This window comes from Cobetia sp. PDI-23MA, assembly GCF_059507735.1.
Window position 1 is genome coordinate 1144222 of sequence record NZ_CM183352.1, and the last position, 57671, is coordinate 1201892.

Sequence of the window (57671 nt, forward strand, 5' to 3'; positions counted from 1 at the left end):
CTGAAGGCCGCAAGGTCGCCAAGAGCCTCAAGCAGGCGATGGTCGTGCCGGGCTCTGGCCTGGTGAAGGCACAGGCGGAAGCCGAAGGGCTGCACGAGATCTTCCTCGCCGCGGGCTTTGAATGGCGCGAGCCGGGCTGCTCCATGTGTCTGGCGATGAACGCCGACAAGCTGGGCGCCGGTGAGCATTGCGCTTCCACCTCCAATCGCAACTTTGAAGGCCGCCAGGGCTTCGGTGGGCGTACGCACCTCGTCAGCCCGGCCATGGCCGCCGCTGCCGCGATTGCGGGTCACTTCGTTGATGTTCGTGACTTTGCCCCCATCCCTACCAACAACACTCAAGTCGCCTGAGGAGGCCCGACATGGAAAAGTTCATTCGCCAGCAGGGCCTCGTGGCACCGCTTGATCGCGCCAACGTCGATACAGATCTGATCATCCCGAAGCAGTTTCTGAAGTCGATCAAGCGTACCGGCTTCGGCCCGAACCTCTTCGATGAGCTGCGCTATCTCGATGAGGGCTATATCGGCCAGGACATCAGCAAGCGTCCGCTGAACCCGGACTTCGTGCTCAACCAGCCGCGTTTCGCGGGTGCCAGCGTATTGCTGGCGCGTCGCAACTTCGGTTGCGGCTCCTCGCGTGAACACGCGCCCTGGGCACTGACCGACTTCGGCTTCCGCGTGGTCATCGCGCCGAGCTTCGCCGATATCTTCTACAACAACTCGTTCAAGAACGGTCTGTTGCTGATTACCCTCGACGAGGACACGGTGGACCGTCTGTTCAAGGAAGCCGAGGCGGTGGAGGGGTATCGTCTGGATATCGACCTCGAAGCACAGACGGTCATCACGCCGTCCGGTGAGTCGATTCCCTTCGAGGTCGACAGCTTCCGCAAGCACTGCCTGATGGAAGGCCTGGACGATATCGGTCTGACCCTCAAGGACCAGGACGCCATCGACAGCTTCGAGAAACGCCACCGCACCGAGCGTCCTTGGTTGTTCCGCAATGGCAAGACGGCCTGATCTGTCCAGCATCGCGTCAGTCAGCGCCTGATATCGCAACATATTCGTCATGGCTCGCCGTCCAGAGTGGCAGCGAGCCCAGTCTCAGCACCGGCGGTGAACCGTCGGTCTCGCCGGAAGCTCTCCGGCCCAAGGAGTTCCAGATGAGCCGCAATATCCTGATTCTGCCCGGTGATGGCATTGGCCCGGAAATCACTGCCGAAGCCGTGAAGATCCTTGAAGCCGCCCGCAGCGAAGGTCTGGACATCACGCTGAGCGAAGGCAAGGTCGGTGGTGCAGGGTATGACGCGGCCGGCCACCCGCTGCCGGCGGAAACGCTGGAGGCGGCCAAGGCAGCGGACGCCATCCTGCTCGGCGCAGTCGGTGGCCCGCAGTGGGACAGGCTCGAGGACATCTCGCTGCGCCCGGAACGCGGCCTGCTGGGGCTGCGCAAGGAGCTCGAGCTGTTCGCCAATCTGCGTCCGGCGATTCTCTACCCGCAGCTGGCCGAGGCCTCCAGCCTCAAGCCGGAAGTGGTGTCCGGTCTGGACATCATGATCGTGCGTGAGCTGACCGGTGGCATCTACTTCGGTCAGCCGCGTGGCATCGAGGCGCGTGATGGTCAGCAGGTCGGTTACAACACCTACATCTACTCCGAGTCCGAGATCGAGCGTATCGGTCGCACCGCCTTCGAGATGGCGCAGAAGCGCAACAAGAAGCTGTGCAGCGTCGACAAGGCCAACGTGCTGGAAGTCACCATGCTGTGGCGTGACGTGATGGAGCGTATTTCCGCCGACTACCCGGATGTCGAGCTGTCGCACATGTACGTCGACAACGCCGCCATGCAGCTGGTGCGTGCCCCCAAGCAGTTCGACGTGGTGGTCACCGGCAACATGTTCGGCGATATCCTGTCGGATGAAGCCGCGATGTTGACCGGCTCCATCGGCATGCTGCCGTCCGCCTCGTTGAATGCGGGTGGTCAGGGCATGTACGAACCATGCCACGGCAGCGCGCCGGACATTGCGGGTCAGGGCGTCGCCAACCCGCTGGCGACCATCCTGTCGGTGGCGATGATGCTGCGCTACTCGCTCAACGAAGCGGCCTGGGCCGAGCGCATCGAGAAGGCGGTCGGCGTGGTGCTGGATGAAGGGTTGCGCACTGCCGATATCGCCTACGCCGGGACGCGCAAGGTCTCCACCTCCGAGATGGGCGATGCCGTGCTGGCTGCCTTCAAGGCCCAGGCGTAAGGCAATACCCGCGTGAACGCCGCAAGCCCGCGGCGTTCACGCGATGATCATGGGGGAGCTCGGCGTGCGTCGCCGAGTTCTCATGTCAAGACCTGCGGCTGGAGCGTTGGGCAAGGCTCGCCTCGTGTGAGTTGCCTGTGCTCGCTACGGGTCATTCCTGTGTCGGTAGCGGTGGTGTCTTCCCTGCTCCCGGCCGTGCATGAACAAGGAGAACAAGCATGTTGAAAGTCGGATTTGTCGGTTGGCGTGGTATGGTCGGTTCCGTGCTGATGCAGCGCATGCGTGATGACAACGATTTCGCCGGTATCGAGCCGGTATTCTTCTCCACCTCCCAGGTCGGTCAGGCCGGTCCTGATGTGGGCACGCCGGTACCGGCGCTCAAGGATGCCAATGACATCAATGAACTGAAGGCACTGGATGTCATCGTCACCTGTCAGGGCGGCGACTACACCAAGCAGGTGTTCGGCCCGTTGCGCGAAGCCGGCTGGAAGGGCGACTGGATCGATGCCGCCTCCACCCTGCGCATGGAAAAGGACGCCGTGCTGGTGCTGGACCCGGTCAACCGTCATGTGATCGATGAGAAGATCGGCGCCGGTGCCAACACCTTCGTCGGCGGCAACTGCACCGTCAGCCTGATGCTGATGGGCCTGGGCGGCCTGTTCGAGGCTGGCATGGTCGAGTGGATGACCTCCATGAGCTACCAGGCAGCGTCCGGCAGCGGTGCGCGCCACATGCGTGAACTGCTGACCCAGATGGGGCAGCTCAATGGCAGCGTGGCCTCCGAGCTGGCCGACCCGGCCAGCGCCATCCTCGACATCGACCGCAAGGTGACCGCCACCATGCGCGGCGATGACTTCGCGACCCAGCAGTTCGGTGCTCCGCTGGCCGGTTCGCTGCTGCCGTGGATCGATTCCGCGATGGAATCCGGCCAGACCCGCGAGGAGTGGAAGGCCGGTGTCGAGGCCAACAAGATTCTCGACAGCCAGGGCAACCCGATCATGATCGATGGTCTGTGCGTGCGTATCGGTGCGATGCGTTCCCACTCCCAGGCCTTCACCGTCAAGCTCAAGCAGGACGTACCGCTGGACGAGATCGAAGACCGCCTGGCCAAGCACAATGAATGGGTCAAGGTTGTCGCCAATACCAAGGAAGACAGCCTCAAGCACCTGACACCGGCCGCTGCCACCGGCACTCTGACCGTGCCGGTCGGCCGTCTGCGCAAGCTGGCGATGGGTGGCGAATACCTGTCCGCCTTCAGTGTCGGTGACCAGCTACTGTGGGGGGCCGCGGAGCCGCTCAAGCGCATGCTGACTATCCTGCGTGAACATCGCGCGGCCTGATCGTACTGCGTAGCGGCATGTCGTCGGGCTCGTTGCGAGCCTGACCTGAAAGCGCCCTCGACTCTCTGGAGTCCAGGGCGCTTCGCTTTTGCACGTTACGTCGTGGATGGTCGGTGATTTCAGGTGGGAGATAGGTCACTGATGTTACGGCTAGTACCAGATATCTCAGTCCTTGCTGCGCATTTTTTGCGATTTTGGCTGGCGCTTTTGATCCATGATGGCAGAGTGGTGTTTTTTACGGGTATCGTTATGGGGGTGTCGTCGAGCTGGTCACTCGCGATATGTCGCCTCTGCGGCCCTAATCGATCGTGGGCCGATACTCTATCGTTGAAACTCTTTCCACTTTGCCGATGGCTTCCCGCACTCCTGGGACGGACTCTCTGGTATCTTGTGTAAGTATACGTAACATAATGCGCGGGCCGGGCAATGATTCGGCCGCATACGAAGGGACACTCAATGGGACGCAAGCTTCCTCTCGCACTGGCGGTGTCGTTCGCCGTCTACAGTGCTCAGGCCTTGGCAGTCGGCATGGAATCGCCGCGGTTGCGCTCGAATCTGAATCAGCCACTGGACGCGCGCATTGGCCTCACGGATACCTCGGGCCTCGATGCCAGCCTCATCAAGGCCGGCGTTGCCGATTCTGCCGCCTTTACGCGAGCGGGCGTCGATCGCAGCTATGTCAGCGATGAGATCAAGGTTGCCGTCAAGCAGCAGGGTGGACGCTACTACCTCCAGCTGTCCACCAATGGCGCGGTACGTGAGCCCTATGTGGACCTACTGCTGGATGTCGAATGGCCCAATGGCAAGCTGCAGCGCCAGGTGACCCTGTTGTTCGATCCGGCGGGCTATTCGAGCCAGCCGTCATTGGTGACACCTGCAGGCGCGCGCTCGCGCCCGTTGGCCACCAACGATTCCTCGCCGACACGTTCCGTGGTGTTCCGCGACAATGCCCAGCCCAGCCAGGCCTCCTCGCGCAGCGCGTCATCCGGCACGCCGCCGTCCAGCATCAAGGTGCGCAACGGTGATTCGCTGTGGACGATCGCGCGTCGCGTGCGCCCGGATGCCAGTGTCAGCATCCGTCAGGCGATGCTGGCGATTCAGGAAGCCAACCCCAGGGCCTTCCCGGGTGGCAACATCAACAAGCTGCGTGCGGGAGTGGTGCTGAGTGTGCCGGACCGCAGCACCATGTTGGGACGTTCGCGTACCGAGGCCGACAGGGAAGTGCGTCAGCAGTATCAGCAGTGGGTCGCAGGCGCGCAGGGCAAGACCGTGCCGGCTCCGCCCAGCAAGAAAACCGCCGCGGCCAGCACGTCGAACGAGCCTTCTTCCAGTGCTGCGCCCGCGCCGAGCGGGCCCGCCAGCGCGGGCGCCGATGGCAAGCCGCGTCTGACGCTGCTGGATGATGACGGCAGCAAGCCCAAGGCGGCGGCAGCCAGTGGTCAGATCTCGGCGGGTAGCCAGCAGGCGATCGATGAACTGTCCGATCGCCTCGAGTCGCTGGAAGATCAGCTGCTGACCAATCAGCAGCGCCTCGATCAGCTGGAGCAGGAGCGTGATGACCTGCGCAGCGAAGTGGCCTCCCTGCGCAACGAAGTCGGAGAGCTGCGAGCGTCGCTGGCAGAACGTACCGAGCAGCTCGAGACGGCCAAGGTGCTGCTCGCCAAACAGAATCGCCTGCTCGTCAACAGCGGCATCTCGCCGTTGGCGTTGCCGGAAAGCCTGATCGCCGCCGGGGTGGATCTCGGTCAGCCGCGCGACGGGGAGGGCAACCTGGTGTTGCCCAAGCAGCCGTGGCCCCAAGCGACCTGGCAATGGGTGCAGGACAACCTGGCCATCGTCGGCGGGGCGGCTGGGGCATTGTTGCTGCTGTTGCTGCTGTTGCTGCGTCGCCGCTCCGGTTCCGGGGGCGATGAGAACATGAGCTTCGCCGATGCGGTCCGCGGCAATGAAGCGCCCGACCAGGACAAGCCCCGCGTCTTCCCGGATACCTTTGCAGCCTCGACTGCCGCAGCTGCCGCGGGTCACAAGTCATCCGCGTCTGAAGATGACAATGTGGCGGCGCGCCGGGGTTCCAGTAGCCTCGAGCCGCTCTCCCAGCCGGAAGCGGCTGCGATCAGCGAGGCGGACATCTTCATCGCCTACGGCCGCTTCGATCAAGCCCAGGCCCTGCTGGAAGCCGGTCTTGTGGAAGACCCCGCACGCCAAGATCTGCGCCTCAAGCTGATGGGAGTCCATGGCGAGCTTGGCAATGCTGAAGCCCTGCATCATGAAGGTGAGCAGGTGCTGGCGGCCGGCAATGAGGAAGAGCGTTTCGAGGCTCAGGCGCTGCTGGATCGCTACAGTGCCTCAAGTAGTGCGCTGCGTGCTGTCGCTGGCGGCGGCGTGAGTCCGGTGGGGCGCAAGGTCTCCTATCTGTCAGGAGTGGCAAGCCAGCAGGCGGCAGCGCCTCGCGCGCCGCTTGAAGGTCGCGACAAGACCGATGATGCGGCTCGCGGCCCGGCAGATGCATCCGCCACGGGTGCTGACACCTCCCTTGATGACCAGGAAGATGTCAGCGCGGTGCCTGACAGCGAACCGCATGCCGGTGACGGCGTGAGCGAGCCGCTGGTCGAGCGTGCTTCCGACCAAGGTGTCGCCTTCGAGCCGGGCCTCAAGGGCGGGGATCACGAGAAGGTGTCCGTGCGTGAGAGTCACTTCAACAGCGACAACGTGATCGATTACCAGGCGCCGGAATTGACGCTGGGAGATGCTGGTCAGGCTGATGACGAGAAGGGCACTGACACCGCGGCATCCAATGCGGCGGATAGTGCGCTCAAGGGCGAGTCCGTCGAGTTCACCTCACTGCGTGAAGAGCTGGATGACAACGCTGCGATCGTGAGCAATGCAGCGAGCCAAGCGCCGCATGAGGCGTCCAGCAAGTCGTCAACTTCAGTCGATGGCATGGAGGAGTTACCGTCACTGGATAGCATGACGCTGGAAGAAGTGGACGTGCCGCGGCGTGATATGTCGGAATTCGAGGTCGAGGAAGTGGCGTTCGAGTCTGGGGATCAGGATAATGCCTATCCCTCTGTCGAGTCGGCAGGGTTTGGGGCTGGCGCCCAGGATACCAAGGCATTCCAACAGCTCGAGGAAGCCCGTCAGTTGTTGGTGGATGGCGATGATGATCAGGCGGCTGCGCTGCTTGAGCCGCTCGCTACTGCCAGTGATGACATGGTCCGTGAAGAGGCGCTGGCGTTGATGGAGCGCTTTGGTCTGACCTGATGCCCTTTTTTACACCGCTGGATGATAACGAGAAACGCCCGGGGCGCATTGCTCTGGGCGTTGAATATGATGGCACCCGCTATTGTGGCTGGCAGCGTCTGAGCCACGCCCCCTCCGTGCAGGAAGCGCTCGAGAAGGCCTTGTCCAAGGTCGCCTCCACGCCGATTACCGTGCATTGCAGTGGCCGCACCGATTCCGGTGTGCATGCCGTGCGTCAGGTCGTGCATTTCGATACCCCCGTGGGCCGCAGCCGCAAGGCCTGGCGCATGGGCGGTAACGTCAACCTCCCCCCCGATATCGGGATTCATTGGGCCGTGCCGGTGCCCGATGATTTCCATGCGCGTTTCAGCGCCATCGCCCGTCGTTATCGCTACATGATCATCAACCAGCCGTTTCGGCCGGTGATGGAGCGCAACAATGTCACCTGGTGTCGCGAGCCGCTCAATGTCGCCGACATGCAGGCCGCAGCGGCGCACCTGGTGGGTGAGCTGGACTTCTCAGCGTTCCGTGCGGCAGGCTGTCAGTCGCGTTCGCCGCGCCGCCACGTGCACTTCATTGAAGTCAGTCGCCATGGTCATATCGTCATGATCGATATCCAGGCCAATGCCTTCCTGCATCACATGGTGCGCAATATCGCGGGCACCTTGATGGCCATCGGTCGTGGCGAGAAGCCTGTCGAGTGGATCGTCCAGCTGATGCGCGAGGGAGATCGCACGCGCTCGAGCGCGACGGCAGCGGCGACAGGGCTTCACTTCGTCGATGTCATCTATCCGCCGCGCTATGCGCTGCCCAAGGAACCCCTGGGGCCTGGTCTGGTCGCACATCTTGGCGAGTGGACGGGCGAGCGCCCGTTGCCGGACTGCCCGATGGTGCGCTCACGCATGGCACGCGCCGAGGCCGAGAGTGCCGAAGAGGCGCGCGCGGCAGGCAAGCTCAGTGAGCAGGAAGCCATCCGACTGGCCAATGTAGCCCGTGAGGCCGAGCGCCTCAGTCGTGAGCATGAACAAGCGATTCCTGCGGCAGGCGATCCTGCGGCAGGCGATCCTGCGGCAGGCGATCCTGCAGCAGGCGTCGAGGATGACACGCTGACGACTGCCACCCAGAATGAATCCTCACGTTGAACGGAGTGATCCCATGATCGAGATGAGCGCTCGAGCGAGCCAGCGTACCCGGATCAAGATCTGTGGCCTGACACGTGAGCAGGATATCCGCGACGCCGTGGCGGCAGGTGCCGATGCGCTGGGCTTCGTGCTGTGGCCGGGCAGCAAGCGTGCGGTTGATGTGGTGCGGCTGGCCGAGCTTGCCGCGTGCGTACCGGCCTTCGTGACGCGGGTCGGCCTGTTCGTGGATGCCAGCGGCGAAGAGATTGCCGCAGCGGCACCGCACCTCGATCTTCTCCAGTTGCATGGCAATGAGACGCCAGAGCAGTGCCGAGCGGCTGGGCGGCCCTATATCAAGGCGTTGCGCATGCGTGACGGGATCGATCTCGACGCGGAGGCGGCGCGCTACCATGACGCGCGTGGCTTGCTGCTGGATGCCTATCGTCCTGGCGTGCCCGGTGGCACCGGCGAGACCTTCGACTGGTCGCGCATCCCGGTCGATCTGCCGCTGCCGGTCATCCTGGCCGGTGGTCTCGAGTCAGGCAATGTCGCCTCGGCGGTGGCACAGGTCGCCCCTTACGCGGTCGATGTCTCCGGCGGTGTGGAAGCCGCGCCCGGCGAGAAGAGTGCCGAGCGCATGCAGGCATTCTGTCAGGCAGTCCGCCATCAGCGCTGATTTGCCGGCAAGCGTTGCGACCCTTGCGTTGCTTTCGTCCCGGGCGGCGAGGGCCGCAACGCTCAATTGGCATCTCGCACTACCCGCAAGGGGGGCGAAGCCGCTACAATGACCTCCAGAATTCGGAAAAGTGGCCGTACGACCAATGGGTTGCACGGTCTTTTCCATTGGCACTGCCCTGTGATGGTAGCTGCCTGCCATATTGTCGGGGCGTGAACGCTCTGGAATATGTGCCAACTCGCATGGCCGCCGACAGTCGTCGAGCGGTGCCCAGAACAGCAGCAAAACGGAAGCCTCCCCACCATGAGCTGGCTTGACAAGATTGTGCCGTCAATGAGCCGTATCCAACGCAAGGATCGGCGTACCTCCATTCCTGACGGCCTGTGGCGTAAATGCCCCAAGTGCGAAGCAGTCCTGTACCTTCCGGAGCTGACCAAGCACGACAACGTCTGCCCCAAGTGTGACCACCACCTGCGTCTCACTGCGCGTGCGCGTCTGTCCTGGTTCCTCGACAGCGAAGGCCGCGAGGAAATCGCGGCGGATCTCGAGCCGGTCGATCGCCTCAAGTTCCGCGACTCCAAGAAGTACAAGGATCGCCTGAGCGCTGCCCAGAAGCAGACCTCCGAGAAGGATGCACTGGTCGCCATGCGCGGTGCTCTCTCCGGTCAGCCGGTCGTGGCCGTGGCCTTCGAGTTCAGCTTCATGGGTGGCTCCATGGGTGCCATCGTCGGCGAGAAGTTCGTGCGTGCAGCAGAGCTTGCGCTGGCCGAGAACATTCCGCTGGTCTGCTTTGCCGCCTCAGGTGGTGCTCGCATGCAGGAAGCCTTGTTCTCCCTGATGCAGATGGCCAAGACCTCCGCGGCGCTTGAAAAGCTCAAGCAGGCTGGCGTGCCGTACATCAGCGTGCTGACCGATCCGGTCTTCGGTGGCGTCTCTGCGTCGCTGGCGATGCTGGGTGACCTGAATGTCGCCGAGCCGAATGCCCTGATCGGCTTTGCCGGTCCGCGTGTCATCGAGCAGACCGTGCGCGAGAAGTTGCCGGAAGGCTTCCAGCGCTCCGAGTTCCTGCTCGAGCATGGCGCCGTCGACATGATCATCCACCGTCGCGAGATGCGTGAGCGCCTGTCCAGCATCCTGCTCAAGCTGCAGGGCATGCCGGTCAACGCCGCCAACCTGCCGGTCGCGGATGCGGTCGTCGAAGAAGAATCCGTCGAGGCGGATGCGCCTGTCGAAGCACCGGCCGAGCCGCGCTCCGCCGTGGACAGCGTGCTCGACGAGACCTTCACCAGCGAGAAGCCGCAAGGCGAACGTCGCGATGGCTGAGCAGGGCTCCGCCCCGGCAAGCTGCAGCACCGACGAGGTGCTGCAGTCTTCCTCACTCCCTCCGCTGGATGCCGCTTCGTGGCAGCTTTCTCCTCTGCATGATGCTGTGCCGCGCGGCCTCTCGCTGGATGAGTGGCTGACGCGCCTCGAGCATCAGCACCCCGTCAGTATCGATATGGGCCTTGCCCGAGTGCTGTGCGTGGCCAGGCGTCTCGGTCTGGTCGGGGCGGGCGCGCGTCGACTCGGTGGCCGCATCATTACCGTGGCGGGCACCAACGGCAAGGGATCGACGGTTGCCATGCTCGAGGCGCTGGGGCGTGCCCATGGGCTGAGCACCGCCACCTATACCTCTCCCCACCTGCTGCATTACAACGAGCGTCTGAGCTTCAATGGTCACGACGTCGATGATGCCGCATTGGTCACGGCCTTCGAGCAGGTCGATTCCGCGCGCCACTCCGGGCTGTCAGCCAGTGGTGAGCCGGTGGATGACGAGGGCGTGATCAGCCTGACCTACTTCGAGGCCGGTACACTGGCAGGGCTGTGGTTGATCGCTCAGCAGCAGCCGCAGCTCGCGATTCTGGAGGTCGGCCTGGGCGGGCGTCTGGACGCCGTCAACATCATCGATTGTGATGTCGCGATGATCATCACGGTCGCACAGGACCATGCCGCGTTTCTTGGCACCGATCTCGAGAACATCGGCTTCGAGAAGGCCGGTATTCTGCGCGCCGGCAAGTCGGCCGTGTTCGGCTCGGATGTGCTGCCGTCCAGTTGCGCGGCGCACGCTCGCTCACTGGGCGTCACGCCGCAGGTGCTGTGGCAGGACTTTCGCTGGCAGGCCGCGGCTGACCTTGTGGGTAGCAGTTCAAACAGCAGCCTGGATGGCAGTACGAGCAATTCGGCTACCTCGCGATGGCAATGGCAGCGCCTGTCGGCGCCGGCGCTGACATTCGAAGCGCTGCCAGACCCGGGCTTGCCGCGCGACAATGCGGCCAGTGCGCTGAATGCGCTGGTCGAGGCCGGTATCGAGCTCAACGCCGAATGCGTGCGGCAGGCCATGGCGAGCGTCAAGCTCAAGGGGCGCATGCAGTGGCTGACCCGCCACGGGCGTGACTGGTGTCTGGATGTCGGTCATAACCCGCATGCCGCGAGTTATCTGGCCAGCCTTCTTGCCGCTCATGACCTGCGTTGCGCGCGGAATTCTGCCACCCAGCCGCGGCGGGCATTGCTCGCCATGCTGGGCGACAAGGATGCCGCTGGCGTGATTCAGGCGCTGGCGCCGGTGGTGGACGGCTTCGTCGTCGCCACCCTGGATGGCGAGCGTAGTCGCCAGGCCAATGAGCTTGCCGCCGTGGTCCGCCACTGTGGTGGTGAGGTGCTGGCGGAGTGCGAGACGGTCACCGCCGCAGCCGAATGGCTGGCACGCGAGACGAGCGCTGGAGAAGTATTGGTCTGTGGTTCCTTCTTCACGGTCGGTGAAGCATTGATGTGGCTCGACGCCCAGGCCTGATGCAGGCCGGCGGCGGGTCCGGGATTTCGGGTGCAAGGGAGATGTCACAATGAAATATGGCAAACGCGAGCGAATCAGCGGTGCGGTCATCCTGCTGGCGTTGGGGGTGATCTTCATCCCGATGCTCTTCGATGAGCCGCCGGCCCGTGATGAGCGCCCGAGTCCGGTGATGACGCTTGGCAAACCGGTGGATATCGATCGCTCCAACGTCGATGAGCCGCAGCCGCCCAGCGAGCTGAAGATCGGCACGGATGTGCCGATCACCTTCGTCGACAGCAACGGCAAGGTGCGGGACAGTGACCCGGGGGCTGGCAGTGACAGCGGTTCCGAGTCCCCAAGCCGTGTCGCCGAGGCCGAGCAGTTGTCGCCGACCCGCTCTGTGGCCAGCAGCGAGCCGCAGTCAAAGCCAAAGCCGGAACCGGCACCCGCTGCCAAGCCGGAGCCCAAGGCTGAACCCAAGCCCGCGCCCAAGCCCGCGCCCAAGCCTGAACCGAAGCCTGCGGTGGCCTCGAATGCGCCGTCGTCTTCCGCCGGTGGCTGGGCCGTGCAGGTCGGCAGCTTCGGTGACCCGGCCAACGCCGAGCGTCTCCAGAAGGAACTGCAGGGCAAGGGGTTCGCGGCATACCGGATTCCGCGTGGCAGCAAGTTGACCGTTGTCTTCGTCGGTCCGTATAAGTCCTCCGAGATCGGTGAGTCCGCACGCTCGCGCCTGCAGCAGCAGGTTAATATCAAGGGCCTGCTGGTACGACGCAAGGAGGGTGAGTGAACGAGCTGGTCTGGATCGATTGGCTATGTCTGGGCCTGATCGGGATCTCGGTACTGCTGGGGCTAATGCGGGGCCTGCTCAGCGAGGCCCTGGGCCTGGCGGGCTGGCTGGTGGCTCTGGTTGCGGCACGCCAGTTCGGCGCCGAGGTGGGTGGCCTGCTCGATGAGGTGATCGTCTCGCCGGGCATTCGCACCGCAGTCGGCTTCGTGCTGGTGGTGATCGCGAGTGTGTTGATCTGGGGGCTGATGCTGCGCCTGCTGGAACGCTTGATTCATGCAGTCGGCATGGGCGGCTTCAATCGTCTGCTCGGCGGTGTGTTCGGTGCCTTGCGTGCGGCGGTCATACTGGTGCTGATCACCGCCGTGGTGGGGCTGACCCCCCTGCGTGACAGCGCCGACTGGCAGGCCGCGCAGTTGCGGCCGACGCTTGAGCAGCTGCGCGACTGGTCTTTGGCTCGCTATCGTGAATGGGATACGGGCGGTGACTGGGGCCAGAGCGTGTCGCTGCCGGATTCCACCAGCGGCACCCGGCTCAAGCAGCAGGCCAGCGGTCTGATCGACAGCGCCCAGCGAGAAGGGCGTGCGTTGAGCGACAGCCTCAGCCAGCAAGCGCTGCAGTCGTTCACGCGCCAGGATGCCACGCAGGACCAGCCCTCGCTGGAGGCGTTGCTCAGGGGCAACACCGTTGACGAGGCCACAAGCCGCAATGCGGGTGATGAGTAGTGACAGGCAGGATTTTCAGCGCCGGGCATCGTGGCCCGGCGTTGTCGTTTTCAGCATTCGGCACGTGTTGCTGAAGCCTCATGCCGGCCAGTCGAAGGGGTTGACCCATCGGTCAGGTGTTGCCTGCATGGGGGGCAGGCCTGACAATTGCGCCGTGTGAGCACTCATATTGCCATATGGACGGGCGCCGGCAGCCGCCAGCGTGCGCTTCCCTATCCAAGTGTGTATTAGTGAGGTAATGACGGGATGTGCGGGATTGTAGGTTTGATGGCCAACGCCTCGGTCAACCAGGCGCTGTATGACGCGCTGACCGTATTGCAGCACCGCGGGCAGGATGCCGCGGGCATGATGACCTGGCACGAAGGTCGTTTCCTGCTGCGCAAGAGCAATGGTCTGGTGCGTGATGTCTTCCGCACTCGTCACATGCAGCGTCTCAAGGGCAACATGGGGATCGGCCATGTTCGCTACCCGACCGCCGGTTCCTCCAGCGAGGCGGAGTCACAGCCGTTCTATGTCAACTCGCCTTACGGCATCACGCTGGCGCACAACGGCAACCTGACCAACTCCGACCAGCTCAAGCAGGAGTTGTTCTCTTCTGATCTGCGTCACATCAACACCAGCTCCGATTCGGAAGTGCTGCTCAACGTCTTCGCGCACGAGCTGGGCAAGCAGGGCATGCGTCTGGGCGCCGGTGATGTGTTCGATGCCGTGCGTCGTGTGCATCGTCGCTGCAAGGGCGGCTACGCGGCTGTCTCGATCATCAACGGCACTGGCCTGGTCGCTTTCCGTGATCCGTACGGTATCCGTCCGGCGTGTTTCGGCAAGCGTGACTCCGCCGAAGGCGTCGAGTACATGATCGCCTCCGAGTCCGTGGCGCTCGACGTCGCCGGCTTCGAGCTGATCCGTGATCTTGCCCCGGGCGAAGCGGTATTCATCGATATGGAGCGTGAGCTGCACACCCTGCAGTGCGCGGATGATCCGGTTCTCAAGCCTTGCATCTTCGAACACGTCTACCTGGCGCGTCCTGACTCCCTGCTCGACGGCGCCTACGTCTATGGCACCCGCATGCGCATGGGCGAGAAGCTGGCCGACAAGATCGTGCGTGAATGGCCGGAACAGGACATCGATGTCGTGATTCCAATCCCCGATACCTCGCGCACCTCCGCCCTCGAGCTGGCCCAGCATCTGGGAGTGACTTACCGCGAAGGCTTCATGAAGAATCGCTATATCGGCCGTACCTTCATCATGCCGGGTCAGACACTGCGCAAGAAGTCGGTGCGTCAGAAGCTCAATGCCATCGATATCGAGTTTGCCGGCAAGAACGTGCTGCTGGTGGATGATTCCATCGTACGCGGCACCACCTGCAACGAGATCATCCAGATGGCGCGTGAAGCGGGCGCCAAGAATGTCTACTTCGCCTCGGCAGCACCGGCGGTTCGCTACCCCAATGTCTACGGCATCGACATGCCGGCGGCGGAAGAGCTGATCGCCCATGACCGTACCGAGAAGGAGATCGCGGACCTGATCGGCGCCGATCGTCTGTTCTATCAGGACCTCGATGACCTGAAGGACGCCTGTCGTGAAGTCAATCCGGCGCTGGATGAGTTCGATTGCTCCGTGTTCGACGGTATCTACGTGACCGGCGATATCGATGAGGCCTACCTCAACGATCTGCAGGCCTCACGCAACGATGGTGCCAAGAATGCCGGTGAGACCCATGCGGTGGTGGATCTGCACAACGATTCCGAAGATATCGACTGATCCGACTGCCTGGCATTCTCGGCAGGCAATCACGCGATGAGCGAACCGCAACGGGCTCCGGAGAAATCCGGGGCCCGTTGCGCGTTCAAAACCGGTAACATTGGCGCATCGCTTTTCGTTCTTCTTGCTGTCGACGCGACCCGAAATGCTGAAGACGCGACATGTCACAGCGGCGCGTGGCGCTGAATCGTGATTCACAGGGCAGTAGATTCCATCAGTAGAGGTACTGGACACCATGCACGACGACAATCTTTCCTGCACCGGTCTTTCCCGCGATGAGCTGGGCCTCGAGACGCTCGCCATCCGTGCCGGTCACCTGCGCGGTGCCGAGCAGGAACACGGCGAGCCCATCTACACCACCTCAAGCTTCGTCTATGGCAGCGCCGCTGAGGCAGCAGCCAAGTTCGGGGGGGATGAAGCCGGCAATATCTACTCGCGCTTCACCAACCCGACGGTGCGCTTCTTCGAGGAGCGCCTGGCGGCGATGGAAGGCGGTGAGCGTTGCGTGGCGACCAGTTCCGGTATGGCCGCAATCATGTCCACCGTGCTGGCGTTGCTGGAATCCGGTGATGAAATCGTCGCGTCACGTTCCATCTTCGGCTCGAGTGTCAGCCTGTTCACCAAATATTTCGGCAAGCTGGGCATCACCACGCGCTTCGTCGAACTGAAGGATCTGGATGCCTGGCGCGAAGCGATCACACCGGCCACAAAATTGCTGTTTGCCGAGACGCCATCCAACCCGCTGTCCGAGCTCGGCGATATCAAGGCATTGGCGGCGCTGGCCCATGAGAATGATGCTTGGCTCGCCATCGACAACTGCTTCTGTACGCCGGCCCTGCAGCGTCCCCTGACGCTGGGGGCCGATATCGTCATCCACTCCGCCACCAAGTACCTCGATGGTCAGGGCCGGACGCTGGGTGGTGCCGTGGTCGGAAGCTCTACGCTGATGGAGGAGGTCTATGGCGTGGTGCGTACCTGCGGACCGTGCCTGAGTCCTTTCAACGCCTGGGTCTTCCTCAAGGGCCTGGAGACGCTGAACATTCGTATGGAAGCCCACTGTGCACGCGCGCTGACGCTGGCACAGTGGCTGGAGGCGCATCCGGCCACCGAGCGGGTGCATTACTCCGGGCTTGAGAGCCATCCGCAGCATGAGCTGGCCAAGGCCCAGCAGAAGGCCTTCGGTGCGGTGCTGGGGGTGGTGGTCAAGGGCGGCCGTGAGGCGGCCTGGTCGGTGGTCGATGCGACGCGCATCCTGTCGATCACCGGCAACCTGGGCGACGTGAAGACCACCATCACGCACCCGGCCACCACGACTCACGGTCGCCTCAGCGATGACCAGAAAGCGGCCGCCGGCATCGAAGAGGGCCTGCTGCGTATTGCCGTCGGTCTGGAAGATCTCGACGACATCAAGCGTGATCTGGCGCGCGGACTTGATCGCCTCGCAAGCTGAGTCCCTTGACGCCTGCCTTTGCCCGCCAACGCCCGGTTCTACCGGGCGTTGGCGTCTCTGGAAAAATTTCGCGGGTGTTGCCCGCGAGGGTTGGCGTCCGTTCGGGCACTGGTTAAGCTCTTGCTCAAAGAACCTGTCAGATCGATGATCAGGTGGAGACTGTCATCAGGAGCACCTCATGTGGCGTAATTCTCGACGGGGCTGGGGCTGGCCTGTCATCGTGATGCATTGGCTGTCGGCGCTGGCCATCGTCGGACTTTTCGCGCTGGGCTGGTGGATGACGTCGCTTGGCTATTACGATGCCTGGTATCAGCTCGGCCCGTGGTGGCATCGCTCGGTCGGGGTGATATTGCTGGTACTGACGCTGGTACGGCTCGCCTGGCGCTGGAGTCAGACGACCCCGCAGGCGCACGGCACGCGCAATGAGCAGCGTGCTGCGCTGGTCGGGCATGTGCTGCTCTACGTGCTGATGCTGGTGGTGATGATCTCGGGTTACCTCATTTCCACCGCTGACGGGCGTGGCATCAAGGTATTCGATCTTTTCGAGGTGCCAGCAGTGATCTCGGGGCTGAAGGATCAGGCATCGCTGGCAGGTGAGGTGCATTGGTATGCTGCCTGTGTGCTGATCATCCTGTCGCTGGGGCATGCGGTGGCAGCATTCAAGCATCACCTGCTGGATGGGCAGGACACGTTGCGGCGCATGATTCGGCCGCTGCGCTGACGAAAAGGAAGGCGTTGGGTACGGCTCGAACGCCAGATGTGACGAAACCTCTCAAGGAGCACCAACATGAACAAGACATCCTTCCTCGGCAAGTCACTGGTGGCAGGTCTCATGGCGGCGTCGTTGCCGCTGATGGCAGGTCAGGCACAGGCCTCCGATTACACGATCGATACCGATGGCCAGCACGCTTTCATCCAGTTCAAGATCAGCCATCTGGGCTACTCCTACGTGCTGGGGCAGTTCAAGGAGTTCAGTGGTGATTTCTCCTATGACCAGGGCAAGCCGGAAGATGCAAAGGTGTCGGTAGAAGTCGATGTCGATAGCCTGGACAGTGCCCACGCTGAACGCGACAAGCACATCAAATCGGCCGACTTCCTGGATGTCTCCCAATATCCGACGGCGACCTTCACCTCGACCGGCTTCGAGTCCACCGGCGATGGTTCCGGCAAGCTGAAGGGTGAACTGACGCTGCACGGCCAGACACAGCCCGTGACTTTGGACGTGGATCATATCGGCGGCGGTGAAGACCCGTGGGGCGGCTATCGTCAGGGCTTTGAAGGTACCACCACGCTGAAGCTCGCCGACTACGGCATCGACACGTCCAAGCTTGGCCCGAATGCGGCTACCGTCGATCTGTATCTGGTCATCGAAGGCATCCGCCAGTAAAGACGGCAATCGCAGGGTACTGGTGCTGACGTCAGCATCGATAGCGTGCACTGACGCCGTGGATTGAGCGCAAGCGCTCTGCAATCCCACCCCATGCCTCTCGACAAAAACGCCCCTGCCAATCGGCAGGGGCGTTTTTGTTTGTGCAAGGCGTTCGTGTTTGTGCAAGGCGCTCGTGTCACATGGAGTGTCGTTCAGGCGTCAGCCGCGCAATGCCAGATAGCCGCCCGCTCCGATCATCAGGCCGCCGGCGCTGCGATTGAGGCGTTTGACCGCCTTCGCCGAGCGCAGATAGCGGCGGACACGGCCCGCGAGATAGCCCACCGGTACCACGCCCAGCAGCAATGCGCTCAGGTTGAGTCCGGCGGCGATCACGATATCGCTGCCGGACAGCTGGGTGATATCCATGAAGGTGGGCAGGAAGGCGATATAGAACAGGATGACCTTGGGGTTGGAGGCCGAGATGAGAAAGCCCTGCAGAAACCCTTTCCACCAGTTGCCGCGTAACCTGGGAACATCAGTCTCATCCAGCGTCGGTGAGCTCGTCCATAACTGGTAGCCGAGATAGAGCAGGTAGGCGGCGCCCAGGATACGGATGACCACGAAGACCTCGCCCCAATGCGTGGCCAGTGCCGACAGGCCGAACACCGCCGCCAGCATGTAGCAGACATCACTGAGACTCATGCCCACGGCCATCGGCACGCAGGCATTGCCACCCTGGCTCATGCCGCGTGCCAGCAGCGCCAGGATGCCAGGCCCGGGGGTGATGCCAAACAGGAAGATGGCAATGAAGAAGGTCAGCCCGCTTTCAAAGGTCATGAGAGGTCCCTGATGCATAGAGGGAAGGACAGCGCCGCCGAAGCGACGATGCAAACAAACGCGGCTCGACGACTGACGAGCGCGCCAAGAGTGCCAAGTGCACGACACCAGAGTAATGCAAAGCGCGGCAGCGGGGGAGAGCAGAGCAAGAGGAGAGGATGAAGGAGGAGAAAGCGAGAACAAGGAAAGAGTGAAGAGTTGAGAAAGTAGAAAGCAGAAAGCGGAAAGAAGAGGAGAGAAGAATCATGTAACAGGGCAGAAGCATGATTCAGGACAAGCGCGAAGCGGGCGCTCTATGGCATATAGAAGCGCCAGCCGGTTGCCCGACTGGCGCTGGGTGCTGCATATGCACGTTTTCGTCGGCGCGCATCTTGTGACAGTGCGTCACCTGATGACAGGTTCTCCTTCTTCTTTCCTGTGTCTGATGCCATGAGGCGCGGGCGCTCAGGTACTCAGGCACTTGGGTACTTAGATACTCAGGTACTCTGGCACTTGGGTACTTAGATACTCAGGTACTCTGGCGCTTGGGCGCTCAGGGATGCAGGCGCTCAGAACAGGGTTTCACGTATCGGGGGGCATCGGCATCGTGGCTTCTGCGCGGCGGGGCTTCAGATGAGACGACGCCGCAAGTTGCGATGCGTCTCGCTGCGATGGCTCGCGAGCAATCCGTTGCTCACTCGCAGTCGTTGAGGACGGCGTCCGGGAAATGACGACGCAGCATGCGGTTCTGGAACTCGTCGATGAACGAGCAGTTGATGATGATGATGAAGCGCTCGAAGTGCTCGCCGGCGTTCTCCTGGGTGATGGAGCTGACACTGTGGAACAGCTGGTCATCGTGGATATGCAGGACCTCGCCCGGTGCCAGCTCCGTGGTGGTCAGCAGCTCTTTGCCTGCCTTGTCCTGATAGAGGGTGTTGATGGCACCGCTGACATTCTCGCGGTTGAGCACCAGGATGCTCAGGTACTTGCAGCCATCGGCGTGGATGCCCTGGCCCTGGAGAGGGTCGATGGTGCCATCACCGCGCACGCCGGTGATCTGCATCAGGATAGGCTCACGCGGGCCGATACCCCACATGTCGGCCCAGGCCTTCACGAAGGCGCGCACATCCTCGCGCTCGGTGAAGCTCTCTTCCAGCGGTGCGTAATAGCGCAGACGGTCAGCCATGCTGGCGGCATCATTGAACTTGCCGCCCTGCGCCATCGGACATTCGCCCAGCGTCTCGACTTCATGCTGGTCGTTCAGGTGCAGCCAGGACATGCGCTTCCAGCGGGTGTTGACGTAGGGGTCACGCGGCAGGTCCTTCAGGAAGCCCTGCCAGGCCTCGAGGTCGATCTGGGAGGTGATGGAAGCCTTGCTCCAATGCTGGCGTGCCAGCTCCTCGTGGACTGCCTCCGGCCAGTACTGCGAGGCAAGCGGCAGGCGCAAGGGGGCGGTGTCCGTCTTGGGGGCCGGGTAGTGCTCCACCAGGCCGCCCTGTTCCAGGGTGATCTTGCGGGAAGAGTCGGCCAGTTGACGTACGCCACGATTTGCGATGTTCATATGAAATTCCTCGACGTTTTGTGCGCTTGGGCGCAGATGGAAGGTGTTGCGTTGGCAACGTCGAGGAGAATGGGAAGGTGCGCACGAGATAGTCAAACCCGTACCATGGCGGTAACACGCTAATCTCGCGAAGTATCATCAATATGGGTACATGGCCAATATCGAGGTGTGAGTAATCTAATCGACTGGTACTATGTAAGTCATTAGCGCTATTCTTCGCCCTTTGCAGACGAGCCGCGCAACGCAGGTTCAGGCCGTCTGGCACTGAATGAAGCGTTGAGGATAATGATCGAGAGGCGCTGCAAGACGCTGGGTTTACGCGCAGCAGACCCTTAGACTTTTCTCATGACGACAAGAACTCGTTCTGCGTGTGAGAGAACTCGTTCGAAGTGACATTCCGTCACGAGTTGATCTGCCCCGCCGAAGCCCGGCGAACAGGCGAAGGACGGCAGCGGAGGTATCCTTCAACATGGCTAAAGGGTTCCGCCAGGTCAGCAGGGCCGTCGGAATATTGTGCTCTCGTCCCGTCATCATTGCCGTGGTACTGACGTTGATGGTGGTGGTGATGTGGGGCCAGAGCATGCTGGGTCGATGGCCAACCGCGTTACTGATGGTGATTCTTGGCGCAACTGCGGGCATCATGCTATCTCGCAAGCGTCAGGTGTCACATCATCAGCATACGCAGGAGGCGGTCATGCAGACGAGTATGGTTGGCCTCTCGACCAGCAAGGGACTTCCCGTCAGTGATCAGCGCTTTCGAGAGCTGCTGGAGAGTCTGCCGCGCGTCGCCGTTCAGGGTTATGACAGCCAGCGCCGCGTCATCTACTGGAACGAGGCCAGCGAGCGGCTATACGGCTATAGCGAGCAGGAAGCTCGTGGACGATGCCTGGAAACTCTGGTGATCCCGGAGACGATGGCAGATGTCGTGGTGGACGCACACCATGCCTGGGTCTCTCAGGGTATCGAGATCCCCTCCAGTGAACTTGAGCTCAAGCACAAGTCAGGCGCCCCCGTGCCTGTCTTTTCCCACCATGTGATGCTGGGAGAGCGCACTGACAACCCGCTGATGTTCTGTATCGACATCGATCTGGCGGGGGAGCGCAAGGTCCAGCGTGATCTGGATTACATGACGCGTTTTGACCCCCTGACGGAGCTGCCCAATCGCCAGACCTTCGAGAGCGAGCTCGGTGAGGCGCTCAGTGAATGTCAGCGTCATGACGACACCCTGATGGTGCTGTTTCTCGATATCGATCATTTCACCGAGATCAATGACACCCTCGGTTACGAGATGGGTGACCGCGTCATCCGTAGCGTGGCCAAGCGTCTGCAGGGCTTCCAGCGCAATCAGGATCTGCTCTCGCGCTTTGGTGGCGATGAATTCGTGCTGGCGATGCCACGACTGGATTACGAGAGTGATGCCCTGTCGGTGGTCGAGCGCATTCGTCAGGACTTCCAGCGACCCTTCGAGATCGAAGGGCGCCAGTTGCTGCTGCGCATGAGCATCGGCATCAGCCTGTATCCCGAGAATGGGAGCGAGGCGGCCGAGCTGGTGCGCAATGCCGATGTCGCCAAGCATCGTGCCAAGCTGGCCGGGCGCGATGGCTATCAGTTCTTCAATCAGGAAGTCCGCAACGAGATGCTGCATCAGCACCACCTGGCCGGACGCCTGCAGGCGCTGTTGAATCAGGATGGCGGTGGGGAATTGTCGCTGCATTATCAGCCGCAGGTGGCGGCGCGCAGTGAGCGCATCGAATCCTTCGAGGCGCTGCTACGCTGGCATTCTCCCGAGGGTTATATTCCGCCCTCCGACTTCGTGAAGGTCGCCGAGCGCACCAACCTGATCGAGCGTCTGGGAGACTGGGTCATCCGCCAGGCGTGTCGTCAGCAGGCCGAATGGCGTGCCATGGGGCTGAAGGGCTACCGGATCGACATCAACATCTCCGGACGCCAGGCCATCAGTTCGGACGTCTTCACCCGCCTTGAGGCCTATGTCGAGGAATACGGGCTGACACCGCGGGACATCGGTATCGAGCTGACCGAGAACGTGTTGATCGATGCCGATATCAAGGTGCGCGACAGCCTGCGGGCGCTCTACGATCGTGGCTACAAGATCGCCATCGATGACTTCGGCACCGGCTATTCCTCGATGAGCTATCTCAAGTTGTTGCCCGTGACGGCGCTCAAGATAGATCGCTCCTTCGTGATCGAGTGCGCCCAGGAACCCAAGGACCGCGCCATCATGGAGGCCACGGTCTTCCTCGGTCATCGTCTCGGGCTGGAGGTGGTCGCGGAAGGGGTCGAGAACGAACAGCAGCTGGAGTTGTTGCGCGAGATGCGTTGTGACTTGATCCAGGGCTATTACTTCTACAAGCCGATGGCGGCCACGGATATTCAGCGTCTGTTACTCGGCGGCAACAATCCGCCGAATCGCGCCTCGGGGGCCCTCGCCTCGGACAAGGGTGCTGCAGCCCCTGGCTGTCACTGATACCGATCGTCATGCGAGCGATTGATGGTGCTTCTCCAGCAAAGGTCTGTTGCTGTTTGGGCCCTTTTTTGTTCGCGGACTAAAAGATATGATGCTGACAGTTGAAGCGCGTCAGGCCGTCACTCTTCATCTCGAGTCCTCCATCTCGGATAAGGACTGGCCACCTGACGTGAAGTCTTCGAGTCGAGCCTGCCATGGCTCCTCGATCATTTCTGCCGAGGATGGCTGCGTCGTTCAATGCGCAGGGTTGTTCGCCCATCTTCGCTTCCAACCTGTGCTGCAGGTTGCGATGGTTCCTTGAGCGGATTCACGATCTTTCCGGCGTTATCCTCTGGATACATGGCCGGGCAAGCCAGTCCTTGTGACTGGCTTTTTTTATGTCCGTCACAAAGTGTGGCTAGTGAGGCGGAGCCGTCGCCAGCTCCCGGGCGAGCCATTCGCCCAGCGCTTCGGCATGCGGATGGCGAGCACGAGCGCGGCCGACCTGTGGCAATGTCAGTGTCAGGCATGCCTCGGTCTCGACGAAGCCCCAGGGGGCCACGAGGCGCTTGCTGCGCAGGTCTTCCTCCACCAGATAGTCCGGCGCGATGCCGACGCCCAGCCCGACCAGTGTCGCCTCGAGCAGGTAGTTGAGGTGCTCGAAGCCTTGCGCGTAATCAAGCCCCTCACTGGATAGCCCCTGGCGTGAGCACCAATCCGGCCAGGCTTGCGGGCGTGATCGGGTATGCAACAGGGGCAGGCCCAGCAGTACCTCCGAGGAAGGGGGGCTGGAGGCCTTGCCCAGCCACTCGCTGTCGGGCCGCAGGACAGGGCCGATGCGCTCGGTGCCCAGTACATGCGTTTCCTGATGATCGGCGTCATCAAAGGGCGGCGTCTGGAAGCGCAGGACACCGTCCACGCCATTGCGCAGTCCTTCGTTGTCATCACTGGCGGTCAGGTGCAGCTCGAGTTCCGGCAGAGCGTTCTTGAGCGCCCCCAGCCGGGGAATGAACCAGCGTGCCAGAAACGACCCCGGGCAGCTCAGTACGAAGGGCGCCCGCGCATCACTGCGGGCCAGTGCCCCGCACACGCGTGCCAGACCGCCAAGATGATGACGGGTCGCGGTCGCCAGCTCACGGCCGGCCTGTGTCAGTGTCAGGCCACGCCCGGCACGATCGAACAGGCGTGTGCCGAGTGCGTCTTCCAGCTGGCGGATCTGACGGCTGACGGCGCCGTGGGTCACATGCAGTTCCTCTGCGGCGCGCGAGGCGCTTTCATGGCGAGCCGCCACATCGAAGGTACGCAGGGCATTTAGGGGAGGCAGTAGCTCGGTGCGCTCCATGGTGTGTCTCCTGAGCAAGTGCTGGACGTGTCATTGGCAGGGAAAGGGTGGATGCGCGGCAATGACCGTCTCGACCATATGTGAGGTTTTCTCACACATCTTGGCGAATTTATCGTTTTTCTTCCAGTGCCTGCAGCGCTAGGATGATCACCATATCGCTGGCCCCGCAATTGCCTTGCGCAGTATGTGCGACCAGCCACTGACATGATTCGAGGAGTTCAGCATGAGCCAGACGACTGCTACCCCCAGCCTGCGCCAAGGGCCTGATGCCAAGGGTTTCTTCGGTGATTTCGGCGGCCGCTTCGTTGCCGAGACGCTGATGCCGTTGATCCTGCACCTGCAGCGCGAGTATGAAGCCGCCAAGCAGGACCCGGCATTCGCCGAGGAGCTGGCTGGCCTGTCCGCGGACTATGTCGGTCGCCAGAGCCCGCTGTATTTCGCCGAGCGCCTGACCGAGCAGCTGGGCGGCGCCAAGATCTATCTCAAGCGTGAAGACCTGATGCATACCGGGGCTCACAAGATCAACAATGCGCTGGGCCAGGTACTGCTCGCTCGCCGCATGGGCAAGCAGCGGATCATCGCCGAGACCGGTGCCGGCATGCACGGTGTGGCGACTGCCACCGTGGCGGCGCGTTTCGGGCTGGAGTGCGTGATCTACATGGGTTCCACCGATATCCATCGCCAGCAGCCCAATGTGCAGCGCATGCAGCTGCTGGGGGCCAAGGTCGTGCCTGTCACCGCCGGTGATGGCACGTTGAAGGACGCCATGAACGAGGCGCTGCGTGACTGGGTCACCAACGTCGATGACACCTTCTACATCATCGGTACCGTGGCCGGCCCGCACCCGTACCCGCAGCTGGTGCGTGATTTCCAGTCCATCATCGGTCAGGAAGCCCGCGTGCAGCTGCAGGAGAAGGAAGGGCGTCTGCCGGATTCGCTGGTCGCCTGCATCGGCGGCGGCTCCAACGCCATGGGCCTGTTCCACCCGTTCCTCGATGACGAGAGCGTCGAGATCATCGGTGTCGAAGCCGCTGGTGAAGGCCTGGAAACTCCGCGTCATGCCGCCAGCCTCAAGGGCGGCCTGCCGGGCGTTCTGCATGGCAACCGCACCTTCCTGCTGCAGGATGAAGAAGGTCAGATCGGCGATGCGCACTCCATCTCCGCCGGTCTCGACTATCCGGGTATCGGTCCGGAACACGCATGGTTGCATGACATCAAGCGTGCCGAATATGTCGCCGCGACCGACCAGGAAGCGCTGGACGCCTTCAAGATGCTGTGCCGTCTGGAAGGCATCATTCCGGCGCTGGAGTCCTCCCACGCACTGGCGGAAGTCATCAAGCGTGCGCCGGGCCTGCCGAAGGACCACCTGATGGTGGTCAACCTGAGCGGCCGTGGTGACAAGGACATGGCCACCGTGACTCATCACTTGGCCGACGAACTGGGCCTGAACCCTGACGGCGAGTAAGCCCGGGTCTGTCACGTGTTGCCCGGCGTCAGAGTCGTCAGTCGCTGACTGAATCTGAGCGCCCCACGCCTTCTTCGCCTGCAGGTGTCATCGATGCCTGCAGGCCAGCAAATTCGGAGTCTATTGATGAGCACTTCCGCTATCGACACTACTGCCAGCCGCCGTCTTGACCGTCGTTTCGCTGCCGTGCGCGCCGAGAATCGTGCCGCGCTGGTGACCTACATCACTGCGGGCGATCCCGGCTACGATGCCAGCCTCGCGACCTTCCTCGGCATGGCGGACGCCGGCGCCGATGTCATCGAGCTGGGCATGCCGTTCACGGACCCGATGGCCGATGGCCTGGCCATTCAGCATGCCACCCAGCGTGCCCTGAAGGCCGGCCAGACCATGGATCGCACCCTGGCGATGGTCAGCGAGTTCCGCAAGCGCGATCAGGACACCCCCATCGTGCTGATGGGCTACTACAACCCGATCTATCGTCGTGGCGTGAGCCGTTTTCTCGAGCAGGCGAGCGAGGCCGGTGTCGACGGCCTGATCGTCGTCGATCTGCCGCCGGAGCACGATGACGAGCTGTGCGTCCCGGCCAGCGAAGCGGGCATCAGCTTCATTCGCCTCGCCACACCGACCACCGACAGCGAGCGCCTGCCGGGTGTGCTGGCCAACACCTCGGGCTTCCTCTACTACGTCTCCAGCAATGGCGTGACCGGCGGCGCGGCACCGACTGCCGAGAAGGTCGAGGCCGAGGTCGGTCGCATTCGTGAACATACCGATATTCCGGTCGCGGTCGGCTTCGGTATCCGTACCGCTGAACAGGCGGCACGGATCGGGCGTTTCTCCGACGGTGTGGTGGTCGGCTCTGCCTTGATCGACCTGCAGGCCAATGCCGAGACGCCGGAGCAGGGTACTCAGGCAGTGCATGCCCTGACCCGTGAACTGGCAGACGCCCTGAAGACCGCGCGTCAGTGATCATTGGTTAGCGGTCAGCATGCTCCTCACAGGGGCGATAGTTAGATAGATAGACAGCAACGCCTCGAACCCTGTTCGGGGCGTTGCTGTTTGTAGGGCACGTGCTATCGGAACGACGCGGCGTGTCACGTCCATCGCCTCGTTCTTACTCCCACTCTTGCTTTCATTCTTGTGAAGCGCGCGCTGGCAGGATCTCGGCCAACCAGTGTGCTATCCGCCCACGTACCTGCTCACTGTCGTGCCATTGCAGCAGCAGGTGGGGGGCCTCGGGCAGGTAATGTATCTCGAGCGTATCGCGTGAGGCGCTCGGCCAGTCGTTGACCAGCCGCTCGATGGCCACGCGGGGCACGGTGTCATCGCGATCACCGTGCAACAGCAGGGTGGGTGGCAGCCGTGTGTCAGCAGAAAGCGCCGCGATGTCATCGCTGGCGTGATCCGTGAAACGTATCAGACCGTAATAGGCATCAAGGCGCACGGAATGCACGACGCGGGAATCCTGGGCCAATCGCCTGGCGGCCACGGGCTGAAGTTCTCCTTCGGGGTACCTGCGTGGCACCTCCACGCTGGCCGCGGGGATCAGGTGCGCCGCTGTCCAGAGCCCTGCGTTGTAAAGATAGCGCCAGCGGATGCCGCCGCGGACGCCCGGGGCAGCGAGCAGGCTGCCATCGATCGACAGCTCCGGGTGGCGGGCGAGGGCATTGAGTATCACCGAGCCGCCCATGCTTTCGCCTGCCACGATCAAGGGGAGGTTCGGATGGCGCTGGCGCAGTACCGTGATGGCGTCCATCAGGTCCTCGACCAGCAACGGGGACTCCGGCCATCGCCCTTGCTGGCAGGACTCCCCGAAACCGCGTTGATCATAGGCGTAGGTCACGATGCCTTGCCCGGCCAACCACGGCCCCAGATCGGCATATGCCAGCCGGAAGTCGCCGTAGCTGTGCAGGCCAAGCAGCATGGCGCGTTGAGGGGTTGCCTGCGCAGGTTGCCAGGACTCCCATGCCAGCGATGTGGCGTCGTGGGTCACGAGATGGGATGAGGTGGAGGATTCCTCAAGGTAAGGGGCCTGGTGGGTATCATTGGCCGCAAGGTAGTGCGGGCCGCATCCCGATAGCAGCATGCAGAGTGTGACTGATACAAAGGGCAGCAGGGCGTTCAAGGCATGGCTCTCCGTGGCGAATGTCATGAGGTGTGTACTACGCTCGACGCTGCCGTGTGGATCATGCTGTCAGGCATCTGAAGTCTTAGCTGTCAGTGTTTTGGGAGTGATCGCGCTCGATTCAAAGGCCTGAGTGGCGCTCGAGAGCCGGATGAAGATCGACGCCAGTGCCGATCGAATGACGCTGGACTCATATTCATCGCATCGCAGTGGGTTACTATCACTGAGACATAGGCCGCTTCATGAGGCTGTCTCAGTCAGCCAAGGAGCATGACACCGAAATCAGGCGTCGAGCATGCCATCAGGTTATTGATCCGGTGCCTCAAGCATGTAGCTGATGACAGGAGCGTGATGCAGGCGATGCAGCAATTGCCGGGTTTATCTCGCCACTTCAATGGCTTATACTCTTTGTCGCTACGCCCCCTTAGCTCAGCTGGATAGAGCGGCCCCCTCCTAAGGGGCAGGTCGCAGGTTCGACTCCTGCAGGGGGCGCCAGCAAGCTCACCTTCTGGGCGACGTCGTCTGTCCCACCTTCTGCATCATCTTCTGATCGTCTTCCCTGTACCCTTCGTTGCGTGCTCGGCCTCTGCCGTGGGCAGCACTCGTGTCTTGGTTCCAGGCTCGGGTTAAGAACTACCGCACTTGATCTTCCTGTCCGAATACTCGATCAACAATGCCTTGGCTCTTGGTCAGGACATCACATCCTCGTATCAGTCAGTCGTATCGCCCGAGCGTTGCCGTGGGGCGCAGGAGCCAGCCTTGCATGAAGGCCGGTGTGAAGCCGTCAGAACCTGAAACGTCAGCGGGAGTCAGATGCCACGCTGTTGGTGGGCAGCGCCAGAAACTCCTGCATGATACGGGTATCGCGGAAGCGTTCGATCAGCTCCGGATCCGAGTCGAGAGCCGGCGGATTGGCGAGGCCTTCACGGATCTTGGCTGCCAGCGCCTCGATGGAATCTTCGGAGATCAGGCGCGCCTGGTCATGGATCAACACATTGCGAATGCCGCCTGGGACATCCGGTGCCACGCACGGCGTGCCACAGCACATGCTTTCCACCAGCACGATGCCGAAGGCCTCACTGCGGGAGCTGAGCACGAACAGGCGGGCGTGCTTCATCCAGGGGTAGGGGTTGATGCGGCTGCCGATCAGGTGGACCCGGTCGCCGACGCCCAGCTCACGGATCAGCGCTTCGGTGGCTTCCCGCTTGGGGCCGTCACCCACGATGACGAGGTCTTCCTCGATGCCTGAGGCGAGATATGCCTTGATCAGCACATCCTGGCGCTTGACGTCCGAGAGACGACACACCTGCACCACGTAGGGGCGGGAGGGCAGTTCCACCTCTTCCTCTGCCATGGCGGCGATGGCATCCAGGTCACAGACATTGCCGATGGTCGCCAGTCTCGCCGCCTGGATGCCGTGATGGTCCAGCAGGCTTTCCAGTTGCTGGCGCACATTGTCGGTGTTGCACACCACCTGCTTGCCACGATACAGGCGGTTGAGCAGGAAACGTTGCCGCCAGCCTTCTTTCAGATCACCGGGCCATGACACCGCCACCTGCCACAGACGGGAATCCCGCCACGACCAGAAGGTCTCGAAGGCCCCCTGGCCGCGCGAGATGATCCGGTCGATCGGGCCATGCTCCTGCTCCAGTCGGGCGACGAAGCGGCGCAGATAGTGACCGCCGTAATAGCCGCGCCAGACGAATCCCGAACCCTTGATCCACGGTGTCAGCAGCAGGCGGGTGAACAGGTCGTAGAGCAGGCCGATACCCGTCTTGCGAAATGCCTTGTCGAAGTCGACCTGATGGAGGTGGACGCCAGCATCTGGCACGAGTTCCAGCTCTCCCTTCAATACCAGTACATGGACCTCATGGCCTTCGCGGTGCAGAACATTGGCAAGATTCACCGTGTTGCGTTGGATACCGCCGATGTTGAGCTTGCGGACGATTAGCAGGACGCGTTGTGTCATGGCTGAGGTCTATGTCGGAAGTGGAGTCGGTGTGCGCCGGTCAGTCACACTGACGCTGCGATGGCTCTAGTCGATCAAGTGTCGGTCTTTCTCTGCGACATGACCTCTGTTCTCGCCATGTGATGGCGTTTGCTGGCCCTCGAGGCTGGCGCCATTCTACGCCGATCCATTTGGTGGAGGAAATGCATGGCGGCGGGCCAGCGGGGACCTCTTCACGCGACTCAGCCGCGCCGGGAAGTGCCTTTGGCGAGTGAGTGAGGCATTATCTGCACCATCGTCATGTCAGTTCTTTCTCCTTCGCCAAGATATTCTCCATGCCTGAGCCGAAAACCCCGTCCCGCGCTGGCGCCTCGCGCGTTCGGCGTGCCACCGCTGACCGTCATTTCGATGGCCTGGCCGACAAGTTCGAGCGCGGTTTCTACACCACGGAGCGTGGGCGTGTTCGTCTTGCACTCACCCAGCGCTTGATGGAGGAACGCTTCTCGCATCTACCACCTTCCCGGGTACTGGAAATCGGGGCTGGCCTCGGGCAGACCGCTCTCTGGTGGCTCACGTGCGGCCATCATCTCACCCTGGTGGAACCGTCCGTCGAGATGCGTGAGCGAGCGCAGCACTTGCTGAGCACTGGTGCGCCGCACGGTCAGGGGGCGTCCGCCGATGCAGCGGATGGCAAGCCGCTGTCCGAAGCCGCTCCGCAAGCGCCGGATTCTGCCGATGAGTCGTCAAGCCAGGCGCCCTATGCTGATCGACTGGTCTGGGTGGGGCGTGATCTGCAGGATTTCGCCGCCGAGACTGACCAGCAGTGGCCGGTGGTGGTGTGTCACGCCGTGCTGGAGTGGCTGGTCGATCCCCGTCAGGGGTTTGCCTTGCTGGCAGACTTGCTGGCACCCGGTGGCGTCATGTCGCTGAGCGTCTTCAATCGCGATGCACTGGCGTTTTCCAATGTCACCAAGGGTAATTTCGACAAGGTGCTGGAAGGGCGCCTGGCCGGGTGGGGCACCGGCAAGCGCTTGACGCCCATCTCGCCGCTGCGCGATGGCGAGATACGCCAGTGGGCCGCGCAGGCGGGGCTTGAGGTGCGCGAGCTGACCGGCCTGCGTGTCTTCCATGACTATCTGCGTTCACGTGACCCGCTGAGCGAGACTGACATGCAGAAATTGCTGGACCTCGAATGCCAGCACTGGCGTACGCCACCCTTCGTCCACCTGGGCCGTTATCTGCACTATGAGCTGGTGCGCCCGGCCTGAGGTGCTAGCTGTCGGGCCTTGGCGTGTCGCTATCCGGTGCTCACGTCGAGCTGTCTATCTTCTTATCCTGTTGGAGTCTTCATGTCTGCTCAAACCCCCGCCTGTCAGCTGCTCGAGCGTCAGGACAGTGATTTCCGTGATTGGCTGTGGGTCGCGGCACCACGTGATGACTGGTGGCTGTCATCGGACCGCCAGCGGCGAGTCTGGGGCCATGACACCGGCATCGTGAATGCTGCGCGCAAGGCGGGCCATCGGGTCAGCCATGCAGTGTCCTTCGCCGAGGCGCGAGCTGACGAGACCATCGCGCAAGCCGCCGGTGCCATCCTGTTCTGGCCCAAGGCGCATGCGCTGGGAGAGTGGTGGCTGGTGGCGCTGTGCCATGTGTTGCCGGCCGGTACGCCGATCAAGGTGGTGGGCGAGGTCAACGGTGGCATCAAGCGTGCCGAGCGCATTCTCAAGGCGCTGGGCATGACGGCGCGCAAGGAAGATACCGCACGTCGTTGTCAGCTGTGGTCATCCGCCACGCGTGAGCAGACGGCGGAGCAGGCCGCCGCCAGTGAATCGCCACTCGCATCGGCCGAGCAGTGGACGGAAGGCTGGGGTGAATTCGAGGCGCTGGAGATGCGCCTGACCAGCCATCCGGGGCTCTACGGCAATGCCAAGCTGGACCCGGGAACCGCGCTGCTGCTGGAGAACCTGCCGACCCGTGGTTACAAGCGCGCGCTGGATATCGGGGCGGGTGATGGCATCATCAGCTGCTGGCTGGCACGTCACGGTGCGCGCGTGATGGCAGGCGATGTCAGTGCCTTCGCGGTGGAGGCGACCCGGCGCAGTCTGGCGCTCAACGGGCTGGAGGCGGACGTACGCCTGAGCGATGTCTTCGCGGCGTTCGAGGGGGAGCGGTTCGAGGCCATCGTGGCCAATCCGCCGTTCCATCATGAGCGCGATATCGATTACGGTCCGGCGGCGCGCCTGATCAGCCAGGCACCGGACCACCTGATGCCCGGCGGCACCCTGACGCTGGTCGCCAATGCCTTCCTGCCGTATCCCGATCTGCTGCAGGCGGCCTTCGGCGAGTTTGAAGTGCTCGCGGAAACCCGCCAGTTCAAGGTCTATCGTGCACGCAAGGCGCGCTGATTCCCTGCGACCTGAGTCTCTGTGGCCTGATGCCCGGCTCGCCGCTTACGCCTCCGGCGACTGATAGCGGATGGCCGTGATGATGTAGGTCGTCTCGCCACCCGGTGCGGCCACGCTGACCTCGTCATCCAGCCCCTTGCCCAGCAATGCCTTGGCAAGGGGCGCATCGACGCTGATCCAGCGGCGCGGATTGTCGGTCTCGTCAGGGCCGACGATGCGAATCTCCATCTCTTCTCCCTGTTCGTCCTCCAGCGTCACGAAGGCCGCGAAATAGACGCGCTCCATATCCGCAGGCAGGCGATCGACCACCGTCAGCTCATCCAGGCGTTTCTCCAGATAGGCGATCTTGGCGATGGTCTGATTGAGCGCCTTCTTGTTGTAGGTGTAATCCGCATTCTCGCTGCGATCCCCCATGGCGGCGGCCTCACCTGTCTTGCGTGACAGCTCCGGGCGCCGCACGCGTTTCAGATGATCGGCCAGGCCTTTCATCTTCGCGTAGCCCTGCGGGGTGATCACGTTGCTCTTCTTTTCCTGGCGCGGGTCCGTCTTTGGGTCGCGCCAGCGGGTCATGTTGCGGCCTTGCATGGTCTGCTCCGCTGGTTCTGTTGCCAGGTTCTATGGCCAGGTTCCGTAGCCAGGTTCTGAGGCCAGGGCTCATGGTGATATAGGGGCCGTTGGCCAACGTTGAGACCTGCGACCAAGGGTGATTGGCGGCAGATTCAAACGTTCGTTACATTCTAGGTGTGCTCGCCAGAGCGCTCTGACGCCACCCATGCTGAATCTGCCAACAATAACGAAAATCAGGGAGCTGTCCATGCCCATGCTGCCATCCTCATCTCTGTCCTGCCGTGTCATGTCCCGCTGCTGTCGTGCATTGCTCTCGGGAGGCATGGCGCTGGGCATCACCCTGGCCGGCATGACCGGTGTGCATGCCGCTCCAGGCGATGATGACGTCTTCCCGCTCTCCAAGCGCTGGGCGCAGATCAATTATCAGCTCTCCGGCGATGCCCAGGAGAAGGGCATGGAGGCGTTGGGCAAGGAGGCGCGCGCGCTGGCGGATCAGTATCCGGACAACGCCCATGTCCTGACCTGGGAGGGCATCATCCTCGCTTCATGGGCCAAGGCGCGTGGTGGCCTGGGCGCACTGGACCTGGCCAAGGAAGCCAAGGCGACGCTCGAGAAGGCGATCACGCTCGACCCCAGGGGTGACAATGCCTCGGCATATGTGACGCTGGGCGCACTCTACGACAAGGCGCCCGGCTGGCCGGTGGGCTTCGGGGACGACGAGAAGGCGGGAGAAGTACTGCGCAAGGGGCTTGAGGTCAATCCGACGGGCATGGATACCAATTATTATTACGCCGACTATCTGGCGTCCGAAGGCCGTGATGAGGAAGCGCTAAAACATGCGCGTATCGCCCAGAACGGCCCGCCGCGCCCCAATCGTGAGCTGGCCGACCAGGAATTGAAGAAAGAGATCGCTGCGCTGATCAAGCGCCTGCAGTAAGCCTGCTTCACGCGTATCGAGCGCGTGTTGCTGATGTCAGGCGCTGATGTCAGGTATGATGTGAAGCGCTGATATCGCCCCCCCCCCCCCCCCCGAATGCCTCCCCTGATCTCTGAATCCCACGGCCCGAGCGGACACCTCGCTCGGGCCGTGTCGTTGATTCTCACGAGGCATCAGTCGGATATCGCCCCACCGGGTGGTCGGCGTGGACATGGCGGCATGGCTGGGCTGATATGGCTGGGCCGGCATGGCTCGCGATCACGTTTGCCGATGACGGGCTGGCCAGCCTTGCGACAGGGCAGGATAATGCCTGCTCAGCCAAGGAGGATGCATGAGCGAGCAACAAGAGCACGTGGCCGGACAGCAGGTCTTCACGCAGGACGATGTCGAGCGGGTCGAGACCAGGGTGCTGCAGGAGGGCTTCTTTCGGCTCGAGCAGCGCGAACTCCGACATCGCCGTTTCAACGGTGGCTGGAGCGACGTGATCCAGCGCGAGGTGCATGTTCGCCACGATGCGGTGGGCGTATTGCCCTATGACCCGGTCAATGATCGCGTGGTCTTCGTCGAGCAGATCCGTGCCGGCATGCTGGAGGACGAGCGCACGCCCTGGAGCCTGGAGCCGATCGCGGGGCTGGTGGACAAGGACGAGCAGGCCCATGAGGTCGCGCGGCGCGAGGCGATCGAGGAGGCGGGGTGTGAGCTTGCGGACCTGATCGAGCTGTATCGTTATTATCCGAGTCCCGGTGCCTGTACCGAGGAGGTCACGCTGTTCATCGGCCTGTGTGACAGTCAGGGGCTTGGCGGCGTGCATGGCCTGGCCGAGGAGAATGAGGACATTCGCGTGCATGTGCTCGATTTCCAGGCGGCTCTCACCCTGCTGGAACAGGGGCGGCTGGGCAACGCCATGGCCATCATGGCCATGCAATGGCTGCTGCGGGAGCGTGCCGCATTGCGCGTCTTGCATGCCTGAGACAGTCAAGACGAGGCTTGGCAATCCCCCGTGTCTCACGCAGGGCGCCTCAACCCGCTCGCCAGAGCTGCTATTCTAGAGGCTTGCCGAAAACCGGCAGCCAGCAATGCTCCACTGCCTGCGTCGCTGCCATCGCCGGTGGCCGTTTCGGCAGCGGCAAGGAAGATCCTGGTCGGCATGAGAGCCTGAAACCGGGCGCCGAGCCCCGATCGCGCCAGCTCGCGAGCTGGCGCAGTGCTTGATTCGTCGCGTGCTGCCCGCATCTTGCCACGTACGATACCGGACGTGTCGTGACTGGCGACATGCCAATGTCTGTTATGAGATTCGCAAGGAGATCGCCCATGCAGGTCAAGAAAGCCTATGTGGCTGACCTAAAAGCACTCCATGCCGAGTGCGGGTCCAATTATCTGCGCCTCACGCGCATCCTCGGCAAGGCCGAGGCCGGTGACAGCTTCGCCTTTCCACTGGCGGGCAATCAGGGCCACTTCGGCACTTTGCTGCTCGAGGTGGTCGAGTGCGCGCCCTACACCACCATGGTCACGGTCGCCCAGACCGGCGTGCTGGACCACATCATCGATTCGCCGCGCATGAGCGTGCATCTGTACCATGACGTGCGCATGGCCGAAGTCACCGACTTCCAGCGCCAGCGTCACTTCTCAGGGCGCAACCGTTACCCGAATCCGCGCATGCACCAGCCGGATGAAAAGCTTCAGCTCAATCGCTTTCTCGGCGAATGGCTGACGCATGCCCGTGCTTTCGGGCAGGCTGATGTACCGGAATTGCCGTGACGCTCAAGGCTGACATGGCGCATGGGCGCTGATAGCCGATGGATTTCCCGTCTTGATTGACAGAACCGCGATGGCCCGGCCGTCGCGGTTCTGTTCATTTCCCCGCTGCTCGAGAGACCGATGCGACTGATTCAGATAAGTGATTGCCATCTGCGCGCCGACCCTGACGCGCGTTCACGGCTGGGCTTCCCCTGGCGTCAGCTGGAGGCGGTGATGGCACATGCCTCGCGCCTGCGCCCCGATATCCTGCTGGTGACCGGCGATGTCAGCCAGGATGAGAGCCCCGCCTCCTATCGCATGGCGGCCGAGCTGTTCGATGGCCTGGGTTGCCCCTGGTTCTGGTTTGCGGGCAATCATGATCACCCCGAATTCATGCAGGAGCTGCGCCCCTTCCATCAGGAGCTGGATCTGGGTGACTGGCGCCTGCTGTGTCTGGATTCGCGCGTCACCGGGCAGGCGTGGGGAGAGCTTGGCGAGGAGCAGTTGAACGCGCTTGCGCAGACTCTCGAGCACTCCAGCGAGCTGGACCCGCGTCCGATCCTGCTGGCCATGCATCACCATCCACTGCCGATCGGCTCGGACTGGATGGATCAGCTGGGCCTTGCCGACCGCGATGCGCTGTGGGAAACGTTGCGCCCGTACCCGCAGGTGCGGGCCGTGCTGTGTGGGCACATCCACCAGGCCTTCACGCAACTCATGCCGTGTGGGCAGGGCAGTGTGGCCGTCTATGGTGTTCCCTCCACCTCCGATCAGTTCGCTCCGCTGAGCCATGATTTCGCCGTGGATGAGGCGGCGCGCCCCGGTCTGCGCGTGGTGGATCTCGATGGCGAGCATCTCGAGACATGGGTGGAGCGGGTCACGCTCTAGCCAGGCTCGCAACGAGGGCTCGCAAGGAGAGGGTCGCAAGGAGGGGGCACAAGAATCACCGGGCAAGCTCGCCCCATGCACGGGCGCGTGCAGCGTCAGCGTGAATGCCTGGCCGTCAGCATGGATGCCCTCCCTGGTCATGGGTACGCTGCCAGGCCCACAGGTATCGAGTATGCCTTTTCGGTCTTAAAAGATAGTTTCTGATTCTTTGACGTTATCAAGGCGGGGCGAGTACCGTGTAACCATTCGGCGTGCCCCCTCGGGGCATCCATCTGTCGCTGACAGGGCGCGCCACTGACTTCACGGGCCGCCTTTCGGGGCGTGTCCCAACGCTCACGAGGTTGCCGCACGCGATGCTTACCCCCGAACGTCAGACCCACCTCAAGCAGCTTGAGGCCGAATCCATTCACATCATCCGTGAAGTGGCCGCGGAATTTTCCAATCCGGTCATGCTGTACTCCATCGGCAAGGATTCCGCCGTCATGCTGCACCTGGCGCGCAAGGCCTTTGCGCCGGGCGTCCCGCCGTTCCCGCTGATGCATGTCAATACCACCTGGAAATTCCAGGAAATGATCAAGTTCCGCGATGAGATGGCGGCGGAAGTCGGCATGGAACTGATCGAGCACATCAATCAGGAAGGTGTCGAGGCGGGCATCAACCCGTTCGACCACGGCAGCGCCAAGTACACCGACATCATGAAGACCCAGTCGCTGAAGCAGGCACTCGACAAGCACGGCTTCGATGCCGCCTTCGGTGGCGCACGTCGTGACGAGGAAGCCTCGCGGGCCAAGGAGCGCGTCTACTCCTTCCGTGACCAGTACCATCGCTGGGACCCCAAGAACCAGCGTCCGGAGCTGTGGAACATCTACAACTCCAAGATCAACAAGGGCGAGTCCATCCGCGTCTTCCCGCTCTCCAACTGGACCGAGCTGGACATCTGGCAGTACATCTATCTTGAGTCCATCAAGATCGTGCCGCTGTACTACTCCGCCGTGCGTCCGGTGGTGAAGCGTGACGGCCTCGACATCATGGTCGATGACGACCGTCTGCCGCTGGCAGAAGGCGAAGTGCCGGAAATGAAGTCCGTGCGTTTCCGTACCCTGGGCTGCTACCCGCTGACCGGCGCCGTGGAATCCACCGCCGCGACCCTGCCGGAAATCATCCAGGAAATGCTGCTGACGCGTACCAGTGAGCGCTCCGGGCGTGCCATCGATCACGACCAGGCAGGCTCCATGGAGAAGAAGAAGCGCGAAGGGTATTTCTAAGGTCGCCCCAGCATTTTGCCTGCAGGCGCCGTCACATGGCGCTTGATGACCCGAACGAACAATTCGCCTGATGAGTCGGCTCGCAGCCTCACGAGATACTGGCTCGCGACACTGGCTCGCCACTCATCAGGCTCATGACAGCGGCAAGGAGAAGAGTGTGTCCCACGCGTCAGACAAGATTTCCGCGGATATCGAAGCCTACCTGCAAGAACACGAGCGCAAGGACCTGCTGCGCTTCATCACCTGCGGTAGCGTTGATGACGGCAAGTCGACCCTGATCGGTCGTCTGCTGTTCGATTCCAAGCTGATCTATGAAGATCAGCTGGCCTCCATCACCCAGGCCTCCAAGACCAGCGGCACCACCGGTGACGAGGTCGATCTGGCCCTGCTGGTCGATGGCCTGCAGTCCGAGCGTGAGCAGGGCATCACCATCGATGTCGCCTATCGCTTCTTCTCGACCGACAAGCGCAAGTTCATCATCGCCGACACGCCGGGGCACGAGCAGTACACCCGCAACATGGCCACCGGCGCCTCGTCCGCGAGCCTGGCGATCATCCTGATCGACGCGCGCTACGGCGTGCAGACCCAGACCCGTCGTCACAGCTTCATCGCCGACCTGCTGGGCATCCAGCACCTGGTGATCGCGGTCAACAAGATGGACCTGGTCGATTACTCCGAGACGCGCTTCAACGAGATCGTCGCCGAGTATCAGGAGTTCGCCGCCAAGCTGAATGCACCGGACATCCGCTTCGTGCCGATGTCTGCGCTCAAGGGCGACAACGTCGTCAATCGCAGTCCGTCACTGGACTGGTACACCGTCGATGGCGCAGCGGGCCCGTCACTGCTCGAGGTGCTGGAAACCGTCGAGCTGACCCACGACCAGAACCTCAGCGATCTGCGCTTCCCGGTGCAGTATGTCAATCGTCCCAACCTCGATTTCCGTGGCTACTGCGGCACTCTGGCGGCCGGTGTCGTGCGTCCGGGTGACAGCGTCAAGGTGCTGCCGTCCGGCAAGACCTCGACCGTCGAGCGCATCGTCACCTTCGATGGTGATCTCGAGATCGCCTATCCAGGGCAGGCCATCACCTTGACGCTTGATGATGAGATCGATATCTCGCGTGGCGACTGGCTGGTGGCGGCGGATGCCGAACTGCCACTTTCCAATACGCTGGAAGCGGATATCGTCTGGATGCACGAGAAGCCGCTGCAGCCGGGCCGTCAGTACGATATCAAGCTGGCAACCCGCGACCTGACTGGCCAGGTCAGCGCCATCGACTATCTCTACGACGTCAACACGCTGGAGCATCACGAGGGCGACAGCCTGGCGCTGAACGCCATCGGCCGCGTCCAGCTCGAGTTGACCCAGGCGGTGCCGGTGGACGACTACCGCTCAAGCCCGGGCACCGGCAGCTTCATCGTGATCGATCGTCTGAGTAACGTGACCGTCGGCGCGGGCATGATCCGCGGCGTGGGCCGCTCAGGCACCCAGGCCACTACCCAGCAAACCGACTGGGTCGCGTTTGAAGCCGACCTCAACGCGTTGGTGCGCAAGCACTTCCCGCACTGGGAAGCCCGCGATGTGCGCGAGCTGCTTGGTCGCACCAACTGATTCCGTCCTGTAGCGACAGCAGCATGGAAGTCAGCGAGATACCAACAACAACGCTGGACACGCAATAACAACACGGCCTGCTGGAATGAAGCCGGAGAACGCAAAAGCCCCCATGGCCGCAAGGCGATGGGGGCTTTTTGCATAGTGCGGCTCACACCTGGCGCATCAGACGACAGCAGTGTCGATGGCGAGCGGGGTGGAGGGGCCGAAGTGCTCGTGGTGACACTGGGCGAGCGGGACGCCGATACGGCTGAGGTGCTGGATCATGCTCTGCATGAAGCCATGCGGGCCGATCACGAAGGCCTGCAGCGACTCGGGGCTGGCACCGGTCGTGGCGATGTGATGCGCCAGCCAGTCGCGCTCGATGATGCCCAGCTGCGCATGGGACGGCAGCGTCTCGGCCTGTTCGTAGCAGACCTGATAATGCAGCTGGCCTGGAGACTGCGCGACCAGTGCCTTGAGGGTGGTATCGAAGGCATGCACCTCGGGATTGCGTGCCGCATGCAGATAGATCACCTGGCGGCCTGCTGCCAGCGCCGCCGTCAGCAGCGGCAGCATCGGCGTCTGGCCGACACCGGCCGACAGCAACAGCACCGGGGCATCGGCGCTCTGCGGGGCAGCATGTTCGAAGGTCAGCTCGCCGGCCGGCGGCAGCAGCTCGATCTCGTCACCTGCCTTCAGCGCATGCAGGTACTGGCTGGACTGACCGTGGGCCTCACGCTTGACCGAGATGCGGCAGAAGCGCTCGTCCGGCGCGTGGGACAGGCTGTAATGACGATGAATCACGCCCTGGGGTGTCGTCAGGCGCATGCCGATGTACTGGCCCGGCAGGAAGGAGAACATCGGGCCTTCCACCGGCGCCAGGTACAACGAGCGAATCTCGCGACTCTCGTCCTGCGTGCGCACGATGCGAAAACGGCGCAGCCCCTGCCAGCCGCCGCGAGTGGCGGCGAAGCTGTCGTAGCGGCCCTGCTCGGCGGCGATCAGCACAGCGGCCAGTTCCCCGTAGAGGGCGCCCCAGGCATCGGCGACCTCTGGCGTGACGGCATCCCCCAGCACCTCACCGATGGCAGCCATCAGGCACTCGCCGACGATGGGGTAGTGTTCCGGCAGGATGTTGAGCGAGACATGCTTGCTGACCACGGGCGCCAGCAGGCGGTCCACCGCCTCACGTGAGTGGCGCGCGCCGACATAGGCGAGTACGGCGCCGGCCAGCGCACGGGCCTGGCCGCCGCTGGCCTGGTGGGTCTGGTTGAACAGCGGCTTCACCTCGGGATAGCGCTCGAACATCAGCGGATAGAAGCGCGCCGTGATGGCATTGAGATGCTCGGCGACGACGGGAGCGGTGGCGGCGATCAGGTCTTCCTGGGCGTTGGTCAGCATGGCGATACCTCTGATTGATGTCCCTCCCTCCCTCTATCGCAAGGGGCGTGCCAACTCTCCAGGGCAGTCGTCATGCGCTCTGTAGGTCTATGATGTCAAAATGACATGGCCATGTGGCGTGTCCTAATGACATCGAGCGTGACATGATGACATCAATCTTGAGCCCTCTCACACCCGATCCCCGCAAGGAGGACCGCATGCCCGATGCCCACTTGCCCCTGAACGATACGCCGGTCGCGGCCGTGAATGCCTGGCTTGCCGCCTGGTTGTCCCGCGAGGAGGGCGGCGAGCGGCGAGCGCTGCCATGGACGCGTCTGCTCGCCGCGATCATGCAGCAGCTGCCCGGTGAGGCGGCGACCCTGATGCGCTACCTGCCCGAGCGTGACGAGCTGTTGCCACTGGCCACCTACGGCCTGCCTGCCGAGGTGCGCGGGCGACGCTTCGCGCTGGAGGAGCACCCGCGGCTCAAGGCGATCGCCGAGCACACGGGAGTGCATCGTTTCGCGCTGGACAGCGACCTGCCAGACCCCTTCGATGGCCTGCTGGGGGACGTGCATGGGCCGGATCTGCTGGTGCATGACTGTGCCGGTATCGCGCTGCGCGAGGGCGACACCCTGCTGGGAGTGATGACCTTCGACGCGCTGACGCCGGGGGTGCTGGCCCCGCTGGAATCGCTGTGCGCCTCTGCGAGCACGGACGAGCTGGCACTTCCGCTGCAGGAGTTGCAGGCCTGGTTGTCACTCCCCGCACATTGTCTGTCGCTGTCCCTGCGACAGGAGTGGGCCGCGGACGGCAGGTCAGGGCTTTCGGCACCGATGGTGGTCTCACCGACAGGCATGGCGTCACAGAGCGCCATGGCCTGTCCGCAGCGGGGGCCGGCGATGGCCAGGCTCGAGGCGCAGCTGGAGGCGGTCGCCGATACCGAGATGACGGTGCTGGTGCAGGGCGAGACCGGCGTGGGCAAGGAGGGCGTGGTCCAGCGCCTACACGACGCATCCCGGCGGGCTGCGCGGCCGCTGGTGCGCATCAACTGCGCCGCCTTGTCGCCGGACCTGGTCGAAAGCGCGCTGTTCGGCCACCGGCGTGGCGCCTTCTCGGGCGCGACCCATGATCACCGTGGCCACTTCGTGATGGCGGATGGTGGCACCCTGCTGCTGGATGAGATCGGCGAGCTGCCGCTGGCGCTGCAGCCCAAGCTGCTGCGGGTACTGCAGGAAGGCGAGCTGCAGCCGCTGGGCAGCGATCGCGTGGTCAAGGTCGATGTGCGCGTCATCGCGGCCACCAATCGCGATCTCGAGGCGGAGGTCGCCGCAGGGCATTTCCGTGAAGACCTCTATCACCGTCTGAGCGTCTATCCGCTCAGGGTGCCGCCGCTGCGTGAGCGCGGGCGTGCGGATCTGCTGGCGTTGGCCGGCACCTTTCTGGAACACAACCGCACGCGCCTCGGGCTGGGCAATCTACGCCTGACGCCGGCGGCGGAGCGCCTGCTGTGCGACTACCCCTGGCCCGGCAACGTACGTGAGCTGGAGCACTGCCTGAGCCGCGCGGCCCTGCATGCCCGGCTCGCGCATGGTGCCCACCTGACTCGCCTGCGCGCCGATGGGCGCCAGCTGGTGGTGATCACGCCGGAACTGCTGGGGCTGGAGGTCAACGCTGAGGTGTCACTCGGGCGGGCCACCAGTGTGGCGCAGGAGATTCAGGGCGCGCAGGTGGGGAGGGTGGATCAGGCGGGAAGAGCGAGTCAGGCGGCGGAAGCGAGTCAGGCGGCAGGAGCGAGTCAGACCCCAGGAGCAAGTTCTGCACCGCGCACCGCCTGGCAGGACGTCGATGAGACGCTGGGGCTGCGCGATGCCACCGAGGCGTTTCAGCGCGAGCATATCTCGCGGGTCTGGCAGGCCAGTGATCGCAACTGGGCGGAGGCGGCGCGCAGGCTCAAGGTCGATCGCGGCAACCTGTACCGGCAGGCGCAGCGTCTGGGAATTGTCTGAGGCGCGAGGCAGTGTCTGGGGCGAGATGAAGTGTCTGATATGAGAAAAGAAGACGGCGATGCTCATGGAGCATCGCCGTCCTTGGATCTCTGCCGCCGTCGGCCTTGGCGCGATGAGAAGTCCGAGTCTCGAGCGCGCGTTCAGGTGCCCGCTCAGACGCCAGGTCAGGCGCGAGTGGCGATTAGCACCGCACGCCGCGGTGCCGGGTGGCCTTCGCGGGTCAGGCTCGGGTCAGTAGGATCGAGGAAGTCGCTCAGCGAGTGGTAGGTCATCCAGTCGGTGGCACGCTGCTCGTCCAGGGTGGTCACGGCTTCATCGACGATGCGCACGTCCTTGAAGCCGGCGCGCTCACACCAGTGGGCCAGCGCCTGCGAGGAGGGCAGGAAATAGACATTGGGCATCGCGGCGTAGCGCTCGCCCGGCATCAGCACCGTCGTCACGTCACCTTCCACCACCAGGGTTTCCAGCACCAGCTCGCCGCCGGGACGCAGGGTGTCACGCAGCTGGAAGAGGTGGTCCATCGGCGAGGGGCGATGATAGAGCACGCCCATCGAGAACACGGTATCGAAGGCACCCATCTTCGCCGGCACATCCTCGATGCCTACCGGCAGGAAGTGCAGGTTGCGGCCCTGGGGGTGGTCCGCGCCAATGAAGTGGCGTACGGCATGGAACTGGCAGTAGAAGCGCGGCGAAGGGTCGATCACCAGCGTGAAGGCCGCGCCTGCACCGACCATGCGCCAGCCGTGGTAGCCATTGCCGCCGCCGACATCCAGCACGCGGCGATGGGTGAGATTCGACAGGTGCGGCGCGAGACGCTGCCACTTCCAGTCGGAGCGCCATTCGGTGTCGATATGGATTTCGTCGAGCTGATAGGGGCCCTTGCGCCACGGCATCATCGCACGCAGCAGGTTCTCGCTCTGGCGCAGCTGGCCGCTAGTCAAGCCAGTCGGAAAGCGTGCACCGACCCGATCGGCTTCCAGCTGTACTTCGCGTGCGTCGGGCAGGGCGGGCAGCTTTTCCAGCGCCCCATGCCAGGCCTTCAGATCAGCATGGCGCTTGCGGTCCAGGCCATTGGCCAGCTGTTCAGGCAGGGCGCCCAGCCAGCGGGCGAAGCCATCGCCGACGGCGCCTGGCTCACAGGCCAGCGCGGTGAAGGCGCGGTAAAGGTCGCGGTCATACGGGGAAATGCTCATGCGCTGGGTCGAGTCCGTGCAGGCGTAGCGGTCATTCGGCGGCTTTGAAGGCGACCATCGAGGCGAAATTCAGGTATTGCAGCCAGGTGTGGCTGCGCTGGAAGCCGGCGCGCGCTAGGCGCTCGTGATGCGTGTTCAGGCTGTCGGGCTTCATGACGTCCTCGAGGGCCTCGCGTTTCTGGGAGATTTCCAGATCGGAGTAGCCGTTGGCGCGCTTGAAGTCATGATAGCGTTCGATCAGCCAGGCATTCTCGACCGGATCATCGCTGATGATTTTCTCGGAGAGGATCAGCACGCCGCCGGGTTCCAGCGCCGCGAACAGCTTGTCGATCACGGCGTCGCGGTCTTCCGGCGGCAGGAACTGCAGCGTCAGATTGACCACGATCATGCCGGCCGGCTGATAGTCGAGGGTGCGAATGTCGGCTTCGGTGACGTTGATGCGGTGGTCGGGGAAGGCCTCGGCGAGTTCGCGGTTGGCGCGCTCGACCATCGGTCTGGACAGATCGACGGCTTCGATCTCGATATCCTCGGCGGCCATCTCGCGGGCCAGCGCCATGCTGGCAGCACCCAGTGAGCAGCCCAGATCATAGACCCGCGCGCCGGGGCGCAGGTGGGCGCGGGCCATCAGGCCCAGCATGGCGATGATCTGACCGTACCCCGGCACCGAACGGCGCAGCATGTCCGGAAAGCAGCTGACGACCTGCTCGTCGAAGGAGAAGCTGGCGACACGGTCAAGGGGTGTCGTAAATATCGCGTCACGGTAAGATGCATCACTCATGGATCAAGGCTTCATCGGGCAGTGGGCCAGGGCGACATGCCTGTGGCCGAGGACCGGCCGGGCAGAGCGCCCCGTCGGGCCCGCCATTCTACGCATTCGGCGCCCGTGACGCACCCGTCACGGCTGGCGGGTGATGCCTCCATCAATCGATTTCAGGCCGGGCCATGCAGGACCGGTCATTACACTTCAAGGAGAGAGGTGGCCATGTCCACTCAATCAGCGGCACGTTCTGCGCGTCGTAATACCCAGGCCTGGCAGGCTCTCGCGCGCCATCATCAAGAGCAGATGGCCGATGTGCATCTGAAGGACCTGTTCGCCGAGGATGCGGCGCAAGGGCGTGACCGAGTGGCGACCTTCACGCGCTCCGCTGCGGGGCTGCGTCTGGATCTCTCCAAGCAGCGCCTCAAGGGCGAGACCCTGGAGCTGCTGCTGGAGCTGGCGCGCGAAACCGGCGTCGAGCAGGGCATCAAGCGCCTGCTGGCCGGTGAACATGTCAATCGCTCCGAAGACCGTCCGGCGCTGCACGCCGCGCTGCGTCTGCCGCGCTCCGCCAGCCTCGTGGTGGATGGCGAGGATATCGTGCCGGCCATCCACGAGAGCCTCGAGCACCTGGCCGAGATGGTCGATACCTTCCACAGCGGGCAGTGGCGTGGCGCCACCGGCAAGCCGATCACCGATGTGGTCAACCTCGGGGTCGGTGGCTCGGACCTCGGCCCATTGATGGTCTCCAGCGCCCTGAGCGATTGCCGCCCCAAGGACATCCACGAGATCGGCGTGCACTTCGCCTCGACCATGGATGGCTCCCAGCTGGCGGACTATCTGGAATCCTTCAGCCCGGAAACCACGCTGTTCATCCTGTCCTCCAAGTCATTCTCGACCATCGACACGCTATCCAATGCCCGCACCGCGCGCGACTGGCTGAAATCACGTCTCGACCCGGAAGGACGCCTGGAAGCGCTGATCAACCGTCAGCACTTCATCGGCGCTTCCGCCAAGCCGGAGAAGATGACCGAGTGGGGCATCGCACCGGAGCATCAGCTGCTGTTCTGGGATTGGGTCGGCGGCCGCTATTCGCTGTGGGGCACCATCGGTCTGCCCATCGCGCTCAACGTCGGCATGGACAACTTCCGTCGCCTGCTGGCCGGGGCGCATGAGCTGGATGAGCACTTCCGCACCGCGCCGCTGGAAGACAATCTGCCGGTGCTGCTGGCGCTGGCCGGGATCTGGAACAACAACTTCCTCGATATCCGCGCCCACTCCATCCTGCCCTACGACGGTCGTCTGGAGTACTTCGCCAGCTACCTCGAGCAGCTGGAGATGGAATCCAACGGCAAGTCGGTGACCAACGATGGCGAGATGATCGACTATTCGACCTGTCCGGTGCTGTGGGGCCAGCTGGGGCCGAACGCCCAGCACGCCTTCTATCAGCTGCTGCACCAGGGCACCCAGGCGGTCGAGTGTGACTTCATCGCACCGATGTGTCGTTATGATCATGTCGAGGACGCCGAGACGCGCGCCCACCTCAAGGCACAGCACCGCCTGACGCTGGCCAACTGCTTTGCCCAGTCACGTGTATTGATGCTTGGCGATGACGCCATCCCCGGTGATGAGGCGCAGCCGAACCACAAGCGCTACCGTGGCAATCAGCCGTCGACCACGCTATTGCTGGAAGCGCTGACACCGGAAACGCTGGGTGCGTTGATTGCGCTCTACGAGCAGAAGGTCTTCGTGCAGGCCACCATCTGGGACATCAATCCGTTCGATCAGTGGGGCGTGGAGCTGGGCAAGCAGATCGCCACCGCCACCGAAGCGACCATGACCACCGGCGAAGGCTTCGAGACGCTGGATGCCTCCAGCCGCGCGCTGATCGAAGCGGTGTGGGCCGCACAGGACCAGGACCCGCGCTGAACCCGCGGCGGAGGTGAGTGAGGGGGCGAGTGAGAGTGTGTGTGAGGGCATGCTGCCATGCCGTGCAAGACGAGCGGCGGCGCCAGTCGTCGCCCTCTGTTGATTTATACAGTATTCTCGCTATCCTATAAGCGAATCAATCGTTTACACTAGACAGCACGACGCGGACCGTCGAATACCCTGCTTCCAGCGTATGAACGCTCGAGAGATGCCCAGCCATCTTGAAGCGTGGGAGGGGCGGTGTCGCGGTCTGGCGTGTTGTCGGGAGTGCTGATGGCCAATTCCCTCTTTCCGTCAGATACGGCAGCGATGCACACCACCGCGCCCGTCAAGGGGCTGCTGTACCTGCACGGCTTCAATTCGGCCAGTTGTTCGCCCAAGGCGCGCTTGATGCAGCGCGCGGCAGAGCAGTTCGGCCTGCTGTGCGTGATGCCGGATATCCCCCCGGCGCCCGATGCGGGTCAGGCGGCGGTCAACGCAGCCTATCTCACGCTGTGTGAGCGCCTTGCGCTGGACCCCGCAGACCCTGCCTGTGATGACGCCATCATGGTGATCGGCAGTTCCATGGGCGGTTTTCTGGCCACCTGGCTGGTCGCGCGTGAGGCCGCACGCCTCGAGGGGCCGGCAGGCCCCTCTCAGAGCGTCTGGCGTCAGGGGCCGCGCAGTGTGCTGATCAATCCGGCCGTGCGTCCCGCGCGACTGGTCAGCGAATGGCTCGGTTCGGTGCATGCCAACCCCTATACCGGCGTGACGTTCACCGTCACCGAGGATTTCGGCCCCGGGCTGCTTGCATTGGAAGCGGAGCCTGTCACGGCGCAGCGCACCCTGGTGCTGTTGGCGACGGCCGATGAGACATTGGATGTCAATGATGCCGCAGGGCTCTATCAGGGAAGCCGCTTGATCATCACGCCGGGTGGCGATCACGGCTTTGCGCAGCTGGCGGAATATCTGCCGGCGATCATGGCGCATGGCGGACACCGGCTGGCCCCCGCCACCGCAGCGGCGATGCATGTCGCGCCGGACTAGCAGGTCACGTGGGTGGTGCTTTGTGCCAGGCCTGCCGCCACCTGCCACGACCTGGCTGGATACGGCATCTCCTGGCATGACATGGATTGCCACGATATGGATTGCCACGACATGGCAGGGCGTTCGATGCTGAACGCCAGGCGCCGGTCTCTCATTTTTCAGGAATCCGTTGTTCGTCTCGCGCACGTGAAATGGCGAGTCGGATGGCGGACGTCAACACCAAGGACACAAGGCTGCGATGAGTCAGTACAGCGCCAGTTCCATTGAGGTCCTCTCCGGCCTCGAACCGGTCCGCAAGCGGCCCGGCATGTATACCGACACTTCTCGGCCCAACCACCTGGCGCAGGAAGTCATCGACAACTCCGTCGATGAGGCGCTGGCGGGGCACGCGAAGGAAATCCGCGTGCGGCTGCTCGAGAATGGCGGTATCGAGGTCGGCGATGACGGTCGTGGCATGCCCACCGACATCCACCCCGAGCATGGCGTGACCGGCATCGAGCTGATCCTCACCAAGCTGCACGCGGGGGGCAAGTTCTCCCAGGACAGCTATCGCTTCTCCGGCGGCCTGCACGGCGTGGGCGTCTCGGTGGTCAATGCGCTGTCGACGCGTCTGGAAGTGGAAGTGTGCCGCGATGGCCTGCGTCAGCGCATCGCCTTCGAGAATGGCGAGAAGGTCGAGGAGCTGACCCGGATCGGCACCGTCGGCAAGCGCAATACCGGCACTCTGGTGCGCTTCTGGCCCGACGAGAACTACTTCGACAGCCCGCGCCTGGCGATGCCGCGTCTGCGCCACCTGCTGCGTGCCAAGGCCGTGCTGTGTCCGGGCCTCAAGGTCGTGCTCATCGAGACCGATGGCAGCGAGACGACCTGGCACTACGAGGATGGCCTGCGCGATTACCTGCTCGGCGCCACCGATGGCTTCGAACGCCTGCCGGAATCGCCCTTCGTCGGCCATTTCGAGGACGAGGAGCACGGGGTCGACTGGGCGATCCAGTGGCTGCCGGAAGGCGGCGAGCTGGTGCAGGAACCCTACGTCAACCTGATCCCCACGCCGCTGGGCGGCACCCACGTCAATGGCCTGCGCTCCGGTCTGCTCGAGGCGCTCAAGGAATTCTGCGACTACCGCAGTCTGCTGCCGCGTGGCGTCAAGCTGAGCGCGGATGACCTGTGGGAGCGCGCCGCCTTCGTGCTGTCGGTGAAGATGCTCGATCCGCAGTTCGCCGGTCAGACCAAGGAGCGCCTGTCCTCGCGCAGCGTCGCCGCCTTCGTCTCCGGCGTGGTCAAGGACGCCTTCTCGCTGTGGCTCAACCACCATGTCGATCAGGCCGAAGCGCTGGCGGAACTGGTGATCTCGGCGGCCCAGCGCCGCCTGAAGAGCGCCAAGAAGGTCGCGCGCAAGAAGGTCACCTCCGGGCCCGCGCTGCCGGGCAAACTTTCGGATTGCGCAAGCTCCGACCCTGCCGACAGTGAGCTTTTCCTGGTCGAGGGTGACTCCGCCGGCGGCAGTGCCAAGCAGGGGCGCAACCGCGAGACCCAGGCGATCCTGCCGCTGCGCGGCAAGATCCTCAATACCTGGGAAGTCGAGTCGCATGACATCTACTCTTCCCAGGAGGTCCACGACATCGCGGTCGCCATCGGCCTGGACCCGGGCTCGGATGACCTCACCAAGCTGCGCTATCACAAGGTCTGCATCCTGGCGGATGCCGACTCCGATGGTCTGCACATCGCCACGCTGCTGTGCGCGCTGTTCGTGCGTCACTTCCCGGCGCTGGTGGATGCCGGGCGCGTCTTCGTCGCCATGCCGCCGCTGTACCGCATCGACCTGGGCAAGGAAGTGCATTACGCCCTGGACGAGAGCGAGAAGGCGCACATCCTCAAGCAGCTCGAAAGCAAGCGTGGCACGCCCAATGTGCAGCGCTTCAAGGGCCTGGGTGAGATGAATCCTCTGCAGCTGCGGGAAACCACCATGGCGCCGGACACCCGCCGTCTGGTGCAGCTGACGCGCAGTATGGATGACGGCACCCACGAGATGCTCGACATGCTGCTGGCCAAGAAGCGCGCCAGCGATCGCAAGAGCTGGCTCGAGGACTACGGCAACATGGCCGATATCGAGGTCTGATCATCGGTCGAGCTTTCACGGCCAGTTGGACTTCGAAAGCCAACCGGGCTGCGAGGGCAGCTTAACTTCGAAAGCCAGACAAGCTGCGCGACAGCATTCTTTCGGGAGCGCCACAGTCAGACGCTCCCCGGTTTTACGCTCGTAATCAAGGTCAAGCGCCCATGAGCATGGATATCCAGGTCGCGGAGGGTGACGTCGAACGTCTGGCCCTGCGCGACTACACCGAAAAGGCGTACCTCGACTACTCGATGTACGTGATTCTCGACCGCGCCCTGCCGCATGTCGGCGATGGCATGAAGCCGGTGCAGCGCCGCATCGTCTACGCCATGCGCGAACTGTCCCTGACGGCCAACGCCAAGTACAAGAAGTCGGCGCGTACCGTCGGCGACGTGCTGGGCAAGTTCCACCCCCACGGTGACAGCGCCTGTTACGAGGCGATGGTGCTGATGGCGCAGCCGTTCAGCTATCGCTATCCGCTGGTGGATGGCCAGGGTAACTGGGGGAGTCAGGATGACCCCAAGTCCTTCGCGGCGATGCGTTACACCGAATCGCGGCTGTCGAAGTACTCCGAGGTGCTGCTGTCCGAGCTTTCCCAGGGCACCGTCGACTGGGTGCCCAACTTCGATGGCACCATGAGCGAGCCCAAGGTGTTGCCGGCGCGTCTGCCCAATGTGCTGCTCAACGGTACTACCGGCATCGCGGTGGGCATGGCGACCGACATCCCGCCGCACAATGTGCATGAAGTCGTGGCCGCCACCCGGCATCTGCTGCGTCACCCTGATGCCGACAGCGATCAGCTGATGGAGCACCTGCCGGCACCGGACTTCCCCACCGAGGCGGAGATCATCACGCCGCGCACCGACCTCGCCAAGCTCTACCGCACCGGTCGTGGCAGCGTGAAGATGCGTGCCCGCTACGTGCTGGAAGAGGGCGATATCGTGATCACGGCGCTGCCGTATCAGGTCTCCGGCGCCAAGGTGATCGAGCAGATCGCCGCCCAGATGCAGGCCAAGAAGCTGCCGATGGTCGCGGATCTGCGTGATGAGTCCGATCACGAGAACCCGACGCGCCTGCTGATTCAACCGCGCTCCAATCGTGTCGATATCGAAGGCCTGATGGCGCACCTGTTCGCCACCACGGACCTCGAGAAGAATGCGCGCGTCAACATGAACGTCATCGACCTCAAGGGGCGCCCACGGGTGATGGCGCTGCACGAGATGCTGGCCGAGTGGCTGCGCTATCGTCGTGCCACCGTGCGTCGCCGCCTCGAGCATCGTCTGGCCAAGGTCGAGGACCGTCTGCATATCCTCGAGGGTCTGCTGACGGCTTACCTGAATCTCGACGAGGTCATTCGCATCATCCGCGAGGAGGAGGACCCCAAGGCCAGCCTGATCGAGACCTTCCAGCTCTCCGAGCGTCAGGCCGAGGCGATCCTCGAGCTGCGTCTGCGTCACCTGGCACGTCTTGAAGAGATGAAGCTGCGTGGCGAGCAGGACGAGCTCAAGCGTGAGCGCAAGCACCTCAAGCATCTGCTGGGCAATGACGAGGCACTGACGGACCTGATCGACAGTGAGCTTGAGCAGGCCGCCACTGACTTCGGTGATGCACGTCGCTCACCGCTGGTCGAGCGTGGCGAAGCCAAGGCGCTGTCTGAAGTCGAGCTGATGGGCGCCGACCCGATTACCGTCGCGCTGTCCGAGAAGGGCTGGATCCGTGCTGCCAAGGGGCATGATATCGACCCCGAGGGTCTGTCCTACAAGGCCGGCGACCGCTTCCATCTGGCGGCGCGCGGCAAGACCAATCAGCCGCTGGTGCTGCTGGATGACACCGGGCGTGCCTACACCCTGGCCGCCCACAATCTGCCCAGTGCACGCGGACAGGGCGAGCCTATCACCGGGCGCATGAATCCGGCGGCGGGGGCGGCGATGGTCGGGCTGCTGCTCGATGCGCCCCCCGCACGCTATCTGCTGGCCTCCGATGGCGGCTATGGCTTCGTGACCACGCTTGAGCAGCTGACCGGCAAGAACAAGTCCGGCAAGGCGGCACTGACTCTACCGCGCGGCTGTGCGGTGCTGCCGCCGGTGGCGATTCCCGAAGTGTCTGAGTCAGCGCAGGGCGATGGGGCTGCGCTGGAAGTGGCGGTGGTGTCCAATGAAGGACGCCTGCTGGTCTTCCCGCTCTCCGAGCTGCCTGAGATGTCCAAGGGCAAGGGCAACAAGATGCTGTCGATCCCGGGCGAACGCGCCGCCAACCGCGAGGAGTTCGTGCGCTCGCTGGTGGTCTTGCCCGCCGGCACGACCCTGGTGGTGCATGCCGGCAAGCGCAAGACCCTGCTCAAGGGGGCGGATCTCGATTATTATCGTGGCGAGCGTGGCCGCCGCGGCAGCAAGCTGCCCAAGGGCTTCCAGAAGGTCGACTATCTGGCCGTCGATAGTTGAATCCGGGCCAGATGGCCTGGCTTGTTAGCAGAGGTGCGTCGGCATTAACGCCGACATGCCCCGTGGGCGACACCTTGATGATTCATTGCTCAGGAATGATTTTCCAATGACACAACGTATCTTGATCCGTGCCACCGGTACGGCTCGTCCAGGACAGCTGGCAGGGCTTGGTCAGGCGCTGGCGCGCAGCGGCGCACGACTGCTGGACATCAATCAGAGCGTGACCTTCGGGCTGGTGTCGCTGGAAGCGCTGGTGGCTCTCGGTGCGGAGTCCGATCTGGAGGCCGCGCTGGCCGCCGCCGGTGAACAGCTGGGGCTGGATGTGCAGGCCGTGCAGGTCGGTGCTGAGGAATACGCGCGCTGGAGCCATCAGGCGGAGCGCCCGCGCTGGATTCTGACGCTGCTGGCGCCATGCCTGCCGGCCGGCATTCTGGCCGAGGTCGGTGGCCTGACAGCCGAATTCGGGATCACCGTCGAGCTGATGCATCGTCTGTCAGGGCGTGAGCCGCTGGATGGCGAGTCACCGGCCGAAGGCGCCTGTGTCGAGTGCTGGCTGCGCCTGCCGGAGAGTGACACCGACATCAACGCCCTGCGCGAGAAGGCGCTGGCGCTGGGCGCGCTGCACGGTGTCGATATCGCGATCCAGGAAGATGATATCTGGCGTCGTCATCGTCGCCTGATCTGCTTCGACATGGATTCGACGCTGATCCAGACCGAGGTGATCGACGAGCTGGCGCGTCGTCACGGTGTCGGCGAGGAAGTCTCGGAAGTCACCGAGCGGGCCATGCGGGGCGAGCTGGACTTCAAGCAAAGTTTCCGCGAACGCATGAGCAAGCTGGAAGGCCTGGATGAGTCGGTGCTGGCCGATATCGCCGCCAATCTGCCGCTGATGGATGGGGTCGAGCGCCTGATGGCCAACCTCAAGGCGCTGGGCTATCGCACCGCGATCCTGTCCGGCGGCTTCACCTACTTCGCGCGTCATCTTCAGCAGCTGCTGGGCTTCGATGAGATCCACGCCAATGAGCTGGTGATCGTCAATGGCAAGGTCACCGGTGAAGTGCGTGAACCGATCGTCGATGCCGAGCGCAAGGCATTGCTGCTGAGCGAGATCGCCGAGCGTCATGGCCTGCGCATGGAGCAGACCATCGCCGTCGGTGACGGTGCCAATGACCTCAAGATGCTGGCCGAGGCGGGGCTGGGCATCGCCTTCCGTGCCAAGCCGCTGGTGCGTGAACAGGCGCGTCAGTCGATCTCGACCCTGGGTCTGGACGCCGTGCTCTACCTGATGGGCTATCGCCAGCAGGACCTCGAGCACTGATCCGTGATTCAGCCGCTGAACACCCGCGCTGAGTGACAAGCCAGTGTGTGAGTGATACCGCCCTCATCGCCGCCGCGATGGGGGCGGTGTCGTCTGGTCGTCAGGTCGCAGAATAGTCCCAAAGCAGCAATGCGCTTTCGAGTGTTGGGGCTAGACTGGAGGTGAAGCGCCGACGACTCGTCGCTCGTCAGTTGACGCCATACTGAAACGCCACTCGCCACGCCGTCAGGAGTTTGCCCATGCCGTCACCCTATGACGATGAACTGCACCTGCTGTGCCTGTTTCCGCACGATGCCGCTCTCAAGGGCTTGAAGATTCGCCACGATGCCAGCCCCGACATGGTGGCCGCCGCCGAGCGTCTGCATGCCAAGGGATTGACCACGCTGCCGGATGGCGGCTATCTGACCTCGGTGGGCCGTGAGGCCGCCGAGCACGCCCATCGTCTCAATGACCTGCTTCACATCCCGATGGCCATGACGGGCACCTGAGTTCGCCCGTTGGCTTGAATCGCTGATCGCGAGAAGGAAAAACGCCCCGTGGCTTTCGGCCACGGGGCGTTTTCGTATGTGGCCTCAGGAGCAGTGAGGTATCCGTGCGCTCAGGCCTTGTGCTTGCGATAGGTCGCCCGGGTGATCTCGACGATCTCCACGCTGACTTCGCGGGCTGCCTCGCAGTGAGGTTTGAGGGCTTCCATCAGGATATCCGCCAGACGTGACTTGTCGTCATCGCTGCGGCCTTCCAGCTGATGGCAGTGCAGATTGACGAAGCCGTGCTTGTGCGCCAGCGGTGCCTGATTGCCGGCCAGACGCCAGTGTCGCCAGCTTTCCGCGCGCACCTTGATGTCGGTTTCCTTGAACAGGCCACTTTGCATGGCAGCGGCATGCAGGTCATCCATGATCGAGTCCATGTCGAGGCTGGGGGCCAGACTGTCGGCATAATCAATGACGAGATGAGGCATGGGATGGGCTCCTTGAGCATGGCCACGCCTCTCGGGGCGTGTGCCGATGATGAAATTGGCCAGCGATAGTAGCAAATTTTGTGCAGCACGCCGCCTGTTGTTGCCTCACGCTGCCAGTGCGCCATTCACGCGCTGGCGATGATACCCGTCAGGTTGAGCGAAGATGGCTCGCGCTCGTCGCCCGCAGGGTAAGACGCCGAAGGGCCAGTGGCGGCGTCGACTCCCGGATGTGTCTTGGACATCGTGGGCTTGGACAACGTGGGCTTGGACAGAGGTGTCTTGGAGCGTCGGCCGGGCACTTCACGTACCAGGCGCGGCATCAGGAAGCCGGGCAGGTGCTCAAGCAGCGCTTCCATCAGGTTGCGGGCCTCGTCATCGCTGACCGCGAAGTGGGCGGCGCCCTGCACGGGGTCGAAGGCATGCAGGTAGTAGGGCAGTACGCCGCACTCGAAGAGACGCTCGGCGAGGGCTGTCTGCACTTCCACGCTGTCATTGACGCCGCGCAGGATGACGCCCTGGTTGAGCAGGGTGACGCCGGCGCTCTTGAGGCGAGTCATGGCGGCAGCGACGGCATCGTCCAGCTCGTTGGCATGGTTGGTGTGAATGACCAGCACCTTCTGCAGGCGTGTGGTGCCCAGCCAGCCGAGCAGCTCGTCATTGACGCGGTCCGGAATCACCACCGGCAGGCGTGTGTGGATGCGCAGACGCTTGAGATGTGGAATCTCGCCCAGCGACTCCACCAGCCATGCCAGGCGCTTGTCGGGCGAGACCAGCGGGTCGCCGCCGGACAGGATCACCTCGTGGATGCGCTCGTCGGCGCGCAGGTAGTCGAGGATATCCTGCCATTGCGCGCGGCTGGGCTGATGGTCGTCATAGGGGAAGTGACGGCGGAAGCAGTAGCGGCAGTTGATCGCGCAGCCACCGCTGGCCATCAGCAGCACCCGATTGGTGTATTTGTGGATCAGCCCCGGCAGCGGTGTATGTTCGGCCTCTTCCAGCGGATCGGTGACGTAGCCGTCGAGCACGTCGGTCTCGGCGTCCAGCGGCAGCACCTGGCGCAGCAGCGGGTCGTCGGGGTCATTGGCGCGGATGCGGCTGGCATAGGCCTCGGGCACGCGGATCGAGAACAGCTCATGGCCGTCGCGAGCGCCCGGCAGCCACTCGCGCTCCAGCCCCAAGCGCTCCAGCAGAGCCTGTGGAGAGCGGATCACGTCGCGTAGCTGTGCACGCCAGTCATTCGGGGAAGACGGGGGTTCAGCGGCAGTCGAGAAGGCCTCTGAGGCACGACTTTCGTGGCTGTTGTGCGGGATGGTATGCAAGGATGCAGGGGTTCGGGTTATCATGCGCATCACTTCTAGTCATGATTGCAGCCGATTGACTGCAATCTGGAATTCATGGCGGGCAAGACCCGTTAACGAGTCGAGAGCGAGCAAGATGGCCAACTATTCTACCAACGAATTCAAGTCCGGTCTGAAAGTGATGCTGGACAATGATCCCTGTGCCATCGTCGATAACGAACTGGTCAAGCCGGGCAAGGGGCAGGCCTTCAACCGCGTCAAGCTGCGCAACCTGAAGACCGGTCGTGTATGGGAGCGTACTTTCAAGTCCGGCGAGAGCATCGAAGCCGCCGATGTCATGGAAGTCGACATGGAATACCTCTACACCGACGGTGAGATGTGGCACTTCATGCGTACCGATGGCTCCTTCGAGCAGTACGCTGTCGATGGCAAGGCGCTGGGCGACAACGTCAAGTGGCTGAAGGAGCAGGTCGTCTACACCATCACGTTGTGGAACGACAACGCGATTGCCGTGACGCCGCCGAACTTCATCGAACTGGAAGTCGTCGAGACGGACCCGGGCCTCAAGGGCGACACCGCCAACGGTGGCTCCAAGCCGGCGACCCTGTCTTCCGGTGCCGTGGTGCGTGTGCCGCTGTTCATCAACCAGGGCGAAGTCCTCAAGGTTGATACCCGCAGCGCCGAGTACGTGTCTCGCGCCTGAGCCCTTTCGCTCACGTCGTGAACACCCTGATGCCTCGCCTCGTGCGAGGCATCATCGTTTGTGCTGCTCATTCGTGCTTCTCTTTCGTGCTCCTCATTCGTGCTGGTCAGTCGTGCAGGGTGATCGTGTCGATCAGCCCTCCCGGTTGGCCAACGTCTTCTGCTGATCCCTCCCTCGAGCTTCCCATGTCTGATGCCGATTCTTCCGCCGCTGCTTCACCTCTCTCAGCCGCTGCCGCGCCAGGCGCTGCCCTGGCAGAGGACTGGGCGCCCACTGCCACGCGCGAGCGACTCGTCCAGCGTGCGCGTCTGATCAGCGAGGTGCGCACCTTCTTCGCCGAGCGTGAAGTGCTGGAGGTGGAAACGCCGGTGCTGGGGCGGGCCGGTTCGACGGATGTCGGTCTCGCGTCATTGTCCTTGACCGCGCAGCTGCCGGGTGAGCGTGAGCGCGTGCCGCTGTGGCTGCAGACCTCGCCGGAGTTTCACATGAAGCGCCTGCTGGCGGCCGGTAGTGGACCGATCTTCCAGATCGCGCGTGCCTTCCGTGATGGTGAGGTCAGCCGTCGCCATAATCCCGAGTTCTGCATGCTGGAGTGGTACCGCCCCGGCATGGACCTTGAGGCGCTGATGACGGAGACCTGCGAGCTGATCCGGCGCGTGATGACGCTCGGGGCACAGCTGACCGGCCAGCCGTCGCTGCTCAGTGAGTCTCAGGATGCCCAGGCCAGGCCTGCTATCACGCCTTACCGTGCACTGTTTCGCCGTGTGCTGTCGCTGGACCCCTTCACGGCCACGCTCGAGGAGCTGCGAGCCGCCTGTGCGCGCGAATGTGAGGTCGCGGCTGATGACTGGTCGCATGAGACCTGCCTGGATGCGCTGATGAGCCTGGTGATCGAGCCGACTCTTGGCTCAGGGTCACAGGGCGCAGAAGCGCAGGGACAAGCTATCGTGGAGCTGGTCACCGAGTATCCGGCTGCGCAGGCTGCCTTGGCGCGCAAGCACCAGGACAGTGAGGGTGATTGGGTGGCATCGCGCTTCGAGGCCTACGTGGCGGGCATCGAGCTGGCCAACGGCTATGACGAGCTGACTGATGCCAGTGAGCAGGCGGTGCGCTTTGCCGAAGACAATGCCGCGCGAATTGCCCGGGGCCTGCCTGAGGTAGCGGCGGACCAGCGCCTGGTGGCGGCCCTGCAGGCGGGAATGCCCACGGGGAGCGGGGTGGCGTTGGGGCTGGATCGTCTGATCATGCTGGCGCTGGGAGAGCGCGATATCTCGGCGGTCATCGCTTTCCCGGCATCACGTGCTTGAGAGCCGACATGAGAGGCAACTTCGATGTGAATTGCGTGAATCCCAGCGTTTATTGCCAAAACGCTTGCCAAGCGTGTGTCGACTAGACTGGAGAAGTCAGCGTGGAGGGTTGGCGCTTGCCGGCGAAGCCCGCAGGCAAGGTGATGGCAGGACCAGGGCAATGGTCGCAGCGGGTCTTCTTTTATCGGGCATGGTGAAAGAAGGCGACAGATGATGACTCGAACCCTCGGAGCCTTCGAGGCATCATCCGGCAGTCGCGTCGTGAGAGCGTGACGCCCGTCATGGAGGACTCTGATCTGTTTGGGCACTGAAGGTAGTGATCACCCCGATGGCAGCGTTCATCGCGGGGCAAGGCAAGAAGGCGAGGAGCGCGGTCAGGCTCCTGTCGTTAAAAAGGGAAGCCAGGGGCTTCCCTTTTTTTATGCTCGGGTTTCATGTGCAGGCTTTATGCGCGAGTGTCGTGCTCGCGCTGCGCCAGGCCTGACCTTATTTCTCGTCTGTGGTCGGCGTGCCCTGCGCCGTCTCTGCCGCATGCTCTTCTGACTCGGCTGGTGCTGTCGCAGACGGACGCATGCCGAGTGACTGTCCCATGCTGACCTTCTGGCCCGGCGT

At 63.2% G+C, this 57671-nt stretch carries 47 protein-coding genes and 1 tRNA gene (2 of these 48 only partly in view); 36 read left to right on the plus strand and 12 right to left on the minus strand.

Annotated features, from left to right (window positions below; all coding sequences use genetic code 11):
• From leuC to AC5WNJ_RS04985, 15 genes are all read left to right on the plus strand, one after another.
• Positions 1-350: the end of a 3-isopropylmalate dehydratase large subunit gene (gene leuC / locus AC5WNJ_RS04915; protein WP_176676515.1), read on the plus strand. It extends 1102 nt beyond the left edge of the window; the window shows 350 of its 1452 coding nt (coding positions 1103-1452); its start codon lies off the left edge, out of view; its stop codon occupies positions 348-350.
• A gap of 11 nt (positions 351-361) precedes the next feature.
• On the plus strand, positions 362-1015 hold the full coding sequence (leuD, locus tag AC5WNJ_RS04920; protein WP_176676516.1) for a 3-isopropylmalate dehydratase small subunit: 654 nt from the start codon (positions 362-364) through the stop codon (positions 1013-1015).
• Positions 1016-1158: 143 nt separating this feature from the next.
• Positions 1159-2241, plus strand: a complete 1083-nt coding sequence (leuB, locus tag AC5WNJ_RS04925) for a 3-isopropylmalate dehydrogenase (RefSeq protein WP_495930535.1) — start codon at positions 1159-1161, stop codon at positions 2239-2241.
• 218 nt (positions 2242-2459) lie between these two features.
• A complete protein-coding gene (gene asd, locus AC5WNJ_RS04930; protein WP_495930536.1) occupies positions 2460-3581 on the plus strand; it encodes an aspartate-semialdehyde dehydrogenase in 1122 nt (373 codons plus the stop codon).
• A gap of 456 nt (positions 3582-4037) precedes the next feature.
• Positions 4038-6842 carry a type IV pilus assembly protein FimV gene (locus AC5WNJ_RS04935; RefSeq protein WP_495930537.1) on the plus strand — a complete coding sequence of 935 codons (2805 nt, stop codon included), beginning with the start codon at positions 4038-4040 and terminating at the stop codon, positions 6840-6842.
• Positions 6842-7963 (plus strand): tRNA pseudouridine(38-40) synthase TruA, encoded by a 1122-nt coding sequence (truA, locus tag AC5WNJ_RS04940; RefSeq protein ID WP_495930538.1) that lies wholly within the window; start codon positions 6842-6844, stop codon positions 7961-7963. The genes AC5WNJ_RS04935 and truA overlap by 1 nt, the downstream gene beginning before the upstream one ends.
• A gap of 22 nt (positions 7964-7985) precedes the next feature.
• Positions 7986-8618: a phosphoribosylanthranilate isomerase gene (locus AC5WNJ_RS04945; protein WP_495931022.1), complete on the plus strand. Its 633-nt coding sequence runs from the start codon at positions 7986-7988 to the stop codon at positions 8616-8618.
• A gap of 303 nt (positions 8619-8921) precedes the next feature.
• Positions 8922-9941 carry an acetyl-CoA carboxylase, carboxyltransferase subunit beta gene (gene accD, locus AC5WNJ_RS04950; protein WP_176676521.1) on the plus strand — a complete coding sequence of 340 codons (1020 nt, stop codon included), beginning with the start codon at positions 8922-8924 and terminating at the stop codon, positions 9939-9941.
• Positions 9934-11448, plus strand: coding sequence for a bifunctional folylpolyglutamate synthase/dihydrofolate synthase (locus AC5WNJ_RS04955; RefSeq protein WP_495930539.1), 1515 nt, complete (start codon positions 9934-9936; stop codon positions 11446-11448). Before accD ends, AC5WNJ_RS04955 begins: the two co-directional genes overlap by 8 nt.
• A gap of 49 nt (positions 11449-11497) precedes the next feature.
• A complete protein-coding gene (locus tag AC5WNJ_RS04960) occupies positions 11498-12214 on the plus strand; it encodes an SPOR domain-containing protein (RefSeq protein WP_495930540.1) in 717 nt (238 codons plus the stop codon).
• Positions 12211-12936: a CvpA family protein gene (locus tag AC5WNJ_RS04965; protein ID WP_495930541.1), complete on the plus strand. Its 726-nt coding sequence runs from the start codon at positions 12211-12213 to the stop codon at positions 12934-12936. Before AC5WNJ_RS04960 ends, AC5WNJ_RS04965 begins: the two co-directional genes overlap by 4 nt.
• 246 nt (positions 12937-13182) lie before the next feature.
• Positions 13183-14697 (plus strand): amidophosphoribosyltransferase, encoded by a 1515-nt coding sequence (purF, locus tag AC5WNJ_RS04970; RefSeq protein ID WP_495930542.1) that lies wholly within the window; start codon positions 13183-13185, stop codon positions 14695-14697.
• A 235-nt stretch (positions 14698-14932) separates the two neighbouring features.
• Entirely contained in the window at positions 14933-16147 is a 1215-nt protein-coding gene (locus tag AC5WNJ_RS04975) for an O-succinylhomoserine sulfhydrylase (protein WP_495930543.1), read from the plus strand.
• Positions 16148-16325: 178 nt separating this feature from the next.
• Complete coding sequence (locus AC5WNJ_RS04980) at positions 16326-16868, plus strand: cytochrome b (RefSeq protein ID WP_495930544.1); 543 nt, start codon at positions 16326-16328, stop codon at positions 16866-16868.
• 66 nt (positions 16869-16934) lie between these two features.
• Positions 16935-17534, plus strand: coding sequence for a YceI family protein (locus AC5WNJ_RS04985; protein WP_285460221.1), 600 nt, complete (start codon positions 16935-16937; stop codon positions 17532-17534).
• 201 nt (positions 17535-17735) lie between these two features.
• On the opposite strand, the gene AC5WNJ_RS04990 is transcribed toward AC5WNJ_RS04985, so the two are convergent.
• Positions 17736-18353, minus strand: a complete 618-nt coding sequence (locus AC5WNJ_RS04990; protein ID WP_495930545.1) for a LysE family translocator — start codon at positions 18351-18353, stop codon at positions 17736-17738.
• Between the two features lie 673 nt (positions 18354-19026).
• Positions 19027-19893 carry a 2OG-Fe dioxygenase family protein gene (locus AC5WNJ_RS04995; protein ID WP_175088092.1) on the minus strand — a complete coding sequence of 289 codons (867 nt, stop codon included), beginning with the start codon at positions 19891-19893 and terminating at the stop codon, positions 19027-19029.
• A 694-nt stretch (positions 19894-20587) separates the two neighbouring features.
• On the opposite strand from AC5WNJ_RS04995, the gene AC5WNJ_RS05000 reads away from it, so the two are divergent.
• On the plus strand, positions 20588-22378 hold the full coding sequence (locus tag AC5WNJ_RS05000) for a putative bifunctional diguanylate cyclase/phosphodiesterase (RefSeq protein WP_253062717.1): 1791 nt from the start codon (positions 20588-20590) through the stop codon (positions 22376-22378).
• 397 nt (positions 22379-22775) lie between these two features.
• Here the strand turns inward: AC5WNJ_RS05000 and AC5WNJ_RS05005 are convergent, their stop codons facing one another.
• Positions 22776-23699: a LysR family transcriptional regulator gene (locus AC5WNJ_RS05005; protein ID WP_495930546.1), complete on the minus strand. Its 924-nt coding sequence runs from the start codon at positions 23697-23699 to the stop codon at positions 22776-22778.
• Positions 23700-23922: 223 nt separating this feature from the next.
• Between AC5WNJ_RS05005 and trpB the strand changes: the two genes are divergently transcribed.
• Positions 23923-25164 carry a tryptophan synthase subunit beta gene (trpB, locus tag AC5WNJ_RS05010; protein WP_176676531.1) on the plus strand — a complete coding sequence of 414 codons (1242 nt, stop codon included), beginning with the start codon at positions 23923-23925 and terminating at the stop codon, positions 25162-25164.
• Between the two features lie 126 nt (positions 25165-25290).
• Positions 25291-26130 carry a tryptophan synthase subunit alpha gene (trpA, locus tag AC5WNJ_RS05015; RefSeq protein ID WP_495930547.1) on the plus strand — a complete coding sequence of 280 codons (840 nt, stop codon included), beginning with the start codon at positions 25291-25293 and terminating at the stop codon, positions 26128-26130.
• 163 nt (positions 26131-26293) lie between these two features.
• Here trpA and AC5WNJ_RS05020 read toward each other — a convergent pair whose 3' ends face one another.
• A complete protein-coding gene (locus AC5WNJ_RS05020) occupies positions 26294-27247 on the minus strand; it encodes an alpha/beta fold hydrolase (RefSeq protein WP_495930548.1) in 954 nt (317 codons plus the stop codon).
• A 457-nt stretch (positions 27248-27704) separates the two neighbouring features.
• Between AC5WNJ_RS05020 and AC5WNJ_RS05025 the strand changes: the two genes are divergently transcribed.
• Positions 27705-27781: transfer RNA gene (locus tag AC5WNJ_RS05025), tRNA-Arg, on the plus strand.
• A gap of 304 nt (positions 27782-28085) precedes the next feature.
• Here the strand turns inward: AC5WNJ_RS05025 and AC5WNJ_RS05030 are convergent.
• Entirely contained in the window at positions 28086-29255 is a 1170-nt protein-coding gene (locus AC5WNJ_RS05030; protein WP_495930549.1) for a glycosyltransferase, read from the minus strand.
• Between the two features lie 314 nt (positions 29256-29569).
• Here AC5WNJ_RS05030 and AC5WNJ_RS05035 point away from each other — a divergent pair, with 314 nt between their 5' ends.
• Both AC5WNJ_RS05035 and AC5WNJ_RS05040 read left to right on the plus strand, forming a co-directional pair.
• Entirely contained in the window at positions 29570-30502 is a 933-nt protein-coding gene (locus AC5WNJ_RS05035; protein WP_495930550.1) for a methyltransferase domain-containing protein, read from the plus strand.
• Between the two features lie 81 nt (positions 30503-30583).
• Positions 30584-31639 carry a methyltransferase gene (locus AC5WNJ_RS05040; protein WP_495930551.1) on the plus strand — a complete coding sequence of 352 codons (1056 nt, stop codon included), beginning with the start codon at positions 30584-30586 and terminating at the stop codon, positions 31637-31639.
• 45 nt (positions 31640-31684) lie between these two features.
• On the opposite strand, the gene AC5WNJ_RS05045 is transcribed toward AC5WNJ_RS05040, so the two are convergent.
• Positions 31685-32224, minus strand: a complete 540-nt coding sequence (locus tag AC5WNJ_RS05045) for a GreA/GreB family elongation factor (RefSeq protein WP_495930552.1) — start codon at positions 32222-32224, stop codon at positions 31685-31687.
• A 229-nt stretch (positions 32225-32453) separates the two neighbouring features.
• On the opposite strand from AC5WNJ_RS05045, the gene AC5WNJ_RS05050 reads away from it, so the two are divergent.
• From AC5WNJ_RS05050 to cysN, 6 genes are all read left to right on the plus strand, one after another.
• Positions 32454-33143: a tetratricopeptide repeat protein gene (locus tag AC5WNJ_RS05050; protein WP_495930553.1), complete on the plus strand. Its 690-nt coding sequence runs from the start codon at positions 32454-32456 to the stop codon at positions 33141-33143.
• Positions 33144-33474: 331 nt separating this feature from the next.
• On the plus strand, positions 33475-34113 hold the full coding sequence (locus AC5WNJ_RS05055; RefSeq protein WP_495930554.1) for an NUDIX domain-containing protein: 639 nt from the start codon (positions 33475-33477) through the stop codon (positions 34111-34113).
• Between the two features lie 341 nt (positions 34114-34454).
• Positions 34455-34901 carry a DUF1249 domain-containing protein gene (locus AC5WNJ_RS05060; RefSeq protein ID WP_043337025.1) on the plus strand — a complete coding sequence of 149 codons (447 nt, stop codon included), beginning with the start codon at positions 34455-34457 and terminating at the stop codon, positions 34899-34901.
• 120 nt (positions 34902-35021) lie between these two features.
• The gene (locus AC5WNJ_RS05065; RefSeq protein WP_495930555.1) at positions 35022-35768 is read left to right on the plus strand and encodes a metallophosphoesterase; all 747 of its coding nucleotides are present in this window, start codon (positions 35022-35024) and stop codon (positions 35766-35768) included.
• 353 nt (positions 35769-36121) lie between these two features.
• Entirely contained in the window at positions 36122-37033 is a 912-nt protein-coding gene (gene cysD, locus AC5WNJ_RS05070; RefSeq protein WP_495930556.1) for a sulfate adenylyltransferase subunit CysD, read from the plus strand.
• A 157-nt stretch (positions 37034-37190) separates the two neighbouring features.
• A complete protein-coding gene (gene cysN / locus AC5WNJ_RS05075; RefSeq protein WP_495930557.1) occupies positions 37191-38642 on the plus strand; it encodes a sulfate adenylyltransferase subunit CysN in 1452 nt (483 codons plus the stop codon).
• Positions 38643-38807: 165 nt separating this feature from the next.
• Here the strand turns inward: cysN and AC5WNJ_RS05080 are convergent, their stop codons facing one another.
• Positions 38808-40025, minus strand: a complete 1218-nt coding sequence (locus AC5WNJ_RS05080; RefSeq protein ID WP_495930558.1) for a globin domain-containing protein — start codon at positions 40023-40025, stop codon at positions 38808-38810.
• Positions 40026-40222: 197 nt separating this feature from the next.
• Here AC5WNJ_RS05080 and norR point away from each other — a divergent pair, with 197 nt between their 5' ends.
• Positions 40223-42013: a nitric oxide reductase transcriptional regulator NorR gene (norR, locus tag AC5WNJ_RS05085; RefSeq protein ID WP_495930559.1), complete on the plus strand. Its 1791-nt coding sequence runs from the start codon at positions 40223-40225 to the stop codon at positions 42011-42013.
• Between the two features lie 164 nt (positions 42014-42177).
• Here the strand turns inward: norR and cmoB are convergent, their stop codons facing one another.
• Together cmoB and cmoA are read right to left on the minus strand one after the other, a co-directional pair.
• A complete protein-coding gene (gene cmoB / locus AC5WNJ_RS05090) occupies positions 42178-43206 on the minus strand; it encodes a tRNA 5-methoxyuridine(34)/uridine 5-oxyacetic acid(34) synthase CmoB (protein WP_176676601.1) in 1029 nt (342 codons plus the stop codon).
• 31 nt (positions 43207-43237) lie between these two features.
• Positions 43238-43984 (minus strand): carboxy-S-adenosyl-L-methionine synthase CmoA, encoded by a 747-nt coding sequence (cmoA, locus tag AC5WNJ_RS05095; RefSeq protein WP_495930560.1) that lies wholly within the window; start codon positions 43982-43984, stop codon positions 43238-43240.
• 204 nt (positions 43985-44188) lie between these two features.
• Here cmoA and pgi point away from each other — a divergent pair, with 204 nt between their 5' ends.
• The 6 genes from pgi (at position 44189) to AC5WNJ_RS05125 (ending at position 53281) form a co-directional block, all read left to right on the plus strand.
• The gene (pgi, locus tag AC5WNJ_RS05100) at positions 44189-45892 is read left to right on the plus strand and encodes a glucose-6-phosphate isomerase (protein ID WP_495930561.1); all 1704 of its coding nucleotides are present in this window, start codon (positions 44189-44191) and stop codon (positions 45890-45892) included.
• Between the two features lie 273 nt (positions 45893-46165).
• The gene (locus AC5WNJ_RS05105; RefSeq protein WP_495930562.1) at positions 46166-46918 is read left to right on the plus strand and encodes a YqiA/YcfP family alpha/beta fold hydrolase; all 753 of its coding nucleotides are present in this window, start codon (positions 46166-46168) and stop codon (positions 46916-46918) included.
• Positions 46919-47156: 238 nt separating this feature from the next.
• A complete protein-coding gene (gene parE, locus AC5WNJ_RS05110) occupies positions 47157-49037 on the plus strand; it encodes a DNA topoisomerase IV subunit B (RefSeq protein WP_495930563.1) in 1881 nt (626 codons plus the stop codon).
• A 161-nt stretch (positions 49038-49198) separates the two neighbouring features.
• Positions 49199-51475 carry a DNA topoisomerase IV subunit A gene (gene parC, locus AC5WNJ_RS05115; RefSeq protein WP_495930564.1) on the plus strand — a complete coding sequence of 759 codons (2277 nt, stop codon included), beginning with the start codon at positions 49199-49201 and terminating at the stop codon, positions 51473-51475.
• A gap of 106 nt (positions 51476-51581) precedes the next feature.
• Complete coding sequence (gene serB, locus AC5WNJ_RS05120) at positions 51582-52793, plus strand: phosphoserine phosphatase SerB (RefSeq protein WP_495930565.1); 1212 nt, start codon at positions 51582-51584, stop codon at positions 52791-52793.
• A gap of 239 nt (positions 52794-53032) precedes the next feature.
• Complete coding sequence (locus AC5WNJ_RS05125) at positions 53033-53281, plus strand: TIGR02647 family protein (protein WP_495930566.1); 249 nt, start codon at positions 53033-53035, stop codon at positions 53279-53281.
• 110 nt (positions 53282-53391) lie between these two features.
• On the opposite strand, the gene AC5WNJ_RS05130 is transcribed toward AC5WNJ_RS05125, so the two are convergent.
• Positions 53392-53751 (minus strand): 5-carboxymethyl-2-hydroxymuconate Delta-isomerase, encoded by a 360-nt coding sequence (locus tag AC5WNJ_RS05130; RefSeq protein WP_495930567.1) that lies wholly within the window; start codon positions 53749-53751, stop codon positions 53392-53394.
• Positions 53752-53876: 125 nt separating this feature from the next.
• A complete protein-coding gene (gene epmB, locus AC5WNJ_RS05135; protein ID WP_495930568.1) occupies positions 53877-55094 on the minus strand; it encodes an EF-P beta-lysylation protein EpmB in 1218 nt (405 codons plus the stop codon).
• A gap of 91 nt (positions 55095-55185) precedes the next feature.
• Between epmB and efp the strand changes: the two genes are divergently transcribed.
• Together efp and epmA are read left to right on the plus strand one after the other, a co-directional pair.
• A complete protein-coding gene (gene efp, locus AC5WNJ_RS05140; protein WP_175089738.1) occupies positions 55186-55752 on the plus strand; it encodes an elongation factor P in 567 nt (188 codons plus the stop codon).
• Positions 55753-56003: 251 nt separating this feature from the next.
• A complete protein-coding gene (epmA, locus tag AC5WNJ_RS05145) occupies positions 56004-57059 on the plus strand; it encodes an EF-P lysine aminoacylase EpmA (RefSeq protein WP_495931023.1) in 1056 nt (351 codons plus the stop codon).
• A 486-nt stretch (positions 57060-57545) separates the two neighbouring features.
• Here the strand turns inward: epmA and asd (AC5WNJ_RS05150) are convergent, their stop codons facing one another.
• Positions 57546-57671, minus strand: the 3' end of a protein-coding gene (asd, locus tag AC5WNJ_RS05150; protein ID WP_495930569.1) for an archaetidylserine decarboxylase. Its footprint extends 786 nt past the window's final position; the window shows 126 of its 912 coding nt (coding positions 787-912); its start codon lies beyond the right edge, outside the window; it ends in the stop codon at positions 57546-57548.

What these genes read in the sequence shown, in the direction of transcription:
- truA (WP_495930538.1), top strand. Translation starts at nt 6,842, where the DNA reads ATGCCCTTTTTTACACCGCTGGATGATAACGAGAAACGCCCGGGGCGC.
- parC (WP_495930564.1), top strand. Translation starts at nt 49,199, where the DNA reads ATGAGCATGGATATCCAGGTCGCGGAGGGTGACGTCGAACGTCTGGCC.
- epmB (WP_495930568.1), bottom strand. Translation starts at nt 55,094, where the DNA reads ATGATAACCCGAACCCCTGCATCCTTGCATACCATCCCGCACAACAGC.
- AC5WNJ_RS05105 (WP_495930562.1), top strand. Translation starts at nt 46,166, where the DNA reads ATGGCCAATTCCCTCTTTCCGTCAGATACGGCAGCGATGCACACCACC.
- AC5WNJ_RS04995 (WP_175088092.1), bottom strand. Translation starts at nt 19,893, where the DNA reads ATGAACATCGCAAATCGTGGCGTACGTCAACTGGCCGACTCTTCCCGC.
- AC5WNJ_RS05030 (WP_495930549.1), bottom strand. Translation starts at nt 29,255, where the DNA reads ATGACACAACGCGTCCTGCTAATCGTCCGCAAGCTCAACATCGGCGGT.
- cysD (WP_495930556.1), top strand. Translation starts at nt 36,122, where the DNA reads ATGCTTACCCCCGAACGTCAGACCCACCTCAAGCAGCTTGAGGCCGAA.
- AC5WNJ_RS05060 (WP_043337025.1), top strand. Translation starts at nt 34,455, where the DNA reads ATGCAGGTCAAGAAAGCCTATGTGGCTGACCTAAAAGCACTCCATGCC.
- leuB (WP_495930535.1), top strand. Translation starts at nt 1,159, where the DNA reads ATGAGCCGCAATATCCTGATTCTGCCCGGTGATGGCATTGGCCCGGAA.
- AC5WNJ_RS05050 (WP_495930553.1), top strand. Translation starts at nt 32,454, where the DNA reads ATGCCCATGCTGCCATCCTCATCTCTGTCCTGCCGTGTCATGTCCCGC.
- parE (WP_495930563.1), top strand. Translation starts at nt 47,157, where the DNA reads ATGAGTCAGTACAGCGCCAGTTCCATTGAGGTCCTCTCCGGCCTCGAA.
- AC5WNJ_RS04985 (WP_285460221.1), top strand. Translation starts at nt 16,935, where the DNA reads ATGAACAAGACATCCTTCCTCGGCAAGTCACTGGTGGCAGGTCTCATG.
- AC5WNJ_RS05125 (WP_495930566.1), top strand. Translation starts at nt 53,033, where the DNA reads ATGCCGTCACCCTATGACGATGAACTGCACCTGCTGTGCCTGTTTCCG.
- AC5WNJ_RS04935 (WP_495930537.1), top strand. Translation starts at nt 4,038, where the DNA reads ATGGGACGCAAGCTTCCTCTCGCACTGGCGGTGTCGTTCGCCGTCTAC.
- AC5WNJ_RS05080 (WP_495930558.1), bottom strand. Translation starts at nt 40,025, where the DNA reads ATGCTGACCAACGCCCAGGAAGACCTGATCGCCGCCACCGCTCCCGTC.
- AC5WNJ_RS05065 (WP_495930555.1), top strand. Translation starts at nt 35,022, where the DNA reads ATGCGACTGATTCAGATAAGTGATTGCCATCTGCGCGCCGACCCTGAC.
- AC5WNJ_RS05055 (WP_495930554.1), top strand. Translation starts at nt 33,475, where the DNA reads ATGAGCGAGCAACAAGAGCACGTGGCCGGACAGCAGGTCTTCACGCAG.
- AC5WNJ_RS05020 (WP_495930548.1), bottom strand. Translation starts at nt 27,247, where the DNA reads ATGCTGCTATCGGGATGCGGCCCGCACTACCTTGCGGCCAATGATACC.
- AC5WNJ_RS04945 (WP_495931022.1), top strand. Translation starts at nt 7,986, where the DNA reads ATGAGCGCTCGAGCGAGCCAGCGTACCCGGATCAAGATCTGTGGCCTG.
- serB (WP_495930565.1), top strand. Translation starts at nt 51,582, where the DNA reads ATGACACAACGTATCTTGATCCGTGCCACCGGTACGGCTCGTCCAGGA.
- AC5WNJ_RS05130 (WP_495930567.1), bottom strand. Translation starts at nt 53,751, where the DNA reads ATGCCTCATCTCGTCATTGATTATGCCGACAGTCTGGCCCCCAGCCTC.
- AC5WNJ_RS05035 (WP_495930550.1), top strand. Translation starts at nt 29,570, where the DNA reads ATGCCTGAGCCGAAAACCCCGTCCCGCGCTGGCGCCTCGCGCGTTCGG.
- accD (WP_176676521.1), top strand. Translation starts at nt 8,922, where the DNA reads ATGAGCTGGCTTGACAAGATTGTGCCGTCAATGAGCCGTATCCAACGC.
- norR (WP_495930559.1), top strand. Translation starts at nt 40,223, where the DNA reads ATGCCCGATGCCCACTTGCCCCTGAACGATACGCCGGTCGCGGCCGTG.
- AC5WNJ_RS04980 (WP_495930544.1), top strand. Translation starts at nt 16,326, where the DNA reads ATGTGGCGTAATTCTCGACGGGGCTGGGGCTGGCCTGTCATCGTGATG.
- AC5WNJ_RS04990 (WP_495930545.1), bottom strand. Translation starts at nt 18,353, where the DNA reads ATGACCTTTGAAAGCGGGCTGACCTTCTTCATTGCCATCTTCCTGTTT.
- cmoA (WP_495930560.1), bottom strand. Translation starts at nt 43,984, where the DNA reads ATGAGTGATGCATCTTACCGTGACGCGATATTTACGACACCCCTTGAC.
- asd (WP_495930536.1), top strand. Translation starts at nt 2,460, where the DNA reads ATGTTGAAAGTCGGATTTGTCGGTTGGCGTGGTATGGTCGGTTCCGTG.
- AC5WNJ_RS04975 (WP_495930543.1), top strand. Translation starts at nt 14,933, where the DNA reads ATGCACGACGACAATCTTTCCTGCACCGGTCTTTCCCGCGATGAGCTG.
- AC5WNJ_RS05005 (WP_495930546.1), bottom strand. Translation starts at nt 23,699, where the DNA reads ATGGAGCGCACCGAGCTACTGCCTCCCCTAAATGCCCTGCGTACCTTC.
- AC5WNJ_RS05045 (WP_495930552.1), bottom strand. Translation starts at nt 32,224, where the DNA reads ATGCAAGGCCGCAACATGACCCGCTGGCGCGACCCAAAGACGGACCCG.
- AC5WNJ_RS04960 (WP_495930540.1), top strand. Translation starts at nt 11,498, where the DNA reads ATGAAATATGGCAAACGCGAGCGAATCAGCGGTGCGGTCATCCTGCTG.
- leuD (WP_176676516.1), top strand. Translation starts at nt 362, where the DNA reads ATGGAAAAGTTCATTCGCCAGCAGGGCCTCGTGGCACCGCTTGATCGC.
- trpA (WP_495930547.1), top strand. Translation starts at nt 25,291, where the DNA reads ATGAGCACTTCCGCTATCGACACTACTGCCAGCCGCCGTCTTGACCGT.
- purF (WP_495930542.1), top strand. Translation starts at nt 13,183, where the DNA reads ATGTGCGGGATTGTAGGTTTGATGGCCAACGCCTCGGTCAACCAGGCG.
- trpB (WP_176676531.1), top strand. Translation starts at nt 23,923, where the DNA reads ATGAGCCAGACGACTGCTACCCCCAGCCTGCGCCAAGGGCCTGATGCC.
- AC5WNJ_RS04955 (WP_495930539.1), top strand. Translation starts at nt 9,934, where the DNA reads ATGGCTGAGCAGGGCTCCGCCCCGGCAAGCTGCAGCACCGACGAGGTG.
- AC5WNJ_RS05000 (WP_253062717.1), top strand. Translation starts at nt 20,588, where the DNA reads ATGCAGACGAGTATGGTTGGCCTCTCGACCAGCAAGGGACTTCCCGTC.
- efp (WP_175089738.1), top strand. Translation starts at nt 55,186, where the DNA reads ATGGCCAACTATTCTACCAACGAATTCAAGTCCGGTCTGAAAGTGATG.
- pgi (WP_495930561.1), top strand. Translation starts at nt 44,189, where the DNA reads ATGTCCACTCAATCAGCGGCACGTTCTGCGCGTCGTAATACCCAGGCC.
- cmoB (WP_176676601.1), bottom strand. Translation starts at nt 43,206, where the DNA reads ATGAGCATTTCCCCGTATGACCGCGACCTTTACCGCGCCTTCACCGCG.
- AC5WNJ_RS05040 (WP_495930551.1), top strand. Translation starts at nt 30,584, where the DNA reads ATGTCTGCTCAAACCCCCGCCTGTCAGCTGCTCGAGCGTCAGGACAGT.